Source organism: Sorangium sp. So ce117 (assembly GCF_051524395.1).
Classification (GTDB): Bacteria; Myxococcota_A; Polyangia; order Polyangiales; family Polyangiaceae; genus Sorangium; species Sorangium cellulosum_B.
Window position 1 is genome coordinate 7,590,262 of the sequence record NZ_CP150309.1, and the last position, 57,671, is coordinate 7,647,932.

44 protein-coding genes (2 of these 44 only partly in view) are annotated in these 57,671 nt (G+C 70.8%); 16 read left to right on the forward strand and 28 right to left on the reverse strand.

The annotated features are described in order from the left end of the window. On the forward strand, positions 1-362 hold the final stretch of the coding sequence (locus WMF46_RS28330; protein WP_437980051.1) for a family 1 encapsulin nanocompartment shell protein. 442 nt of this gene lie to the left of the window's left edge; the window shows 362 of its 804 coding nt (coding positions 443-804); the start codon falls outside the window, past its left edge; its stop codon occupies positions 360-362. Positions 363-377: 15 nt separating this feature from the next. Here the strand turns inward: WMF46_RS28330 and ribA are convergent, their stop codons facing one another. The 3 genes from ribA to WMF46_RS28345 all read right to left on the reverse strand — a co-directional run bounded on the left by ribA (position 378) and on the right by WMF46_RS28345 (position 3,916). Next, a complete protein-coding gene (gene ribA / locus WMF46_RS28335) occupies positions 378-1,055 on the reverse strand; it encodes a GTP cyclohydrolase II (protein ID WP_437980052.1) in 678 nt (225 codons plus the stop codon). A gap of 361 nt (positions 1,056-1,416) precedes the next feature. Then, the gene (locus tag WMF46_RS28340; protein WP_437980053.1) at positions 1,417-3,219 is read right to left on the reverse strand and encodes an acyl-CoA dehydrogenase; all 1,803 of its coding nucleotides are present in this window, start codon (positions 3,217-3,219) and stop codon (positions 1,417-1,419) included. A gap of 454 nt (positions 3,220-3,673) precedes the next feature. After that, positions 3,674-3,916 (reverse strand): addiction module protein, encoded by a 243-nt coding sequence (locus WMF46_RS28345; RefSeq protein WP_437708192.1) that lies wholly within the window; start codon positions 3,914-3,916, stop codon positions 3,674-3,676. A gap of 649 nt (positions 3,917-4,565) precedes the next feature. Between WMF46_RS28345 and WMF46_RS28350 the strand changes: the two genes are divergently transcribed. Continuing rightward, positions 4,566-5,933 (forward strand): Vgb family protein, encoded by a 1,368-nt coding sequence (locus WMF46_RS28350; protein WP_437980054.1) that lies wholly within the window; start codon positions 4,566-4,568, stop codon positions 5,931-5,933. A gap of 135 nt (positions 5,934-6,068) precedes the next feature. Here WMF46_RS28350 and WMF46_RS28355 read toward each other — a convergent pair whose 3' ends face one another. From WMF46_RS28355 to WMF46_RS28365, 3 genes are all read right to left on the reverse strand, one after another. Further along, on the reverse strand, positions 6,069-8,912 hold the full coding sequence (locus WMF46_RS28355; RefSeq protein ID WP_437980055.1) for a DUF4215 domain-containing protein: 2,844 nt from the start codon (positions 8,910-8,912) through the stop codon (positions 6,069-6,071). Between the two features lie 113 nt (positions 8,913-9,025). Then, the gene (locus tag WMF46_RS28360; protein ID WP_437980056.1) at positions 9,026-12,208 is read right to left on the reverse strand and encodes an efflux RND transporter permease subunit; all 3,183 of its coding nucleotides are present in this window, start codon (positions 12,206-12,208) and stop codon (positions 9,026-9,028) included. Next, entirely contained in the window at positions 12,205-13,494 is a 1,290-nt protein-coding gene (locus WMF46_RS28365; RefSeq protein ID WP_437980057.1) for an efflux RND transporter periplasmic adaptor subunit, read from the reverse strand. Before WMF46_RS28365 ends, WMF46_RS28360 begins: the two co-directional genes overlap by 4 nt. 231 nt (positions 13,495-13,725) lie before the next feature. On the opposite strand from WMF46_RS28365, the gene WMF46_RS28370 reads away from it, so the two are divergent. Further along, complete coding sequence (locus WMF46_RS28370; protein WP_437987947.1) at positions 13,726-14,466, forward strand: methyltransferase domain-containing protein; 741 nt, start codon at positions 13,726-13,728, stop codon at positions 14,464-14,466. On the opposite strand, the gene WMF46_RS28375 is transcribed toward WMF46_RS28370, so the two are convergent. The 6 genes from WMF46_RS28375 to WMF46_RS28400 form a co-directional block, all read right to left on the reverse strand. Further along, on the reverse strand, positions 14,432-15,217 hold the full coding sequence (locus tag WMF46_RS28375; RefSeq protein ID WP_437980058.1) for an AraC family transcriptional regulator: 786 nt from the start codon (positions 15,215-15,217) through the stop codon (positions 14,432-14,434). The genes WMF46_RS28370 and WMF46_RS28375 overlap by 35 nt on opposite strands. Before the next feature lie 262 nt (positions 15,218-15,479). Continuing rightward, a complete protein-coding gene (locus tag WMF46_RS28380) occupies positions 15,480-16,274 on the reverse strand; it encodes a hypothetical protein (RefSeq protein WP_437980059.1) in 795 nt (264 codons plus the stop codon). An 83-nt stretch (positions 16,275-16,357) separates the two neighbouring features. Further along, positions 16,358-17,245 (reverse strand): hypothetical protein, encoded by an 888-nt coding sequence (locus WMF46_RS28385; protein ID WP_437980060.1) that lies wholly within the window; start codon positions 17,243-17,245, stop codon positions 16,358-16,360. Beyond that, positions 17,208-18,089 (reverse strand): hypothetical protein, encoded by an 882-nt coding sequence (locus WMF46_RS28390; protein ID WP_437980061.1) that lies wholly within the window; start codon positions 18,087-18,089, stop codon positions 17,208-17,210. The genes WMF46_RS28385 and WMF46_RS28390 overlap by 38 nt, the downstream gene beginning before the upstream one ends. After that, a complete protein-coding gene (locus tag WMF46_RS28395) occupies positions 18,086-18,742 on the reverse strand; it encodes a hypothetical protein (protein WP_437980062.1) in 657 nt (218 codons plus the stop codon). The genes WMF46_RS28390 and WMF46_RS28395 overlap by 4 nt, the downstream gene beginning before the upstream one ends. Positions 18,743-19,325: 583 nt before the next feature. Continuing rightward, positions 19,326-20,366, reverse strand: coding sequence for a hypothetical protein (locus tag WMF46_RS28400; protein WP_437980063.1), 1,041 nt, complete (start codon positions 20,364-20,366; stop codon positions 19,326-19,328). 983 nt (positions 20,367-21,349) lie between these two features. On the opposite strand from WMF46_RS28400, the gene WMF46_RS28405 reads away from it, so the two are divergent. Then, on the forward strand, positions 21,350-22,033 hold the full coding sequence (locus tag WMF46_RS28405) for an HAD family hydrolase (protein WP_437980064.1): 684 nt from the start codon (positions 21,350-21,352) through the stop codon (positions 22,031-22,033). A gap of 289 nt (positions 22,034-22,322) precedes the next feature. On the opposite strand, the gene WMF46_RS28410 is transcribed toward WMF46_RS28405, so the two are convergent. The 3 genes from WMF46_RS28410 to WMF46_RS28420 all read right to left on the reverse strand — a co-directional run bounded on the left by WMF46_RS28410 (position 22,323) and on the right by WMF46_RS28420 (position 26,068). Continuing rightward, positions 22,323-23,936: a GMC family oxidoreductase gene (locus tag WMF46_RS28410; RefSeq protein ID WP_437980065.1), complete on the reverse strand. Its 1,614-nt coding sequence runs from the start codon at positions 23,934-23,936 to the stop codon at positions 22,323-22,325. A gap of 41 nt (positions 23,937-23,977) precedes the next feature. Next, positions 23,978-24,463: a sugar dehydrogenase complex small subunit gene (locus tag WMF46_RS28415; protein ID WP_437980066.1), complete on the reverse strand. Its 486-nt coding sequence runs from the start codon at positions 24,461-24,463 to the stop codon at positions 23,978-23,980. A gap of 213 nt (positions 24,464-24,676) precedes the next feature. Then, on the reverse strand, positions 24,677-26,068 hold the full coding sequence (locus WMF46_RS28420) for a cytochrome P450 (protein WP_437980067.1): 1,392 nt from the start codon (positions 26,066-26,068) through the stop codon (positions 24,677-24,679). Positions 26,069-26,189: 121 nt separating this feature from the next. Here WMF46_RS28420 and WMF46_RS28425 point away from each other — a divergent pair, with 121 nt between their 5' ends. From WMF46_RS28425 to WMF46_RS28445, 5 genes are all read left to right on the forward strand, one after another. Continuing rightward, the gene (locus WMF46_RS28425; protein WP_437980068.1) at positions 26,190-27,959 is read left to right on the forward strand and encodes a MutS-related protein; all 1,770 of its coding nucleotides are present in this window, start codon (positions 26,190-26,192) and stop codon (positions 27,957-27,959) included. Between the two features lies 1 nt (position 27,960). Beyond that, positions 27,961-28,944: a hypothetical protein gene (locus WMF46_RS28430; protein ID WP_437980069.1), complete on the forward strand. Its 984-nt coding sequence runs from the start codon at positions 27,961-27,963 to the stop codon at positions 28,942-28,944. 789 nt (positions 28,945-29,733) lie between these two features. Further along, on the forward strand, positions 29,734-30,213 hold the full coding sequence (locus WMF46_RS28435) for a hypothetical protein (protein WP_437980070.1): 480 nt from the start codon (positions 29,734-29,736) through the stop codon (positions 30,211-30,213). Further along, positions 30,210-32,360 carry an ATPase domain-containing protein gene (locus tag WMF46_RS28440; protein WP_437980071.1) on the forward strand — a complete coding sequence of 717 codons (2,151 nt, stop codon included), beginning with the start codon at positions 30,210-30,212 and terminating at the stop codon, positions 32,358-32,360. Before WMF46_RS28435 ends, WMF46_RS28440 begins: the two co-directional genes overlap by 4 nt. A gap of 11 nt (positions 32,361-32,371) precedes the next feature. Continuing rightward, positions 32,372-35,194: an ATP-binding protein gene (locus WMF46_RS28445; RefSeq protein ID WP_437980072.1), complete on the forward strand. Its 2,823-nt coding sequence runs from the start codon at positions 32,372-32,374 to the stop codon at positions 35,192-35,194. A gap of 200 nt (positions 35,195-35,394) precedes the next feature. Here the strand turns inward: WMF46_RS28445 and holA are convergent, their stop codons facing one another. After that, a complete protein-coding gene (gene holA, locus WMF46_RS28450) occupies positions 35,395-36,453 on the reverse strand; it encodes a DNA polymerase III subunit delta (RefSeq protein WP_437980073.1) in 1,059 nt (352 codons plus the stop codon). 109 nt (positions 36,454-36,562) lie between these two features. Next, positions 36,563-37,087, reverse strand: a complete 525-nt coding sequence (locus WMF46_RS28455; protein ID WP_437980074.1) for a hypothetical protein — start codon at positions 37,085-37,087, stop codon at positions 36,563-36,565. A gap of 54 nt (positions 37,088-37,141) precedes the next feature. Here WMF46_RS28455 and WMF46_RS28460 point away from each other — a divergent pair, with 54 nt between their 5' ends. Next, positions 37,142-38,398, forward strand: a complete 1,257-nt coding sequence (locus tag WMF46_RS28460) for an SLC13 family permease (RefSeq protein WP_437980075.1) — start codon at positions 37,142-37,144, stop codon at positions 38,396-38,398. Positions 38,399-38,456: 58 nt separating this feature from the next. Here the strand turns inward: WMF46_RS28460 and WMF46_RS28465 are convergent, their stop codons facing one another. Beyond that, on the reverse strand, positions 38,457-38,654 hold the full coding sequence (locus WMF46_RS28465) for a hypothetical protein (RefSeq protein WP_437542073.1): 198 nt from the start codon (positions 38,652-38,654) through the stop codon (positions 38,457-38,459). A gap of 291 nt (positions 38,655-38,945) precedes the next feature. Between WMF46_RS28465 and WMF46_RS28470 the strand changes: the two genes are divergently transcribed. Next, positions 38,946-39,707: an SDR family oxidoreductase gene (locus WMF46_RS28470; protein WP_437980076.1), complete on the forward strand. Its 762-nt coding sequence runs from the start codon at positions 38,946-38,948 to the stop codon at positions 39,705-39,707. A gap of 54 nt (positions 39,708-39,761) precedes the next feature. Here the strand turns inward: WMF46_RS28470 and WMF46_RS28475 are convergent, their stop codons facing one another. From WMF46_RS28475 to WMF46_RS28510, 8 genes are all read right to left on the reverse strand, one after another. Beyond that, a complete protein-coding gene (locus WMF46_RS28475) occupies positions 39,762-40,484 on the reverse strand; it encodes a hypothetical protein (RefSeq protein ID WP_437980077.1) in 723 nt (240 codons plus the stop codon). After that, positions 40,471-41,805 (reverse strand): B12-binding domain-containing radical SAM protein, encoded by a 1,335-nt coding sequence (locus tag WMF46_RS28480; protein WP_437980078.1) that lies wholly within the window; start codon positions 41,803-41,805, stop codon positions 40,471-40,473. The genes WMF46_RS28475 and WMF46_RS28480 overlap by 14 nt, the downstream gene beginning before the upstream one ends. A 157-nt stretch (positions 41,806-41,962) precedes the next feature. After that, the gene (locus WMF46_RS28485; protein WP_437980079.1) at positions 41,963-42,805 is read right to left on the reverse strand and encodes a CPBP family glutamic-type intramembrane protease; all 843 of its coding nucleotides are present in this window, start codon (positions 42,803-42,805) and stop codon (positions 41,963-41,965) included. A gap of 52 nt (positions 42,806-42,857) precedes the next feature. Then, a complete protein-coding gene (locus WMF46_RS28490) occupies positions 42,858-43,829 on the reverse strand; it encodes an OmpA family protein (RefSeq protein WP_437980080.1) in 972 nt (323 codons plus the stop codon). Positions 43,830-43,846: 17 nt separating this feature from the next. Then, positions 43,847-44,248, reverse strand: a complete 402-nt coding sequence (locus tag WMF46_RS28495; protein WP_437739762.1) for a DUF4398 domain-containing protein — start codon at positions 44,246-44,248, stop codon at positions 43,847-43,849. A 102-nt stretch (positions 44,249-44,350) separates the two neighbouring features. Further along, on the reverse strand, positions 44,351-46,273 hold the full coding sequence (locus WMF46_RS28500) for a DEAD/DEAH box helicase (protein ID WP_437980081.1): 1,923 nt from the start codon (positions 46,271-46,273) through the stop codon (positions 44,351-44,353). Between the two features lie 250 nt (positions 46,274-46,523). Beyond that, positions 46,524-48,401 carry a glycoside hydrolase family 9 protein gene (locus WMF46_RS28505; protein ID WP_437980082.1) on the reverse strand — a complete coding sequence of 626 codons (1,878 nt, stop codon included), beginning with the start codon at positions 48,399-48,401 and terminating at the stop codon, positions 46,524-46,526. 265 nt (positions 48,402-48,666) lie between these two features. Next, on the reverse strand, positions 48,667-49,566 hold the full coding sequence (locus WMF46_RS28510; protein WP_012237941.1) for a 1,4-dihydroxy-2-naphthoyl-CoA synthase: 900 nt from the start codon (positions 49,564-49,566) through the stop codon (positions 48,667-48,669). Between the two features lie 303 nt (positions 49,567-49,869). On the opposite strand from WMF46_RS28510, the gene WMF46_RS28515 reads away from it, so the two are divergent. The 5 genes from WMF46_RS28515 (at position 49,870) to WMF46_RS28535 (ending at position 55,812) form a co-directional block, all read left to right on the forward strand. Then, on the forward strand, positions 49,870-51,102 hold the full coding sequence (locus tag WMF46_RS28515) for a PAS domain-containing protein (RefSeq protein ID WP_437980083.1): 1,233 nt from the start codon (positions 49,870-49,872) through the stop codon (positions 51,100-51,102). 120 nt (positions 51,103-51,222) lie between these two features. Beyond that, positions 51,223-52,320 carry a fibrinogen-like YCDxxxxGGGW domain-containing protein gene (locus WMF46_RS28520; protein WP_437980084.1) on the forward strand — a complete coding sequence of 366 codons (1,098 nt, stop codon included), beginning with the start codon at positions 51,223-51,225 and terminating at the stop codon, positions 52,318-52,320. A 106-nt stretch (positions 52,321-52,426) separates the two neighbouring features. Continuing rightward, entirely contained in the window at positions 52,427-52,948 is a 522-nt protein-coding gene (locus tag WMF46_RS28525) for a hypothetical protein (protein WP_437980085.1), read from the forward strand. A gap of 26 nt (positions 52,949-52,974) precedes the next feature. Next, entirely contained in the window at positions 52,975-53,613 is a 639-nt protein-coding gene (locus WMF46_RS28530) for a hypothetical protein (protein ID WP_437980086.1), read from the forward strand. A 111-nt stretch (positions 53,614-53,724) separates the two neighbouring features. Next, a complete protein-coding gene (locus tag WMF46_RS28535; RefSeq protein ID WP_437980087.1) occupies positions 53,725-55,812 on the forward strand; it encodes a protein kinase domain-containing protein in 2,088 nt (695 codons plus the stop codon). Between the two features lie 53 nt (positions 55,813-55,865). Here the strand turns inward: WMF46_RS28535 and WMF46_RS28540 are convergent, their stop codons facing one another. Together WMF46_RS28540 and WMF46_RS28545 are read right to left on the reverse strand one after the other, a co-directional pair. Beyond that, a complete protein-coding gene (locus WMF46_RS28540; RefSeq protein ID WP_437980088.1) occupies positions 55,866-56,780 on the reverse strand; it encodes a hypothetical protein in 915 nt (304 codons plus the stop codon). A gap of 202 nt (positions 56,781-56,982) precedes the next feature. Beyond that, on the reverse strand, positions 56,983-57,671 hold the final stretch of the coding sequence (locus WMF46_RS28545) for a serine/threonine-protein kinase (RefSeq protein WP_437980089.1). 3,181 nt of this gene lie beyond the right edge of the window; 689 of the gene's 3,870 nt are visible here — the last part of the coding sequence; its start codon lies off the right edge, out of view; the stop codon is at positions 56,983-56,985.

The following is a 57,671-nucleotide window of genomic DNA, read 5'->3' on the forward strand; positions in this document are numbered from 1 at the left end:
CGTGGCCGCGCGCCGTCGTGGAGGCGAGAGAGGTGCTCCGCGCCGCGGGCGTCGACGGTCCTTATGCGCTCGCGCTGGGCCCGAAGGCGTACGACGAGCTGGCCGCGGCCGCGGAGGACGGCTACCCGCTCCTCAAGCACATCGAGCGCCAGCTCATCGACGGGCCGATCGTGTGGGCGCCCGCGGTCGAAGGCGGCGTGCTCCTGAGCACGCGAGGCGGCGACTTCGAGCTGACCGTGGGGGAAGACCTGTCCATCGGCTACGACGGGCACGACAGACAGGTCGTCGAGCTCTTCCTCACCGAGAGCTTCACGTTCCGCGTGCTCGAGCGCGCCGCGGCCGTGGCGCTGCGGCGGGGCTGAAATCAGGCCCCGCGGCTACTCGGCGTCGCCGACCGCGGCGCCCTCGCCGTCCCGCAGCGACGGGATGGTGTGGCCCATCCGGAGGCGCTTCGCCTCGAGGTAGGGCGCGGAGAACGGGTTGGCCGGGACGATGGCCGCCGAGCGCGAGGCGATCCGGACGCCGAGCGCGCGGAGCGCGTCGACCTTGTCGGGGTTGTTCGTGAGGAGCCGGATCGACTCGATGCCGAGGTGCTCGATCATCGCGGCAGCGGGCTCGTAGCCGCGGGCGTCGTCGGGCAGGCCGAGGATGCGGTTCGCGTCGACCGTGTCGTGGCCGAACGCCTGGAGCTGGTACGCCCGGATCTTGTTGGCGAGCCCGATGCCGCGCCCCTCCTGCCGGAGGTAGAGCACCACGCCGAGCCCGCGGCGCCCGATCTCGGCCTGGGCCGCCTCGAGCTGCTCGCGGCAGTCGCACTTGAGGGAGCCGAACACCTCGCTCGTCAGGCACTCGGAGTGGACGCGGAGGGTCACGTCCGACCGGCCGCGCACGTCGCCCATGACGAGCGCGACGTGATCGGGAGAGAGCCCCTGCTCGGGGCTCGTCGTCCCACCGAAGTGGAACACCAACATCTGAAAGACACCGTGCTTCGTGGGCACGGGCGCCTGGGCGCGAATATCGAGCTGAGGCCGGATCGCCGTCGTCGGGACGTGCATCTCGCTCTCCTGGTGGAGGAATCCTGTGTCGCCTGTCAAGCAAGGAGCGCGCCTGGGTAGCCCGCTGCCCTGCCCTTGTCCGGCCACCCCTGAAGGTGGCGTCAATCAGGTAGCGTAAGCACCCGGCAGGAACAAGGTAAGCTCTCCAAGATGTTGCTCCAAGGACATACCTGGAGCAGCCGATCAGCTACGAGAAGCAGCAGATCTGCTTCGTCCCCGCACGATCCGCCGGGACTTCCGTCCGTGAGCTAACTCACCAACGAGACGCCGTCGGACCGGCGGAGCGGCGAGGGAGCCGGGGGACCGCTGCCGCTTCGGAACCACCCTGGGGACCGAGGAGGCCGGGGGCCGCGCGCCCGCTTCAGAACCACCCGGGTTGCATCCTGGCGTACGAGTCCTCGCCGGAGCGGCAGAGCGCGGCGAGCGCCTCGACCCGGGGCAGCTCCGTCGAGAGCCAGTACTGCGCCGCGCAGAGCTTGCCCTCGTAGAAGTCGGCCGGAGAGGCGCCCCTGGCGAGCCCTTCGCGGGCGGCCGCGGCCATCGCGAGCCATTGCCAGGCCACCACGACCACGGAGACGAGCTCCATGTAATCGGCGCTGTGCCGCAGCATCCGCTCGGTGTCGCCGCGTATCCCCACCTCGGCGAGCTGCACCGTCACCTCGCCGAGCAGCGCGAGCGCCGCGCCGAAGCGCTCGCCCCATGCGGGCTCGACGCCGGCCCGCTGCGCCCGGACGATCGTCTGCTGGATCTCGCCGCCGAGCGCGATGAGCGCGGCGCCGTTCCCGGCCACGACCTTGCGGCCGAGGAGGTCCAGGCCCTGGATCCCCGTCGTGCCCTCGTGGATCGAGTTGAGCTTCTGATCCCGGAGCCAGGCCTCCGGGAGGTACTCGCTCGAGTAGCCGTAGCCGCCGTGGACCTGGAGCGCGAGGGCGTTCGACTCGAAGCCCTTCTCGGCGGGGAAGGTCTTGGCGATGGGGGTGAGCAGGTCGAGGAGCCGCTGGGCGCGCTCCCGCTCCGCCGGGTCCGCGGCGTGCGCCGCGAGATCGGCGTACAGCGCGGTCGTGGAGACGAGCGCGAGGCCGCCCTCGACGATGGCCTTCTGCCGGAGCAGCATCCGGCGCACGTCGGCGTGCTCGACGATCGGCACCTGCGGCGCCCCCGCGTCCCTCGCGCCGAGCGGCCGGCCCTGCGGCCGGACGAGCGCGTAGCCGAGCGCCTCGTGGTAGGCCGCGGAGGCGGTCGCCACGGCGTTGGCGCCGACCAGGATGCGGGCCTCGTTCATCATCTGGAACATGCAGGCGACGCCCTGGTGGGGGCTGCCCACGAGGTAGCCGTGGCAGTCCCCCTTCTCGCCGAAGCTGAGCGACAGGCTGGGGAGCCCGCGCCAGCCGAGCTTGTGGATCATGCCGGCGACCTCGACGTCGTTCGGGACGAGCTGCCCGCCCTCGATCCGCCGCTTGGGGACGGCGAACAGGCTCACGCCCTTGATGCCCCGAGGCGCCCCCTCGATGCGCGCGAGCGTGAGGTGGACGATGTTCTCGGTCAGGTCGTGGTCGCCGCCCGAGATGAACATCTTCGACCCGCGGACGAGGTAGTGGCCCGCGTCGGTCTTCACCGCGCTCGCCTGCACGTCGGCGAGGCTCGATCCGGCCTGGGGCTCGGTGAGCGCCATCGTCCCGGTCCACTCGCCGGCGTACATCCGGGTCATGAAGGCGGACCGCAGGGCGTCGTCGCCGAACGTCTCGATGAGGTGCGCCGCGCCGGCCGTCAGGCTGAGGTAGCCGCACGCGCTCAGGTTCGCCGCCTGCAGGTAGGCGCCCGCGAGCGTGGCGACGACGAGCGGAAGCTGCTGGCCCCCCACCGCGGCCGGCCGCGCCGCGGTGAGCACCCCGAGCTCGACCATCGGCCGGAAGACCCGCTGGATGGCGGGGTGCACCGTGATGGCGCCCCCCTCGAAGCGCGGCGGCGCCTCGTCGACCGGCCTGTAGGTCGGGAACAGGACCTCCCGCGCGAAGCGCCGGCAGCTCTGGAGGTAGAGATCGAACGTGTCGCGCGCGTGATCGGCGAAATAGGGGAGCTCGCAGAGGCGCGGCGCGTCGAGCACCTCGTAGAGGAGGAACTCGACGTCGCGGTCGTTGATGAGGGGGTTCTGGGGAGGGGTCATGGTGTCGTTCGCCGGGCCTGGCGCACGCTAGGCGCCGATGAAGCGGGATGTCGAGGGCTTGTCTCGGCCACGGTCCGGCGAGCGTGGGCGGAAACGAACCGACAGGATCCGGCCGGATCTTGTCGGCGTCGGCGCCAGCGCCGAGTTAGCCCGCTCCGCCTTCGTCTCGAGTGCGTTTCTTCCAAACAGACGGGCGGCGCCGCTGATGGAGTACGGCAAGGATCACTGCCGCCCGCTGGTCGGCTTCACCACGAAGCAGGAAGTAGATCGCATAGGGGAATCGCTTGAGCAGTGCGCGGCGAGTCCCCCGCCCGACGTCGGGGAACTGCGACGGGAGCTCGCGGATCCGGCTGACGATGTGCCGTAGTTCATCAACGAACTGTCCGCCCAGCCCGGCCTCCTCGTCCTCGTACCATGATGTCCAGCTCGGCAGACGGACGTACGATGAGCCGGATCATCGACGCGTCGCGAGGCTCGCACGAAGGTCGGCCTCGACCTCTTCCCACGACCGGCCAGCGTCTGGCGCTGCTTCGTACTCGGCGAGCCGGCGATCGAGCTCGGCGCTGTGCCACTCGGGTACCGGCACCTCGTCCTCCCTCGCCGCGATCCGCTCCCAGAGCGCTTGGACGTACTCGATCTGCTCGTTCACGGTGAGCTCGTCGAAGCCAGGCGGCGGGTTCTGGATGGCTCGCTCCATGATCCACAGGATACCACAAGGGGCACGCGGCGGCGCAGCGCATGGTTGACGCGGTCGAGAGCGAGCGGCGCCGACGGCGAGCCACGCACCGCGGCACTGTCACGCCGATCCGGGACCGCAGCGCCGCCGGTGAACGTACAGCTGAACCCAGCGGTGGCCCTGTCGTCGGCGCGACGCACTCCGGATTCCGACCGTGCGGCGATACGCGTCATCTCGGCGTCGAGATTGCCTTCAGCTTTCCCCCCCGGCAGCCTGCGGGGCAAATGACTATTGGGTTCTCTGCCGTGCTCTCTGGAGTTACAAAACCTCGGGAGACAGTACCGAACCGGCTCGCACGATATCGAAGCGGAGAGCGTCGAAACCTAAGGCTCTACTGAGCGACGTCGGACCATTCCGGCCCAGCGTCGGCGAGGCGATGCATCGGCGAGTGCGTGCATTTAAGAGAGGGTTGCCCTCTCCCATCGCTCCCAGAAGCCATCTCTCGACGGCCAAGGATCGTTCCGCCGCCCTCGACCGCCGTTAAGCGCGCGTCGCGGCCGACCGGCCAGCAGTTCCCGCGGCGATGGATCCACGCTTTTTTTCGAAATCGAGCGTTCGGGGGCCACACGCTCTTTGCCGTGCTTGCCCGGGGTTCCTAGACTCGTGACCCATGAAACGACTTTCGTGGGTTCTGCTCGCGGCGCTGGTTTCCGTGGGCTGTGGGGGCAACGACGACAACCCGTCGGAGGCGGGTTCGGGGGGTGATGGCGGTGGCGGCGGCGCAGGTGATGGCGCGGCCTGCGAAGCCGGAGGCGAGGGCACGCTCGACGTCGAGATCGTGAGCCCGAACGACGCCGGCGACGTCGCCGTGACCTCGCCGGGAGTGCCGGACGAGCGCGTGGTCTCGAGCGCGTCCCTCGACACGCCGGCGGGTGAGTACACGCTGCGCGCAGGCAGCGTGGCCGACTACCCGGAGGACGAACGCGTCGGCTTCGTGTATCGGCCCGAGGACCCGGAGCAGAGCGCCTGCGTCGCCGACGGCGCGACCACCGAGGTCACCTTCAACTACGAGCTCGCGCCCGGGAGCCACAAGCTCTGGTTCACCGCGCAGAACGGCGACCAGCTGGTCGGCGCGCTCGACGGCGAGGCGCTGCTCGAGTCGGGCGAGGTCACGCCGAGCGTCGCGTTCCAGGGGAGCGCGGAGATCATCAACCAGGGCGCGATCGCGTTCGACGGGGCAGGCAACCTGTGGGTCTCGGCCAACGCGGGCCAGATCACCGTGCGGCTCGTCGACACGCTGGGCGAGAGCAGCGAGGCCGCCCCTGACCGCGTGCTCGACGTGTCCGAGGCGTGCGCGGACGTCACCCCCTGCGCCGCGGGCGGCATGGCGTTCGACGCCGCCGGCAATCTCTGGGTCGGGATCCGCGATCATTTGCTGAGGATCGACGCGGCCGATCTCGAAGGCTCAGGCGTGGTGGAGCCCTCCGTGACCATCACCGGAGAGGAGATCGAGAACGTTCAAGCGCTCGCGTTCGACGAGTCGGGCAACCTGTGGGTGGCGAGCGCCGAGCAGGACGCGGTGCTGATGTACGCGGCCGGGCGGCTCGCCGCGGACGACGTGGATCCCGCCGATGTGGTGCTGACGGCGCTCACCCCTGAGCCGGTGATCGTGCCCCTGGGCCACCCGACGGGGCTCGCGTTCGACGAGCAGGGCGCGCTCTGGGTGGGTTACTGGGGCTCGAACACCATCGCAAAGTTCGAGCCCGGCGATCTCGAAGCTTCAGCAGAGCTCACCCCCGGGGTTCAACTGGAAGTGGGGGTGCTGGCGCTTCCGGAGAGCATCGCCTTCGATCAGCAGGGGAACCTGTGGATGCCCTCCAAGGTCGGTTCGGCGGCGGCGATCGCCAAGGCCGAGCTCGCCGCGGGCGGAGAGGTGGAAGCGGGAGCCTCCGTCCTGACGAGCGAGGCGTTCGGCTCACTCATCGACCTCGCCTTCAACCCGCCCCCCGACTGGTCGCCGATTTACGGCCCTCAGTGAGCCCATGGGATCCGGCCGCGGGAGCCGCGCGAGGCGCGCCTTCGCGCCGTCCGCGATCACATAGGTAGAACGCCGGCACGACGAGGAGGCCGAGCGCCGTCGAGGATCGAGCGCCTTCGTCGCATCGCCCGGCGCTCAGTCCAGCATCACCACGCGCCCAGCCTGGTCCGTCTCGGTCTCGAACAAGTAGATGACGCGCGTCGTCTTGTCGTAGGTCATCGCGAAGTCGCTCGTCGTGCCGAGGGTGCTGATCGCCCCGAGATGTGTGAAGCCGCCTGAGGCCGGGGCGACGACCGCGTGCACGTCGCCGAGCGCGTCGCGCACGTAGAGGTGGTTCGGGCTCACGAACGCGTCGATTTCGATGCTCGTCGTCAGCGTATGCACGTCGATGCTCGCGAGCTTGACCGCGGGCGACGCGATCGACGCGCGCGAGAGTCGATAGACGCCTTCCCCAGAGGCGCCGTTCGACGCGACGTAGAGGAACTGATCGTCGGCGGCGAGGCCGGTCACGTACCAGACGCCCGCGTTCGTGCCGAGCAGCACGGGCGCCCCCGGAGCGTCCACCGCGAAAGAGTAGAAGTCAGCGCTCGCGCTGGTCCGCCGCGTCGACATGAAGAGGAGCGTGCCGTCGGTCGCGATCGCGTGCGACGGCGACGACGAGGGGTAGGTGGGCCCGATGTCCCACGAGGTCGGCGCCCAGGTCGCGCCGTCGTAGATCGAGAAGAGACGAGTCGCGTTCGTCGTCGTCACGCTGTCGACGCTGAACAGCCGATTGCCCGCGTGCACGAGGTCGTAGCCGAGGTGCGTGCCCGTGATCCCGTCCGCAGCCCCGTGCTCGACGGCGAGCGCGCCAGTGGCCTTGGCGAACGAGAACACCGTCGTCGTCGTCCCGAGGAAGAGCTCGCCGTCGTTGATGGCCATGCCCTGATCACCGACCGCGCTCGTCGGGAACGTCACGGCGAGATCCGTCACGTTCCCCGCGATGCCGTCGTACACGACGTCGTTGAAGCTGAGCGCCGTGATGGCGCCGCCGACCGGGACCGCCAGGTAGAGCGTCGTGCCCGAAGGGACGACCTTACCGAACGGCGACGTGAACGCATCCGTGGAGCAGGCGAGCTCCTGCCCGCCTTCGTCGTAGACCGCAAAGGTGCCGGCGGCGTTCGCCTGGATCGATACGGCATCGTGGACGACCGTGTACGCGTACCAGTGGATGTTGCCGGCCGCCGCGAAGCAGCTCGGCGCGTCCAGGCGCTGGCCCGACGAGGGCGCGATCGCGCTCGAGCTCGCGATCGGCTCTGCCGTGGGCCAGCTCTCGCCTGGACCGGGGAAGATCTCCGTCACCTGGACCTGTGCGCCGCCGAACTCCTCGCCCGTGGCCTCCGTGCTCACCCACAACCAGACGGGACCCGCGGGCGACGGCGCGGTGAACGAGATGACGTCCTTGTTCGCGCGGCAGTTGCGCGACACCTTCGCGGCGCTCGCCGGATCGCACACGCTGAGCAGCTCCACGTCGAGGTCGGAGGCGGAGGGGCCGAGGTTCTGCACGTCGACCTTGAGCACGCTCGAGGCGGAGGCCTTCTCGTATTCGATGACCGTGTCCACGCCGTGGATGTCGCCGTACGGCGCGGTGTCGTCGCACGAGATCGAGCCCGGCTCGCCCCAGGCGGGACCCATGTCGAACGAGTTGATCTCGGCCGGCACGTTCCAGGTGTGCGGCATGCCCGGCCCGGCGGGCGGCGCGTAGATGGCGCTCGCCTCGGTGTACGGCGAGAAGCACCCTTCGCCTTCGGCGTCGTCCGCGTCGATCTCCCCGATGGTGACGGTCGTCGCCGGGAACGGGAACGGCGCGGTCGCCGGCGAGTTCTTTCCCACCCACACGTGGTAGGTGCCCGCGGGCACGTCGAGGTACACGTCCCAGTCGTGCTTGAACCAGAGGCACTTCAGCGACGTCCCCGGGTTCACCGCGCAATCTCCGCTCACCACCTCGACGTTCAGGTAGTCGGCGGTCGCCGTGCTCGCGGTGTCGGCTCTCACGTGCAGGAGCTTGCCCCCGTTCTCGACGGTGTCGCTCGACTTCACGAAGCGCAACACCACGTCGGGGCCCAGCGTGTTCACGTCGCACGCGAAGGTGCCTTCGGCCTGCGTGACGCTGCCCGCGTCGATGCTCCACACGTGGTCGGGCCCGGCCTGCGCGGCCTGCGAAATGACGAGCGGGTCGTCGCAGCTCTCGCCGGTGTTGGGCGTGCACGCGTCGCTGCACCCGTCGCCGCTCACGGCGTTGCCGTCGTCGCACGCTTCGAGCCCCGCGACGATGCCGTCGCCGCACACGGTCACGCACGCGCTCGGCTGCCCCGAGCACCTGTAGCCGAGCTCGGGCGTGCAATCGGCGCTGCACCCGTCGCCCCCGAGGGTGCCGCCGTCGTCGCAGCCCTCGGCCCCCACGGCGAGGCTGTCGCCGCAGATCGCCGTGCAGAGGCTAGGCTCGCCGGCGCACGAGAACCCGGGCTCGACGAAGCAACCATCGTCGCAACCGTCGCCTGGGGTCGTGTTGTCGTCGTCGCACGCTTCGGCGCTGTCGAGCTCGCCGTCACCACACGCAGGTCCCGCGCCGCCTTGTCCGCCTGCGCCGCCCATGCCGCCTGCGCCGGCCTCGCCGCCTGCGCCGCCTGTGCCGCCCTCGCCGCCTGCGCCGCCCTCGCCGCCTGCGCTGCCTGCGCCGCCCTCGCCGCCTGCGCCGCCTGCGCCGCCTGCGCCATCCGTGCCGCCTGCGCCGCCCGAAGAGACCGCGCTTTCTTCGCCACCAGCGCCGCCGTTCCCACCCGAGCCACCGTCGCCGCCCGAGGCGCCAACCCCTCCGCTCGCCCCCGCGCCGGAGGAAGCACCCGACGACGGGTTCGAGGAACTCTCGTCATCCCCACACGCAATGAGGATCGACGCGGCAACGATGATGGCCAACGTGGCGTGATGTTGTTTCGACATGCTCGACCAGCCTCCGGCTCAGCTGCCGATTGTCCCACAACGCAAGGCTTGACCGGTCGTGAGCCGGCGCTCTCACGCGGGTTGCGGTGCCTGCGTGGCCCGGTGAGCGACCGTCAGGGCAGGGCCGACGATCGGGTCGATGTGGGGGCCGTGGAGCCCGGCCGCCGGAGCCGGGCAAGGCGCGCCCGCAGGTCGTCCGCGACCACGTAGAACGCCGGCACGACGAGGAGGCTGAGCGCCGTCGAGACGACGAGGCCGCCGATCACCGCCGCGGCCATCGGAGCCCGGATCTCGGCGCCGGGGCCGAGCGCCAGCGCCGACGGGACAGCGGCCATCAGCGTCGCGATCGAGGTCATCAGGATGGGGCGCAGCCGCACCGGGCCGGCGCGGAGCATCGCCTCGCGGGCGCCCATCATCTCCCCTGCCCCCTCGCCGTGCCCACGCCTCACCTCGATCGCGTGATCCACGAGGATGATCGAGTTCTTCTTCACGATCCCCATGAGCAGGAGGATCCCGATCATGCTGAAGATGTTGAGCGTGTGCCCTGTCAGGAGCAGCGCGAACGCGGCGCCCGCGATCGACAGCGGCAGGATCGTCAGCACCGTGACCGGGTGCAGGAACGAGTTGAACTGGGACGCGAGCACCATGTACGCGACGAGGATCCCGAGCACCAGCGCGAAGAGGAGCCCGCCCATCGACTCGCGGAACGTCACGCTCGCGCCGCCCAGCACCAGGCGGTAGCCGGCCGGCAGATCCCGGCCGAGCTCCTCGACGCGGGCCACCGCCTCGCCCTGCGAGCGCCCCGGCGCGACGTTGCCGAAGACCGAGATCGCGCGCTCTCGGTCGCGGCGCGTGATCGCCTGGAGCGCGGGGCGCTCCTCGTAGGTGACGACCGACGTCAGCGGGACCAGCGCGCCCGACGCGCTCCTCACCTGGATGCGCGCGAGATCCTCGGGCCGGCTCCGCTGCTCCGCGAGCAGGCGCGCGCGGACGTCGATGCGGCGCCCGTTGTCGTTGTACTTGGCGACGCGCCCGCCGCCGATCAGCGTGTTCAGCGTCGTCGCGATGGCCTCGACGCTCACGCCCAGATCCGCGGCGCGCGCCCGGTCGGGCACGATGCGGAGCTCGGGCATGCCGAGCTGGTAGTCGGAGTCGAGATCCACGACGACGCCGCTCTGCGCGAGCTCGGCCCGGATGCGCTCGCTGTGCTTCGTGAGCTCGTCCCAGTCGGGGCCGCGGATCGAGAACTCGACAGGGAACCCGCGCTGGGCCGTGAAGCCCGACTGCGAGAGGTCCTGGACCACGGCGCGCAGGCCGGGGTAGCCGTTCAGCTCCTTGCGGAGCGCGCCCTGGAGATCGGCCTGCGAGAGCGCCCGCTCGTCCGCCGGCTTCATCGTGACGAACAGCACGCCCGTGTTCACGCCGCCCCCGCCGCCGAAGCCGCCGACAACGGCGAAGACCCGCTCCACCGCCGGGTTCGCGCCCACGGCCGCCTCGGCGCGGCGGAAGAGCCGGTCGGTCTCCTCGATGTCCGAGCCGACCGCCGTCTGGAGGCGGACAAGGAGCCGCCCCTGGTCCTGGGACGGGACGAACTCCGTCGGGAGGCGCTGCATGGCGACGATCGCGCCGGCGAAGAGGATCGCGCCGAGCAGGACCACCGCGACCGGGAACCGGAGCGCCCGGGCGAGCAGCCAGCCATAGCCGCGGGAGAGCGCCTCGAAGCCGCGATCGACGAGCCGCCCGAGGCGGCTCCGGCCCTCGCGGGAGACGTCGAGGATCTGCGCGCAGCGGGCGGGCGCGAGGGTGATCGCCTCGAGGTACGAGAGCAGCACGGCGATGCAGAGGGTCACGCCGAACTGGAGGAAGAACCGGCCGACCACCCCCTCCATGAAGATGATCGGGAGGAAGATCGCGACGACGGCGAGCGTCGCGGCGAGCGCCGCGAAGGTGATCTCGGCCGTGCCCTCGCGGGCGGCGCGGACGCGGTCCTTCCCCCCTTCGGCGTGCCGGTGGATGTTCTCGAGCACCATGATCGCGTCGTCGACGACGATGCCGACGGCGAGCGAGAGCCCGAGCAGCGTGAAGGTGTTCAGCGTGAAGCCGAGGAAATAGATCGCCGCGACCGTGCCGAGCAGCGACATCGGGATGGCCAGGACGACGTTGAGCGTGCTCGAGAGCGAGCCGAGGAACATCCAGCAGACGAGGGCCGTGAGCGCGATGGCCATGCCGAGCTCGAGCTCGATCTCGTGGACCGACTCCTCGATGAACTTCGTCGAGTCGAAGTTCACGCCGACCTCCATCCCCTCGGGCAGGGACTTCTGGACCTCGGCAAGCGCGGTCCGGACCCCCCGGGCGACCTCGACCGCGTTCGAGCCGCGCTGCTTCCTCACGCCGAGGCCCTGCGCCGGCTCCCCGTTCACCCGGGCGAGCCGGCGGACGTCCTCGAAGCCGTCCTCGACGAGCGCGACGTCCTCCAGGTACACCGTGGCGCGCGCCGACGACGGCGGCCCCGCCGCCTGAGCGGCAGCGCCCGGCTGGGCGGCCGAGACGGGGTTGCCCTGGCGGAGGACGATCCGCTTGAAGGTCGCGAGATCGAGCGCCTCCCCCATCACCCGCACGTTGAGCTCCCGCCCTTCTGTCTCGATGCGGCCGGCGGGGAGCTCGATGTGCTGGCGGCGCAGGGCCTCGGTGACGTCGGCGACGGTGAGCCCGTTCGCCGCGAGTCGATCGGCGTCGAGCCAGATGCGGACGTTGCGCTCGAGGTAGCCGCCGAGCGTGAGCTCTCCGACGCCGGGCACCGTCTGGAGCTTCTCCTTCAGCCGGTAACGCGCGATATCGGCGACGAGCTGGGGAGAGAAGGGGCCGGAGAGCCCGACCCACATGATCGGCTGGTCCTCCGGGTTCGTCTTGGAGACGACGGGCGGGTCGAGGTCGAGCGGCAGCCGCCGCTGCGCCTGGGAGATCTTCGTCTGAACGTCCTGGAGCGCGACGTCGACGTCGCGCGACAGGTCGAGCTCGATGGTGACCGAGGCGCTCCCCTGGCGCGACGTCGACGTGATCGATCGGATCCCCTCGACCTGGACGGCCGCCTCCTCGAGCGGCTCGACCACGTCGTGCTCCATGATCTCGGGGGCGGCGCCCTCCAGCGTGGCGGAGATGGTGATGGTGGGGAAGTCGACGTCGGGGAACTGGCTGATGCCGATGCGCGACACGGCGACGAGGCCGAAGACGATGGTCGCGGCCATCAGCATCCAGGCGAAGACCGGCTTCCTGAGGCAGGCTTCGGTGAGGCTCACGGCACGCTCCGTGACGAGCTGGCGGGAGCGGTCAGCGGCGACGCGCCGGACGAGGCGGCGGGCGGCGGCGCGCCGGACGAGGCGGCGGGCGGCGACGCGCCGGCCGCGGACGCGCCGGCGTCTGCGCCTCCCTCGGGGTGGCGCCCCGCGGCCTGGCCTCCCGGCACGCTGCCGGGCGCCGCGATGCGGACCTGCGCCCCCTCGCGCAACGCCTCCGCGCCGCGCGTCACGAGGAGCTCCCCCACGGAGAGGCCCGACTTGACCTCGACGCGCCCGTCGGGCGTGCGCAGGCCCAGCGAGAGCACACGCTCGCGCGCGGTGGTGCCGTCGACCACGTACGCGAGGAACCCCCGCTCGCTCGGTCGCACGGACGTGAGTGGGATCACGGGGGCGTCGCCGCTCGCGCCCACAGGCACGGTCACCTCGGCGAAGGTGCCGGGGCGGAGCAGCTCCTTGCCCTCGCCCTGTACCTCGCCGGTCACGGCAACCATGCGCGTCGCCGGATCTGCCGCATCGGCGACGTGCGTCAGCCTGGCGCTGTAGGTCCGGGCATCGCCCTTCACCGTGAAGCGCGCCTCCATGTCGGGCCTGACCCGCGGGGCGTCGGCGGCGGGGATCTGGAAGCGGAGCAGGAGCGGGTCGCGGCGCAGGAGCGTCGCGAGCACGGTGCCGACAGGCACGTGCTGGCCGGTCTGCACGGTGCGCGTCTGGATCTTCCCCTGGATCGGGGCGCGCACGTAGGCGTCGCGCAGGTTCAGGAGCGCCTGGTCGACGGCGACCTTCGCCTCGGCGACCTGCGCGGCGGTCGTCGCCGCCCTCGAGCGCCAGGACGCGACGTCTTCCTTGCTGAACACGCCGTCGGCGCCCTCGGCCTCGCGCCGCTCGAGCCCCGCGGCCGCCTCGGCCTGGGTGGCGGTCATCCGATCGAGCGTCGCGCGCGCCGCGCGGACGGCGAGGTTGTACCGGGCCGGGTCGATCTCGACGAGCACCTGCCCCGCCTTGACCTCGGCGCCCTCCATAAACCGCACCGCCTCGACGACGCCGGCGACGCGCGCGGTGAGCTGCACCTGCTCGAACGCCTCGACCGCCCCGACGGCCGGCACGGCGTACTCGACCCGCTCCGCCGCGACGGGCACGACCTCGACCGGGAAGCTGAGCCCCTGCTTCGCGGGCTTGCGCCCCTGCTCGGGCGAGGCCTCCCCGCCCTTCTTGCACGCCGGAGATCCGAGGAAGACAAGCCCCGCCACCAGGGCGAGCGCGGCCACGCGAATCGGTTGGAGCACCATCTAGGTGGAGGAGTAGCGCAACTTGAGCCGCTGTGCGCGGGGCCGAGCGGGGTGACCGATCGCAAACCTCGCCGATCCAGCAAAAAGACACGCACTGCCGCGCAGGACAGACACTCCGTACAGTCCCGCAGACAGCACGGATGCTGACCCACGAGCCCGGCGTGAAACCAGCAACGACGGGCGAGCTGACACGAGCTGGCGGAGACGACGATGACAGACCTGGTCAACGACATGACCGAACGATTTCTGCGCGATGCCGGCATCGCTCCCGGCATGCGCGTCCTCGACGTGGGGTGCGGCCGAGGCGACGTGAGCTTCATGGTCGCCCGCATCGTCGGCGAAGGGGGCTGTGTGCTCGGGGTAGACCGTGATCCGGCGCCCATCGCGGTCGCTCGCCGGCGCGCCGCCGAGCTGGGACTCCGCCAAGTCGCCTTCCAAGAGCGGGACCTCGGCGCGCTCTCCCCCACTGCCGAGCGCTTCGATGCCGCCGTCGGCCGGAGGGTGCTCATGTACCAGCCGGATCCTGTCGCTGCGGTCCGTGCCATGGCCGGTGCCGTGCGCGCCGGCGGCCTGATCCTGCTTCAGGAGAACGACCCGACGATGGGCCAGGGCAGCCTCGTGCCCATGGATCTGCACCGCCAGGTGCACCAGTGGATCTGGCGTACCGTCGAGCGTGAGGGCGCGAGCCTCCACATGGGATTCCAGATGCCGAGCGTCTTTGAAGAAGCGGGCCTGACCGTGCAGCTCGTGAGGGCCGAGGCCATCGTGCAGACGCCGAAGCTCCAGCATCAGCTCGCGTTGATCGTCCGCGCGATGCTCCCGCGCATCGTGCAGCAAGGCGTGGCGTCGGAGGCCGAGGTCGACGTGGACACCCTGGAAGAACGTCTCGCCGCCGAACGGACGAAGGCCAATACCACCTTCGTCGGCGACCTCGTCTTCAGCGTGTGCGGCCGGACACCGTCTCCTGGGTGAGCTTGCGGCCCTTGCTCTGCGCTTCGGCGCGCCACGCCGCCGGCGTCGCCCCGTGCTCTCTACGGAACATGCGGATGAAGTGCGTCGCGTCCGCGTAGCCGACGCGCTCGGCGACGAGTTCGACCCTCTCGTCGGAGTGGAGGAGGATGCGGCGAGCCTCCGCCATTCTCCCGGCCACGATCCACTCGACAGCGCTCCGGCCCGTCGCCCGAGAGAGCGCCGTCGTCACGTACGCCGGGCTCCGCCCGACCGATCGCGCGACGTCCTTCAGCGAGAGCGGCCGAAGGCAGTTTCGCTCGATGAAGCGAAGGGCATCGACGACGACTCCCGGCGATGGCGAGGCAGGGTGTTGCGAGCGCGCGGCCTGCTGAACCTCGTTGAGGATGAGAACAAGGAGGCTCCGCTGGACGACGTCAGGAGCGCCGCCATCCCACGATCCCGTCGCGCGCATCAGCTCGCGGAGCAGCATGTCGATGTGCGCGTGGCGATCCGCGGGCACCCGAACGACGGGGGATGCGCCGGCGCGCACGCGCTCGAACGGCTCGAGCAAGCTGCCCGCCTCCTCGGCGGCCAAGCAGGGGACACAGAAGCCAACGCCGATCCAGTCCGGGGCCGCCTTCTCGATCGAGCGGTGCGGCTGTCCGGCCGGCACGAGGAGGACGTCTCCAGCCTCGACGTTCCATCGACCGCGCTGCTCGATCCGAGAAGAGCCGCTCGTGTAGAACGCCAGCGCGGCGAAGGCGTGGGTCATCGACGCCCGCATGACCGGCTGCACCGGTGAGGGTTGCCGGCAGCAAAAGATCGCTCGGCCCCCGCCCACAAGGTCCTCTCGCTGGATCGCCGACGCGGGGGGCATGAGCGCCATGATGGCATCGGCGGCAGCAGGAGGCGAGCGCCGGCGCTCTCCGTCGAGCATGCCGCTGGATTGTAAGAAGATCTTCCCTGCGCTGCGCCAGCGAAAGCCCAGCGAAGATCCGGCGGGCCCGACCTGCGCGCGCGCCTGCCGGACAGAGCTACGGCTTCAGCGTCATCTGCATCTTGTAAGTCTGCATGCCGAACATCACGCCCGCCGGGGCGCCAGGATCGATGGTCCCGTCCCGGCCGCGGCTCAAGCGCACGAAGGCCGGACACCCCTCGGCGGGGAGCCCCGTGGGGTACGAGCCTTCGGGAACGATGAACGAGCCGGTGTCGTCCACCTCCCCCGACGAGTCGACCCAGGATACGTCGTCCAGACAGGGACCCGGCTCATCGAAGCTGACAGGTCCGATGGACCACCTCATCATGTCGTCCTTGCCGAGCGGCTCCCACGAGAGCACGAGATCCTCGCCGGAGCCGAGGCTGAACACGCTCTCCGCCTCGGGAGACGTGAGCTCCGAGAGCTCGGGCATCACGATCTCCCAGCCGTCGAGATCGTTGAACCGGGCACGGATCGCGCGGCCCGGCTCGGCCTGCTTGAGATAACCGCGGCACTTGGCGGCGATGAGGTCGTCCTCCGGATAGCTGTCATGCCACCAGTAGCAGGCGAGTTCCGCCTCCTCCGCGCCGTTGCTCACGATGAACCTGTCGGGGAGGTACTCCCCGTCGCCAGGGTCTCGGACGCCGAACGCGCTGCTGACGTCCACCTTCCGGACGAAGGCCTCCGCTTCGCCGAGGTACTCGACTCCATCGCGGACGATCGGCACGTTGTATCCGTAGACCCGGATGACGACCGCCTCGTCCTCCGCCAGGGGCCGGTACTCGTCCGGCCCACACGCTGCCCCGGAGAGACCCAAGACGGCGATCAAAGCCAGCCACGCAATGCCTCTCATGAATTCCTCCACGCTCCTATGTCTTTACAAGAGACGGCTGCGCCGCGCGGGGGCAACCTGTGCGCCTTCTCGCGGAAAAGAAGCTACGGCTTCAGCATGATCCGTACCTCATAAGACTGGCGCGCGAAGATCGAGCCCCTCTGGACGCCGGGATCGATGCTCCCGCGGCGGCCGCGGTCAAACCGCAGGAGAGCCTGACACCCGTCGGGGGGAAGGCCCGTCGGATACGAATCCCTGGGAACGACGAACGCCCCGGTGTCGTCCATGGCCCCGTCCGAACGGTACCACGCTACGTCATTCACACACGGCCCTGGGTCGTCGAAGCTGACGGGTCCGAGAGACCATCCCATCCGGTCGTCCGTACCCAGCGGCTCCCACGAAAGCGCCAGATCCTCGCCAGCGCTGAGGCTGAACTCGCTGTCCTGCTCGGGAGACGTGAGCATCGATAGCTCGGGCATCACGACCTCCCAGCCGTCGAACTCGTTGAAGGTGGCGCGGACCGCACGACCGGGCTCGGCCTGGACGAACTGACCACCACAGGAGGTCGCGATGAGGTCGTCCTCCGGATAGCTGTCCTCGTAGAGGACGCAACGGAGCGTGATCTCCTCGAGGCCGTTGTTCACGACGAACCTGTCGGGGAGATATTCCCCGTCGTCGTGCATCCGGACACCGAACGCATTGGGATTGTCCGTCTTCCAGACGTAGCCCTCCACCTCGCCCCGGTACGTGACGCCATCGCGGACGAGGGGCGTCTCGAACCCGTAGACGTCGATGCGAACGGCGTCGTTCTCCCCGAGCGGCCGGTACTCGTCCGGCGCGCAAGCCACTCCCGAAAGGCCCAGCGCCGCGATCACGGCCGGCCTCGCGATATTGCTCATGATCTCCGCCCGCTCCCGTCCTTTTTGAGAGAGACAGCGACGATGCCCCTTCCGCTCAGGGGAGCCCCTCCGGGCAAGGAGGGCAATCACCACCGCAATCTACACCTATTTCCAGGCCATTCTGGCGATCGTCATCGCACCTCGGCGGCTGGCACCTGCCCTTGAAGCACACCTTCGTCAGGCAATCCGGGCCGTCGATGCACTTGTCTCCAGCAGCGCAGGTACGGCAGTTGGACCCGCAGTCGATGTCGACCTCATGCTCGTTCTGGATGCCATCGCTGCACGTGGCAAAGCTGCACCGGTCATCGAAGCCACACACACCGGTATTGCAATCCTCCCCCGTGGCACACGGGTACGTCGGGCGACACGGATCGCAGCGGCCACCGCAGTCCACATAGGACTCGCCGGTGTCTACATCGAGCTCGCCATTGTCGCAGGCGAGCGGGATGCACTTGCTGCGCGGGGAGCAGTACATGGTCGGATCCCCGCAGTCTGCGTCCGACAGGCACTCGACCAAGTTTTGCTGGCCGTCGCACAGCCCCGAGCCGTCAGGGGCCGGACCTCGCCGGGTCCATTCGTTCAGCTGATGCGCGCCGTCGCAGAAGTCATCCGTGCAAGGGTTGCCGTCGTCCGGCACGTCGTCCGGCGTGGGCAAGACGACCTTCTGCCCGTCCCTGTCGCACGCGATCGTCATGCAGTCGCCCGGGTACTGGCCGCGGTACTCCCCCACCTCTCGCTGGCACTTGCCATCGACGCACTTCACCGTGCCACAGGCGGGGTCCGGCGGGTCGTCGCAATCGTACTCGGTCACGCACTCGGGGCGCTCCGGCGGAGGCGCTGCGGCCCCCTCCGAGCACGCGATCCACAGCGAGGCCACGGAGAGCATCGCGCCGGCGGCAAGAAGGTGCCTGCTCGTGGTCATGTTGCCTTTCTTCATGTCTCTTCGTCTGAGATGAACAGCGGGCACGCAGTGGGGCAGCTCGCGCCGCAGTCGATGCCTTGTTCGTTGCCGTTCATCAGTCCATCCTCGCACGTCGGGCGCCGGCACCTGCCGTCGGCGCACACACCGCTCTGGCAGGACTCGTGAGCGTCGCACCGCCGGCTGGCAGCGCACGCGGGACACGACGGCGCGCCGCAATCGACGTCCGTCTCGGCGCCGTTCAGGATGCCATCACGGCAGCTCGTCTCCTCGCACAGCATGTCCGAGCCGCACGCGCCCTCGATGCAGTCGCTGTCGGCCGTGCACGGCTGTCCTGCCCTGCACGGCTGGCACCGGCCGCCGCAGTCCCGCGCCGTCTCGCCCGAGGCATCATCAAAGATGCCGTTGTCGCACCACTCGAGGACGCACGTGCCCGATGTCGAGCAGGCGTACGACGGGCTCCCACAGTTCTCGTCGCGAAGGCATCCGACCAGATGCCCTTCGCCATCGCAGTACCCGGAGCCCTCTTCGGCGTTCCCCGCTGCCCTCGGACGGTGCACGCTGACCCCTTGCACGCATGCGTCGGTCGTGCACTCGTTGCCGTCGTTGAAGACGTCGCCGTCGTCGGCCACGGCGACCACCCGCCCAGCCTCGTCGCAGCGCAGGGTCATGCAATCGCCAGCCCGCTGGTTCGGGAATCGCTCTCGCAGGGCCAGCCTGCAGACCTCCGCTACGCACACGGCCTCGCCGCAGCGAGGGTCAGCAGGCTTCGGGCAATCGTCGGCTGTCTTGCACAGCATGGCGTTACACTCGCTGATGGGCCGACACTCCCGCTTGCAGGAATCGCCCTCTTCCTCCCTGGCGCCGGGCTCGCAGCAGCGCGCCTCCCCCGGATCCGGACACCGGCAGCGCCCATCGATGCACTGCGTTCCGTTCAGCTTGGGCTGGCAGTCTGCGGTTGAATCGCACAGAGGCTCCTGTTCCACATCGACATAGGGGTCACCGCTGCAGGCAGCCCAGAGCAAGCACCCCAGGAACACAGCGCCGGAAGCGCGCAGCCCGCGCTGCCACATTGGAGCCATGATATCAGGCCTCCTCATCCGGGGGATCGCGGAGATCCCCGCCACGCGTCGAACGACGCGCGTTGTTCGCATTGCGATCGACGTCCGCAAATTCTCCACCCAAAATGAACTGCCATTCAGAAAGATGAAGTGGGCTTACTGCTCGGGAGCACGTCTCTGCGGAGCTCGGGCGCTACCACGAGAACGAGAGCCCCACGCCCGGGGCGGCCCCTACGACCCCAACGCGGACCTTTGCCTCTGGCGCGAGCAGGAACCCCGCGGCCACGGCGCCGCCGGCCGAGAGACCCGCACCGACGAGGGCGCCCACGGACAGCGCCGTGAACGTCTTCGTGCGCCCATCGGCGCCGGCATACGCGTCGCAGGCAGGCAGCCCCGGCCGGCAATGGAAGACCTCCCACTGCGCTCGGCCCATGGCAGCGTCCCGCTCCTCGGCAGCGTCGTTGGCCTCCAGGACCGAGAGGGCCCCGACTGTGGCGAGGGCGGCCGACGTGGTCGCGAGGGCGCCCACGGTCCACCACCGCAGCGCGGGGCTGGGCGTGGAAGAAGGGGGCGCCGCGACGAGCGGCGAGGCTACCTTGCTCGCCGGGAAATGCGCTGGCGCTTCGGCTCGGGCGCGCGGGAACGTCAGCCAGACGGTCCTCTCACCGCCCGCGTCGACCGCGGCCACGACCTCGCGCAGCTCTCCGGCGAGCTGTCCGCTCACACGGTGCTGACCGGAATTGACGTACACGGGGCGGGGGAGCGGGGACAGGCCGACTTGCCGCCCATCCACGAGCACGGCGGCGCCGGGCTCGCTCGCGCGCACGTCGAGCGCGCCGACGTGCCGGCGCGCTTCCGCGAAGTTGGCCCGCGCCAGCTCGTAGCTCTCCTTGAAGCCCGGCGGCACCCAGATCTTCGGGGCGTCTGGGGTGCCGACCATGTCGAAGTAGATGGAGAGGAACTCTGCCGCCCTCTCGAAGTCGTGCAGCCTGAACGACAGCATCCCCACGCGGAACGCGTCGGAGGCGCTCTTCGTGAGCCCCCACAGCGTCAGGTGGATGTCGCGCGCGTCCGCGAGCCGCCCCTCATCCAAGAGCCGCTTCGCCTCGTCGAGCATCTCTCGTTCGGGCCCGGTCGGCGGCGGCCGCCGCGGGAGCGGGGCTGCCGCCGCCGGTACTGGGCAAGTGAGCAGCAGCAGGACCGCTGTGATCAGGCTGAGCGGCGGGCGTCGCATGGTGTTGTCTTCCGGGAGTCCTCCGCGCGGCGAAGGCGCGCCGCACAGCTCGCGAGGACGTCGCACGCGCGGTGCGCCTCGGGCTCAGGGTCGAGGGCCTGACACGGGAGTTCGGGCAACGTGCTCTCTCGATTTCCAGCGCCTAACCTACCAGAGATCACCACGAGGTTGCGCTCGAAACGGTCGGCACCAACAGAAGATGTGAGGACGAACGACCCTTCAAGAAGGCGCCAGGACCAACGACACGCATTGCGTTTAGATGACAAAAATTCTCACATTATGTGAACCTTCACGCCAAAATTCTCACTCTGTTTTCAACCCGGGTCAGCTTGAGGCCCGAGATGACGACGTGGCTGCGCTCGAACCACTCATTATGTAGGGTGGACATCAGAGCGAGCACGTCGCATTGGATCTATAGAAATAAATTTCTCATATCTGATGAGCCAACGCTCCAAAAATTCTCGACCTGGGTCAGCCGACGCGACGACGCTGCTCCTCGACCTGGGCCAGCGGCGCGACGCTGCTCCTCAACCTGGGTGAGCTGTCGCCAACCTGAGCTGGTGCTTCAACCTGGGTGAGCAGACGGGACGAGCGGACGGCGCCCCAACCTGGGTGAGCCGACGCTCCAGAAATTCCCAACCTGGGTGACCTGGCGCGGGGCGGGCGACTCAGCGAGCCTTCAACCAGCCGCCCGAAGCCCCGCGCCGGCACCACAGCCGCACCGCGATCGGGCGGACCGGCGCGCCGCTGGCTGGGCGCCCGGTCTCCGGCCGACGCCGCCAGGTTCCGGCCCCATGGCGCAGGACGAGCGCTGGAGCGCTGGTTCCAAGGTCGATCCGCGCCGGATCGCTGGCTTCAAGCTCGACCCACGAGGACTCCGACGACCCCCCGGCCCAGCTGCCTGGCGAGACCGCGACGGGGCCGTCGCGCCCGCCGCCCTTCCGCGCTCGCCCAGAGGCGGCGCCGATCTATACCATGGGGACATGCGCCCCACCGTGCTCCTCTGGGACATCGACGGCACCCTGCTCTCCACCGGCGGCGCAGGCCGGCGCGCCATGGAGCACGCGTTCGCCCGGTACGCCGAACGGCGCGACGCGTGCGAGGCGTTCTCGTTCGCCGGCATGACCGACCGGGCCATCATCCGGACAGGGCTCGAGACGGTCGGGCGCGAGGCCACGGAGGACGCCATCGACGCGCTCCTCGCGATCTACGTCGAGATCCTCGCGCAGGAGATGTCGCTCGCCGGCGACACCCGGGTCCACGCCGGCGTCATCGAGGCGCTCGACGCCGCCGCCCGGCGCGCGAAGTGCGCCATCGGCCTCGGCACGGGGAACGTCCGCGCCGGGGCGCAGGCGAAGCTCACCCGGGTCGGCATCTACGAGCGGTTCGCGTTCGGCGGCTTCGGCTGCGATCACGAGCGCCGCGACGAGCTCCTGCGCATCGGCGCGGAGCGCGGGGCGGCGATGCTCGAGGCGCCGCTCGAGGCGTGCCGCGTCGTCGTCATCGGCGACACCCCGAAGGACATCGCGGCGGCCCGCGCGATCGGCGCCGAGTCGATCGCCGTGGCCACCGGCACCTACGCCCTCGCAGAGCTCGCCGCATGCGCCCCGACCCACAGCTTCACCGACCTCCGGGCGAGGGGCTCGCTCGAGGCGCTGCTCGGTTGAGATCGGAGATCTCTCGTCGAGCGGCCGGCTGACCGCTCCGGCGCCGATACGACAGAGTGTCTCTGCGAGATCGCGCCAGCGGTGATCTGATCCTCCGGAAGAGGATTCCTCGGGATCTTCCGGTGCCGGTTGGCCGGTGGCTGGAGACTTACCTTCAGCGGGCGAGCTCTCGGCTCGATAGGGAACGAGCGTCAACCGCGTCGAGGGGATAGTCGAGGCAAAGGGTGGTCTCGCCGGACGAGCGCTCCAATCCCTGCGCGGGCACCGCGTACACTGGACGATGTCGGGGTCAGCGCCCGAGCGCGGTCGCGATGGAATGCGCGGCGCGCAGCGCGAGAGCGGCGATGGTGAGCGTGGGATTCACGGCGCCGCCGGTGGGGAAGACGCCGCTGCCAAGCAGGTAGAGGTTGTCGTGGTCGTGCGCGCGCAGGTTCGGGTCGACAACCGAGGTGTTCGGGTCGGCGCCCATCCGGTAGGTGCCCATGACGTGCCCGGCGCCCTCGTGCTCGAGCCGGTGCTCGCGGAACGTGGCCCCGAGCGCGTCGAAGATCCGATCGTGGATCGCGCGCGCGGCCGTCATGCCGTCGCGGGTATAGGGGTCGATCCGGTAATGAAGGCGCGGCCGCGGCAACCCGAGCGCGTCGCGCTGATCGAAGGCAGGCGTGACGCGGTTGTCGGGATCGGGGAGCTGCTCCATCAAGCTGGACACGCAGAGCTGCCGGGTGCAATGCCACGCGAGCTCGGCGGCGAGCTGCTGGCCACGTAGACCCTTGCGCACGAGATCGGCCGCGGCGACCTCCGGCCCGCCGATCGGCCACTGCCACCCGCTGTTGCCGAGCTCCACCCGGAACGCGGCGCGCACCCCCCGAGAGGCGCTGTTCCGCGTGGCGTCGATACCCCCCGTCGAGAGCGGTCCGCGGGGCTGCCCGAGCGCTTCCCCGGCGAGCGCCCAGCTCAGCTGGATGGGGTGATCCATGAGGTTGCGCCCCACCTGGCCGCTCCTGTTCGCGACCCCGTCCGGCAGCGCGTCGGTCCGGGACATCAGGAGCAGCTTGGGCGTCTCGATCCCGTGCGCCGCCAGGATATAGACCTTGCCCGAGGCCTCGTGTTCTGTGCCGTCCGGACGCTTGAACAGGACACGCGACACGCGTCCGTCAGCGCCGACGCCGACGGCCGTGGCGATGGCCTCTTCCACGATCCGCACGCCGGCCAGCTCGGCCTTCTTCACGTGCACCGAGGCGTCATAACGAGCCGCGATCGGGCAGATGGGGATGCAGGATTTGCTGCCACAGCACGCGGGCCGGCCGTCGTACGCGGCGCTATTGCGCGCCTGTGCGGTGGCGGTCACCGGATAGCCGAGGGCCGAGATCCTGTCGGCGATGCGCAGATCCGAGTAGCTGTGGGGGATGGGCGCCATGGGGTAAGGCGCGCTGCGCGGCGAGCCGAGGCTGCCATCGCCGGCCACGCCCATCTCGATCTCGCTCTCGACGTACCAGGGTTCGAGCACGTCGTACCCGATGGGCCAGTCGACGCCGACTCCATAAAGGGTCTTCATCCGGAGATCGTCGGGCAGGAAGCGGAGCGCGGTCCCGAGCCAGTGCCAGGTCGTCCCGCCGACGACGCGGAGGTACGTGCTCTTGAAGAGGTCCGGGCCCTCCTGCACGTAGTACCCGCGGGGAGCGCTCTCGCTGGGCGCAGGCGCGGCCATGGAGCGAGGAAAGGGGTCCTCCAGCGTCTTGACCACGGCGCTCCGGTGGGCGCTGGCGGCCTTGTCGCGATCGACCCGCGGCCCCGACTCCAGCACGAGCACCCTGGCGCCCGCCTTCGCGAGCCGGTAGCCGGCCAGCGTCCCCGCGATGCCCGCGCCCACGATGACCACATCCGCTTGCAGCCTGTCCCCCATAACCGAGCTCCGTCCGGGCGGCGGCAGCGCGCCCCGCCGCCTCACCCCGCGGGCGGCTCTCCCCAGGACCCCATCGCCCCGCCGCAGGTGCCCGGCGCGCTGGTGTAAGGGAGCGATCTCCACGCGAGCGAGCCCTCGTAGGTCGCCAGCGCGCGCCCGCCGGCCGCGTCGTACTGGCCCGTGTACCAGAACAGGAGGATCTCGTCCGCGAGCGCCCGCAGGCGCGCGTCGGCGAAGACGCCCCGCGCGGTCAGGTCATCGAGGGGGTACGCCGGAGCGTCACCGGCGAGCCCCGCCCTGGCATAGAGGTCCTCGAGCGCCGCGGCCTGCTCCGGACGTGCGAGCAGGCAGTCGAGGTAGATCTGCGCGTGGTCCCGGGCGAGGTCGCCAACCCCGGTGAGCACCGCGGACAAGGCGAGGAACCGGTCGAGCGGCGTGGCGGCCCGGCCGCGGACCACGTGCCTTGCAAGGCCGGCGGCGGCGGCGAGGAGCGCGCAGATGAAGAGGGCGAAACGGCGCCGGCCCATGCGGAGGAAGCTTCTCTGAGGGATCCGCCCCGGATTGAGCTGCTGGATGCTGCTGTTGCCACGAGGAGGCTCGTGGCGCAGGCCTTGGTGGCATGAGGGACGAGGTGCCCGGCGTCAATCACGATCTCCCCGGGCCCACGAGGTTCGCTCTCAGACATCCTCTGCTTGACCGTCTCTGCTCGACCGCTGCCCGTCCGTCGTGGTCGCTCGACTTCAATGCCCGCCCGCGACGCTCCGCGCCTCGAATCGCGCCGGCACCCGGCCGGACGGCCCGAGCGCGGTCGTGCCGCGCGGTCGCGCTTCCTTTGGCCGCAGCGCGACGAGCCTCCCCCGCTGCGCGAGCCGCGCCAGCACGATCGCCATCTCCGTCAGCCCGAAGTGGTTGCCAATGCATACGTGCGGCCCGCCCCCGAACGGCATGTATGCCCAGTTCTTGCCGGCCCCCGTCGTCGCCGGGTCGCCCGCGAAGCGTTCCGGATCGAAGCGGCGCGGCTCGGGCCAGAACGACGGGTGGCGGTGCATCGCGAAGGGGGAGATCAGGACCGATGTGCCGCGCGGGATGGCATAACCACGGATCTCGTCGTCCTCGACCGCCTCGCGGACGATCATCCAGGCCGGCGGGTAGAGCCGCAGCGTCTCGCGCAGGACCATGGCCGTCCGCGTCAGCCTGGGCACGTCCTCCGCCTCGGGCGCGCGACCTCCGAGCACGCTGTCCACCTCGCCTCGCACCCGCTCCCATTCGTGCGGGTGCAAGGTGAACAGGACCGTCGCCCACGTCAGCGTGTTCGCCGTGGTCTCGTGCCCGGCGAAGAAGATGTGCAGCACCTCGTCGCGCAGCTCCTTCCGCGACATCCGCTCGCCGGTCTCCTCGTCGCGCGCGTCGAGGAGCGCGTCGAGCAGGTCCCCCGGCCGCTCTCCGCCCTGCTCGCGCCGGTCGATGATGCCGTACACCACCCGGTCGAACGCCGCGGTCGCCTCCCGGATGCGCACGTTGAAGGGCAGCGGCCAGGACAGCGGCACCCTGAAGGGGAGCAGCATCCGGATCTTGATGTAGCGGTCGATCTCCGCGAGCGCGCTGTCGAGCGTGGCGATGTCCGACGGGAGCTGCTGCGAGAACATCGTCTCCACGATGACGTCGCGCGTGATGCCGAGCATGAGATCGTGGGCGTGGAGCTCCTGGCCATCGGTGAGGCGCGCGAGGTGGCGCTCGGCCACCGCGTTCATCGCCGCCGTCATCCTGGCGATCCGCGCGCGAGAGAAGCTCGGCTGCATGATGCGCCGCTGCCGTAGCCAGAACGGCGGATCGCTGATCGCCAGGCCGTTGCCGAAGACGGGCTGTACGGTCTCCCTCGACTTGTCGCCGCGCAAGTACTTCCTGGCCGCTTCGTGGAGCACGTAGCGAGCGTCGTCCGGGTGGGTGAGCATCACCATGCCCGCGGCCCCGAACGGGATCCGGGCGATCGGCCCCTTCTCGATGGCGACGCGCTCCAGGAAGCCCGCGGCGTCGATCGCCATCCACGGCAAACTGCCGAGCAGCGGGATCGAGGGAGCAACAGGGATCTCGGAAGCGGGGCGGGCGGGCGGCGAGGGGGCTGCGGTCGTCATGGGCGGCTCGTCCGAGGGTACATCAGCGCGGTCGCGAAGGCGGTCCCACGGCGGCACGGGGGGAGGCGCGGGTTTTCGCGGGAGACGGGGAACTTTTCCCGCGGGCGCGGGTCGTCTGCTCATGCACCCGATCCGCGCGCAGGTCCCCACCGAGAGCATTGCCCGCCCGCCCGAGCCCGGTAGGCCCCACGCGCCCGAGGTGCCCCACGCGCCCCACACACCCGCCCTCCCGTCCACGGACAAGATCCCCAGCCTGCTCTTCGTGGACCCGCCCGCGCGGACCGATCTCGACGAGCTGCGACAGTCCCTCTCGTTCGCGTTCACGAGCGGCGTCTCCGGTGGGCTCTTCAGCCAGGCGCTCGATCGGGCGCCCATCGCGCCCTCCACGTGGGATCCGAAGAGCTTCGCGCCGGACCTGTTCCTGGAGGAGCTCGTGGCCCGGTGCTTCCGTGTCCGCGTCGGGGGGCACGAGGCCGTCGTCAACCGAGGGTTCATCCTCCGCGTCCTCTCCCGGCCCCCGAGCGACACGCGCGTGACCGAGCTCCGGAGGGGGATCCTCCACGAGCTCTCGGGCTCACCCACGTTTCGCGCGCAGATCGAGAGGCTCTACACGGCCTCGTGCCGGATGCGGGGCGCGCTCGAGGGCGCGGTGGCAGGGAAGAAGTTCGATCCGACGCGGCGGCAGCTCGACGTGCTCGCGATCGTCAAAGAGGTCTTCGACCTGATGAGCGCGTCGTTCGAGGGCGCGCGATCGGGCCTCGCCCGGCTGCGCGACTTCGGCCAGGCGGTGCAGGCGACCGAGGGATATCGATCGATGGCCGATCTCCTCGATTACGACGAGCACCTCGCGACGCTCCGCCTGGACATCCGCGTCGGCGCCGACGGCCGCATCCGAGGCTTCGACGTCGTGACCGTCCGGGAGCGGCAGGAGAACCCGTTCGTGCTGTCGCCGGTGCGGCGCTGGCTCGCGAAGCTCGAGATGTTCTTCCGCGGGTACAGCTTCGGCGACGGAGAGGTCATGGCGAGGCTCGTCGACGCGGTGTTCGAGGGCGTCGAGGATCAGGTCGTCAAGCTCGTCCCGCTCGTCGGAGAGATGGAGGTCTACCTGGGAGCGCTCGGCTTCCGGGATCTCGCCGAAGCGGCGGGGCTCGAGGTCTGCCTGCCGGAGCTCCGGTCCGCCGCGGAGGGCGAGCGCGTGCTCCTCGGCCTCTTCAATCCGCTCCTCGTCGCCGGCGGAGGGAAGGCGGTGCCGTGCGACGTCGTGACCGATCGGGCCGACACGACGCTCCTGGTCACGGGGCCGAACTCGGGCGGAAAGACGCGCCTGCTCCAGTCGGTGGCGCTGACGCAGCTCCTCGCGCAGGCGGGCATGTTCGTGCCGGCGCGCAGGGCGAGCGTCGCCCGCGTCCCGGGGCTCGTGGTGTCGCTCATCCAGGAGACGAAGTTCGATCAGAGCGAGGGGCGGCTCGGCATGGAGCTCCTCCGGATCCGGGCGCTCTTCGAGGAGCTCGGCCCGGGAGCGATGGTGATCCTCGACGAGCTCTGCTCGGGCACGAACCCGTCCGAGGGGGAGGAGATCTTCGAGCTCGTCGTCACGCTGCTCGAGAAGCTCCGCCCGCAGGCGTTCATCACAACGCATTTCCTGACCTTCGCGGCGCGGCTCGATCGGGAGAAGGCGATAAGGAACCTCCGGTTCGTCCAGGTCGAGCTCGACGCGGCGCAGAAGCCCACGTACCAGTTCGTCGACGGCGTGGCCGCGACCTCGCTCGCCGCCCAGGCCGCGGCTCGGCTCGGCGTGACCCGCGGCGAGCTCGAGGGCCTCATCGATCGCAACATCGATCGCAACCAGCTCGCGTCCCGAGGGCTGTCCGGCGTGGGTCGGGAGAGCTGACATGGCGACGTTCCTCACGACGGAGCGGATGAACCCCGCCCTCCGCGCGCGCGTGGAGCGGGCCGCCAGCCACCGGACGCGGGCGCGCCATCATGCGGCTCGAGCCGGGATCAAGGGGACGTTCGCGAGCGACAAGCGGCTCGGGCGCGCGCGGCTGTTCACGCTGCTGACGGCGGCGGCCGTCGTGCTCCTCGCGATCGCGATGTACGTCCAGGATCGCCGCGCCATCGAGGCCGAACGGCGCGCCCTTCTGGCCGTGCTCGACGAGCGCCGCGCGGAGTTCCCGGCGGGCCACGAGGGCTTCGTCGAGGCGACGGATCGCTGGATCGGCGAGGCCGCGAGCGACGGGGACCCCGCCGATGTCGTCGACCCTTCGCTCCGCGCTCCAGGGGCCCTCGACGCCCTGCTCCGCCGGCCCGCGGTGTACGTGCGCGCTCCTCGCGCCGAGCTGCGCGACGCTCGCAAGATCGACGACGCCGCGCGCGGATCCGACAAGGATGCGTTCCTCCTGTGCCTCCTGAAGCCCCCGCCCACGTCCGAGGAGCGCGATCTGCTCGCGAAGGTGCGAGGCGTGTATTTCGGCGGGACCAAGGTCGACGAGGAGACAGCGAACGTCCGCCGGCTCGCCGAGGCGCGGCTCGGCCTCGCGGTGCTCGGCCCCGTGTTCGAGGGCTCGGTGCGCGCGGCCCGCGACGTCGCGTCGGTGAAGAGGCACCGCAAGGAGCTGGATCGCTCCCCGATCGAGCTGGCGAAGAAGGCGGCCGGCGCGGAGGTGCTGATCATCGTGGCCGAAAGCCCGGTCGAGAACACGACGTCCGCGAGCTCGGCGCGCGTCTCGCTCGTGGATCTCGCGGCGAAGAAGGTTCTTTTGCGCGTGGGCCGGCGGGTCGACGAGCAAGGGCTCTCGCCGACGGGCGTGCTCCATCGCGAGCAGATCGAGGGCTGCGGCCTCGCCTTCGCGGTGCGGCGCAGCGTCGAGGAGTGAAGGCTTCGATCCCCGGATTGCGAGGCGGTCACCGAGCTCCGGCCCGCTCAGCGCCTGCGCCGGGTTGCTCGAGGTCGCCCGAGAGCCCGCTTGCCCGAAGCGAGAGTACGTCCTCGGGCTCGTCCGTTGCTGGGCGCGCAACACCGCCGCCACAGCCGCAGGTCGCGACGCTTTTCAGGAGGTGGTCACGCGGCTTGCCGGGTACGAATCGCTTGCACGACAAGCCAACGATCCCGAACTGGCAGACTACCTTCAGAGGTTTGGCTCTTATGGAGTCCCGACTTGGCTTCGCGCCCGGCGGACTCATCGTTGCTATGCCCCTGTCTGAACCATGCATCCACGGATCCCACGGAGGACCGATGCTCGTTCTATCGTCGCTTTTCCAGCAGGGTGGGTGGATCGCATGAGGATCCTCGGTTACCTGAGGCGGGCATGGTGATTTGCCGTTGACGGCCTCGAATCATTTCTTTCCCGTTTCATGGGACGATTTCAGGGCGGGAGCCGCGAGGAATCCAGGAAACCCGCGGCGCGCTCCAGCACGGTGAGGCGCGGCGGGGACGCGTGGCGGACACGCGGCGGACACGCGGCGGACAGCGCACCGAGGCCTCGCGACCCCGCCGCTGCGGACGGACGCTGAGCGCCCGCGCGGAGCCGGGCGATCATCAAGCAGACGAAGCACCGAATGAACGGCCGCATGCGACGGCGACCTTGACGCGCGTCGCGCGGCACGCTCCTATGCCGCTGTGCTCCGCCCAAGCGCTCAGCGATCCCCAGACGCGATGTAGCGCCATGCGTGATGCGAACGGGCACAGCGGCTGCGTCGATGCGTGGATGGAGCGGGCTGCCGAGGGCTTGCCAGCCGAGCGTCTCATCCAGGTTTTCGAACGCGCCTTCGCCGCCCTGTGGCGGCGCGCTCTGGTCACCCTCGGAGAGGTCACGCTCGGCGCTATCGTGGATCGCGTGCTCTACAACGCCTCCGAGCGATACACGATGCTCTCGTCCCTCCGTGTGGAGTCGACCGGGCTCTGTTGCGAGACGCTCCACGAACGCGCCGGCGGCCTGCGCCGCGACCAGCTCGCGGAGGGGATCCGGTTCATCATGATCGAGTTCCTCGTCGTCCTCGGCAACCTGACGGCGGAGATCCTCACGCCGGCGCTCCACGCGGAGCTCTCGAATATCGCGCGGGAGGATTTGGGCGGGACCGAGGGAGGGCCGGAGAGCGCGCCCGGGCACCACGAGGGCGAGGACGGCGAGGGAGCTGAGTCATGACGAAGAAGACGGCCATCGCGCGTATCGAGACGGGGGTGCAAAATCTGGATGCGCTGATCGGCGGTGGACTGCCGAAGGGCTCGGTCGTCGTGATCGCCGGCCCGCCGGGCGCGGGCAAGACGATCCTCACCCAGCAGATCTGCTTTCACAACGCCTCGGCCAAGGCACGGGTCCTCTATTTCAACACGCTCTCGGAGCCCACCGCGAAGACGCTGCGCTACCTGAGGCAGTTCGACTTCTTCGACGCCAAGCAGATCGACGAGGGAATCCAGTTCGTGGACCTCGGCGTCATCTTTCGGACGAAGGGCCTCGACGGGACCTCGGCGCTCGTCATGGAGCACGTCAAGAAGGTCAAGCCGGCCATCGTCGTCATCGACAGCTTCAAGGTCTTCGACGACCTCGCGAAGTCGAAGGAAGAGCTCCGGAAGTTCGGCTACGAGATCGCGATCAGCCTCATGGCGTGGGAGACCACCACGTTCCTCCTCGGAGAGTTCGGGCAGAGCGAGATCGAGACGAACCCCCTGTTCTCGATCGTCGACGGGCTGTTCATGGTCAGCCAGCGCCAGGAGTCCGGCGAGCAGCGGCGGGTCATCCAGGTCCTCAAGATGCGCGGCACCGACCACAGCCGTGACGAGCACTCGTTCGTCATCACGCAGGCCGGCATCGACGTGTTCGCGCCCCGCCTCACCATCGACCGGGCGGACGTCGGGGGCAAGGAGCCGCGCCTCAAGACCGGCATCTCGCGGCTCGACGACCTCCTCGGAGACGGGATCCCACGCGGCTCCAGCCTCCTCATCGCCGGCGTGGCGGGGACCGGCAAGACGGTGCTCTCGCTCGAGTTCATCTACCGGGGCGCGAAGGCCGGCGAGAGGGGGATCTTCTTCTCCTTCGAGGAGACCGTGCCGCGGCTGCTCGCGACCGCCCGCGGTCTCGGCTGGGACCTCGACGCCGAGATCGAGCGCGGGATGGTCGAGATCGTGTTCATCCCGCAGCCCAACATCATGGTGGAGGGGCACCTGCTCATGATGAACAAGCGGATCCTCGCCATGAAGGCGAGGCGCGTGGTGGTCGATTCGGTCTCGGTCTTCCTGCACAAGGTCAAGGACCCGCAGGTCGACCGGGAGAAGATCTTCCAGCTCGCGAGCATCGTCCACAACGCGCAGGCGGTCGGCTTCTTCGCCACCGACATCCCCTACGGCGCCAACCAGATCAGCCGCTTCGGCGTCGAGGAGACCGTGGTCGACGGGGTCGTCCTCCTCTCCTCGACGGAGGAAGGGCTCGAGCGCCAGCGCTACATCGAGATTTACAAGCTGAGGAACACCGCCCACCTCAAGGGTCGACACAGCATCATGATCGGCCCGGGCGGGATCATGATTTATCCCCGATACAGCGCGGAGGCGGCGTTCGCCGAGCCGCCGCTGCCCCTGGAGACGGAGCGGCGCCTGCCCTCCGGGGTACCCGGGTTCGACGAGCTGCTCGGCGGAGGGCTGCTCCAGCGCAGCGTCACCCTCCTCTCCGGGAGCGCGGGGATCGGGAAGAGCACCCTGTCGCTGCAGTTCATCCTCGAGGGCTGCAAGCGCGGAGAGCCGGGGCTCTACGTGGCGCTCGAGGAGGGGCCCGCACAGATCCTCCGTGCCGCGGGCGCCCTGGGGCTGCCCCTCCAGGAGGCGACCGAGCAGGGGCTCGCCGAGGTCATCTATCTCTCGCGGGATCGCGTCCGCCCCAGTCAGCTCCTCTCGCTCCTGAGCGACAAGATCCGCGCGCAGAAGACGCGTCGGTTCGTCCTCGACAGCGTGAGCCAGCTCGAGACCGAGGGCATCGCGGAGGATGAGCTGCGGCAGCTCCTCTACGCCTTGGTCACGCGGTTCAAGGCGCTCGACGTGACCAGCCTGCTCACGCTCGAGTCGAACGCGATGTACTCCAGCGAGACCGTCACTGACCGCCAGTTCTCTCCGGTGGCCGACAATCTCGTCGTGCTCCGGTATACGCGCTTGCCAGGAGAGATCCGGCCGACCCTGGTGGTCGTGAAGACGCGCGGCAGCGCGCACGACTTCGGCGCCTACTACTTCACCATCGGGGAGGGAGGCGCCCGGATCGGGGAGCGCGCCGGCGAGCCGTCCCTCTTGCCCGCGAAGAGCAAGGCATAGCGGGGGCGGGGATGAGCGCCGGTCGTCGGACGAAGGAGCCGCCGAGACCTCCCCAGGAGGAACGGCGGCGCGGCGACCAGCACACGGAGGAGCAGCCGGCGCGGCGCGGGGGCGACAGCTCGGCCTCCGAAGGTATCGAGCGCGCGTCTCCTCGCGTCCAGTATCTCTACGAGATCAGCAAGCAGCTCACCCACTTCGAAGGCGCCGAGCGGACCGTCCCGGCGATCCTCGCGATCCTCGGGCGGGCGCTTCCCCTCCGCACCGCGCTCCTCATCGTGGAGCTCTCAGGCCGCCCTGAGCTGGAGACCATCGTCTGGCGTGCCGAAGAGGTCAGCGCCAGTCGACTCCAGGCCGCGAGGTCCCATGCCAGGGCCTCGTACGCCTATCTCGCCGGATCGGATGCTGCGCGGTCGGTCGACCTGGAGGGCGAGCCGACCACGACGAGCGTGCCTTCCGGACAGCCAGCCAGGGGCCATCGGGCGGAGGCCGAAGAGCGCGGGGACTTCGTCCTCCTCCCTCTCGTCGTCGGCCGGCGGCCGATCTTCGGCGCTCTCCAGGTCGAGGGTGCCGCCCGTCTGGAGGAGCCGGACCTCGCGTTCGTGAGCGCGGTGGTGAACCAGCTCGCGATCGCGCTCGATCGCCAGGCGGCCATCGACGCCAGGCAGGCGGTCGCGGAGGCAGGGCGTGAGCTCGCCCAGCGGAGACAGGCCGAGTCCGACAAGCACCGGGCCGCCGCCGAGGCGCTGCGGCAGCGCTACGAAGCGCTGGTGGACAACCTCGATCGATCGTTCGTGTGGGAGGCCGACGCGCGCATGTTCCAGGTCTCCTACGTGAGCGCGCGGGCCGAGGAGCTCCTCGGCCATCCGCGCGAGCGGTGGCTCGCGGAGCCCGACTTCTGGAGCCGCTGCGTCCACCCGGACGATCGCGGCGCGCTCGAGCAGACGTTTCGAAGGACGCTGGCCTCCGAGCGGGATCAGCGCTGCGACCATCGCTGTCGGACGGCGGACGGTGGCGTGCTCTGGCTCCACACCCGCGTGCACCTGGAGAAGGACGGCGCCGGCGGGCCTCGGCTTCAAGGCGTCTCGATGGATGTCACCCCCGCGAGGGTGGCGGAGGAGAGGGTCCGTGACCAGCTCGAGTTCACGCGCGCGGTGACCGGCAGCATCGGCGAGGGCGTGCTCGCGATCGATCTCGAGGGGCGGATCACCTTCTTCAACCCCGCCGCCGAGCGCCTGCTCGGCTGGACAACGGAGGAGGTCCTGGGGCGAGGCGTTCAGGAGGTCATCCAGATTCAACACTCGACCGGGACGTCCATACCCGACGAAGAGCACCCCGCGCTGCGAGCGATCCGCACGGGCGAGCCGGCCCGGGACGACGATGACCTGTTCTTACGCCGGAATCGAGCGGCCTTCCACGTCAGCTGCACGTTCGCCCCTCTGAAGCGAGCAGGGCAGGTGTCGGGGGCGGTGCTCGTCTTCCAGGACATCATGGAGGTGAAGCGCGCCGAGAAGGCGCAGCGATTGTTCGCGGAGGTCAGCGCGGTCCTCGGCGCGTCGCTCGACTACGCAGAGACGGTCGCTGCGATATCGCGTCTGTTCGTGCCCGCCCTCGCCGATCTCTACTTCGTCGATCTGGTCGAGGAGGACGGCCGCGTCGAGCGCCTCCCGCCGAGCTCCGCCGACCCCGCGAAGCAGGGGCCGGCCGAGCGGATGGAGCAGATCACCGAACCGCCGGGCCGGGAGACGCCGCAGGCGAGGGTGCTGCGGACGGGCGAGCCGCTCCTCATCTCCGCGATCACCGAGCCCGCCCTGAAGGCCATCGCCCAAGACCTGGGCGACCCAGAGGCCCTGCACGCAGGAAGCTCGGGATCGGTCATGGTGGTGCCGCTCCTGACCCGCGGGCGGACCACGGGCGCGCTCACGTTCGTGGGGGGGGAGTCGGGCCGCCGCTACTCCATCGCCGATCTGGCGGTGGCCGAAGAGGTGGCGCGCCGGACCGCCATGGCCCTGGAGAACGCGCGCCTGTACCAGCAGGCGCGGCGGGCCATTCGCACGCGGAACGATCTCCTCGCCGTCGTCTCTCACGACCTCAGAAACCCGTTGAGCACCATCCTGGTGGCCTCGGCTCTCCTCATGCAGACGTTGCCAGCCGGCGAGTCGGGAGCGCAGGACAGGAACAAGGCCGAGATCATTCGCGCCGCTGCGCAGCGGATGCTCCGGCTGATCGGCGACCTGCTCGACGTCGCCGCCATCGAGGCGGGTCGGCTGTCGATGGTGATACAGAGGCAGGCGGCGGTCGCCCTCGTCCACGACGGTGTCGCGATGGAGCAGATGCTGGCGACGCAGAAGCACGTGGTGCTCGAGGGCGAGCTCCCCGGCGGGGGCAGCTTCGAGGTGCTCTGCGATCGCGAGAGGGTCCTCCAGGTCCTGGCGAACCTGATCGGCAATGCCATCAAGTTCACGAGGGCGGGAGGGACCATCACCGTTCGAGCGGAGCCACGCGGTCAACAGGCGCTCTTCGCCGTGGTGGACACAGGGCCGGGGATCCCTCCGGAGCAGCTCCCTCACGTCTTCGACCAGTTCTGGCAGGCGGAGGAGACGGCGCGTCTGGGGACCGGGCTGGGGCTCACGATCGCGAAGGGCTTCGTGGAGGCCCACGGCGGGAAGATCTGGGTGGAGAGTCGGCCTGGAGTTGGCACCACGTTCTTCTTCACGCTCCCGCTGGCCCCGCCGGAGGGAGCGCAGGGTGCACCGCCCCATGAGTTCGAGGCTGACCAGCGCGAAGGACGATCCTCCCGCTCAGGTCATCCAGCTGGCCAAGCTCGGGCGCGGTGATGCACAAGATGAACGGCATCGAATTGCTTCAGCAAATGCGCGCCGATCCCGCGCTCAAGGCCACGCCGGTAGCGCCTCGATGCGCGCGTCGAGGCCGTTCTTGTTGGCGGCGCGAAGGACATCGGCGGCGCGCACGGAGCCACCCACGGTGACGCTCTCGATGAGCGCGCGGCGCCCCCCCCCCCCGCACGCTCTCCCGCTCAGCGCGCGCACATCTCCATCAGCATCGCCTCCAGCACCGCCTGCGCGGGGCGGCGGCTGCTCTTCAGCGCGAGATCCGTCTCCGCGAGCACGCGCATCCAGCCGGCGAGCGCGCCCTTCGGGAGCTGGCGGACCGACTGCGCCACGTCGTTCGCCTTGAAGGGGGCCACCCCCGCGCGCTGGGCGGCCTCGGACTGGCTCGCGCCCCCGGCGAGCGCCGACTCGAACTTCACCATCTGCCGCACCGACCAGGAGACCGCCCCGAGCAGCCGCAGCCCGCCGTCGCGCGGATCGTAGGCGTCGGCGAGCGCCGCGAGCGCGCGGTCGAGGCGCCGCTTCCCGAGCGCGTCGATCAGCTCCCAGACGGTGCTCTGCCGGATGCGGATGACGATCTGGGCGATCGCGTCCTCGGTGATCGGCTGCTTCGGCCCGACGTACAGCGAGAGCCGCTCGAGCGCGTCGACCACGTAGCCGAGCTCGGGCCCGGCGAGCTCGGCGAGCTGATCGGCCACGTCGGGCGCGATCGGGTTGCCCTTCTCGCGGGCGACGGTCGCGATGAAGCCGGGCAAGGCGCGGCGGTTCAGGGGCTCGCACGCGACAAGGAAATCGCCCTTCTTGGCGGCGGTGACGAGGCGGCGCTGGCCGTGGAGCTTCGTCGCGACGAGCACGAGGACCGCGCTCGGCGACGGCGCCTTGGCGTACTCCGCGAGCGCGTCGAGCGGGCTGAGCTGCTTCGACACGCCCCGTTTGCCGCTCGCGCCGCTCGCGCCGCGGTCGTCGTCCCCCTCGCCGTCGTCGCCCTCGTCCTTCTTCTCCCAGCGATCGACGCCGCGGACGAGCACGAAGCGGCGCGGGCCCATCATCGGCAGCATGCGGGCGGCGCCGAGGATCGACTCGACAGGCGCGTCGCCCGCGGTGAACTTGTCCTCGTTGAAGCCGGCGACGCCCCCCTTGGCCGCCGCTTCCCGGATCGCGCTCACCACGCGATCGACCAGCCAGCGCTCCTCCCCGAGCACCAGGTAGACCGGGCGGAGGGCGCCGGTTGTCGCTTCCTTCAAGGCTTGGTCGGGCGTCACCGCTCCGGCATCGGGCGTTCAGGCAGGTGCGTCAAGGGCGCCGCGCTCGCCCCCGGCGCCGGCGGGCCCGCGCCCTCGGACCTCCCCTCGATCACGGCAGCGAGAACGGGACATCGACCCGCACGTTCGCCCCTGGCGGCGCGACCGCGACCGACGGCAGCGCGGCGACCAGGCAGGCGGTGACCTCGGGGCGCGACGCCTCGCGATCCTCGATGATGCCGCGCGCGAGCTGCCGGCCCTGCGCGTCGAACGTGAGGTTGAAGACGTACTTCACCTCGCGCGGCGCCGGCTGCGCCGCGATCGCCGGCTTGTAGCAGCGCTCGATCAGGGCGGGCCGGTGCGCCTCGAGCGCCCGCGCGGCCTGCGTCGCGACCTCGTCGCGCGCCACGCTCGGCGCGGGCGCCTGGACCGGGCGCGCCGGTGCGCCCGCTCCAGGCACCCGAGCCGCCGCCCCCGCGGCGGACGCCGCATCGGCTGGCGGCTCGGGCGCTCCCCCGGCGGGGCGCCGGTCCGCGGGGACGCCGGCCGGGCCGTGGCGAAGGCCGAGGTAGACCGCGGCGGCGATCATGGCGCTGCCGAGGAGGATCGCGGTGGGGGTCGAGAGCTGCCTTCCCATGCCTTGGCATTCCCAGTTTGACAGGATCCCCCCCGACCACTCTAGATCCGCGCCGTGTGGTCCGTCCTGCTCGTATTCGCCTTCACGTACATGCTCATCGCGGCGCGGCGCCTGTCGATCCTGCCCATCGGACGCCCGGCCGGCGCGCTCGCGGGCGCGTGCGCCATGGTCTTCCTGAGCGCGATCCAGCCGGGCGCCGGCCTGGATCCGCACGAGGCGTTCGCGGCGATCGAGCCGAACACCATCGGCCTCCTGCTCGGCATGATGCTGCTCTCGGCGTCGCTCGACGCCGCGGGGGTGTTCGAGCGCGCCGCCGCGTGGGTCGCGCAGCGGGACCTGTCGCCGGTCCGCCTGCTCTACCTCGTCACGGTGGGCTCCGGGCTCGCCTCCGCGGTGCTGCTGAACGACTCGGTCTGCGTGATGCTGGCGCCGCTCGTCGACCGGACCGCCCGGCGCGCGGGGCTCGAGCGGGCGCCGTACCTCCTCGCGCTCGCGATGGGCGCCAACGCCGGCAGCGCGCTCACGCTCGCCGGCAACCCGCAGAACATGCTCGTGGGCCACCTCTCCGGCATCTCGTACCGCACGTACCTGCTGGAGGCGGGCCCCGCCGCGCTGATCGGGCTCGCCGTCACGGCCGTGACGCTGCACCTGCTGCTCCGGCGCCGCATCTCGGTGCGGACGCCCGCGCCCGCGCCCGAGCCCGCGCCCGCGCCCGCGCCGACAGGAGGCGCCCGGCCGAGCGCCCTGGCGCCGCTCGCCTGCATCGCGGTCGTGTCCGTGATGTTCGTGCTCGGCGCGAACCTCGCGTGGACGGCGATCGGCGGCGCGACGGCGGTCATCCTGCTCCACCGGCGCGACGCGAACGGCCTGTTCGAGCGGGTGTCGTGGACCGTGCTCGTCTTCTTCGGGGCCCTCTTCATCGTCGTGGCGGGGCTCCAGAAGACCGGCATGCCCGAGCAGGCGCTGCGCGCGGCCAGCCCCTTCCTCCCCGCCGGGCCGACGATGGGCCTGCTCGGGCTGAGCATCGCGATGCTCGTTGGGTGCCAGATCGTCTCGAACGTCCCCTTCATCCTCCTGGCGGACTCGTACATCCGCAGCCAGCCGGATCCGCACCTCGCGTGGATCACGACGGCGCTGGTGTCCACGCTCGCGGGCAACCTCACGCTGCTGGGCTCGGTGGCCAACATCATCGTGGTGGAGACGGTGGGCGCCGAGCGCGAGATCGGCTTCCGCGCTTACGCCAGGGTGGGTGTCCCGGTGACGCTCGCCTCGACCGCCGCGGCGCTGGCCTGGCTCCTCCTCGTACGCTGAGCCGCGCCGCCACGGCGCGACCCGGCCGCGCCGCCACGCAGAGCAGGCGCCGCGCCGATCACAGCGGCGCCTGCTCGCGCAGGCGCAGGCGGCGATGCCGCACCCCGCCGCGCGCGAAAGGACGCCGCCCCGGCGGCCTGCGCCGCACGTCGAGCCACGCGTGGATCACCGTGATCCCGACGGCCGCACAGAACACAGGCCCCATGGCGAGCATCACCAGGAGCCGCAAGGCTTGCCGGATCGCGCGCTTGTTCATGTGGCCCAGCGTACCATCCTCGGTGGGCCCAGCAGCGGATTGAATTGAAAAACTTCAACTGTGCTGCTGGAAAGACCCATGCTCAAGTGCCTGCGCGGAAAAATCTTGTATTGCTGGATCCTGCTCGTTTACAGCTGGGGGTGGTCGATCTCGACCCGCTGTCGGCCCTCTGCCGCGCGGCGAGCGGTCCGCGCCCGCGCGGCAGGGAGGCCCCTGGAGGCGCGCCTGTGCGGCCGCTCTCCTTCGCGGCGGCGAGCGAACCGCGGTCACCCATCTCCTGGAGAAGCCTGAATGGCGCACCAACTATCCAAACGAGTCGCCCTGGTCACCGGCGCTTCCCGCGGCCTCGGGGCGGCCATCGCCCGCAAGCTCGCGGCCTCGGGCGCGCGGGTGGCGGTCAACTACTTCGGCAGCGGCGAGCAGGCGGCGCGCGTGGTCGAGGACATCCGCCAGGGCGGCGGCGAGGCCGAGGCGTTCCGGGCTGACGTGCGCGACGAGCAGGACGTCGCCCGCCTCGTGGGCGAGGTGCAGGCCCGCCTCGGCCCCGTCGAGGTGCTCGTGATCAACGCGACGGGCCCGCAGCCGTTCGTCAAGCTGGAGGACCTGACCTGGAAGCACTGCCTCGACCAGCTCGAGTTCTTCGTGAAGAGCCCGCTCCTCCTCGCGAAGGCGGTGGTCCCGGGGATGAAGGAGCGCCGGTCAGGGCGGATCATCAACATCGGGTCCGAGGTCTTCGAGCAGGGCGTCCCCGAGTTCTCCAGCTACGTCTCGGCGAAGGGCGCGCAGCTCGGCCTCACGCGCTCCTGGGCGATGGAGCTCGGCCCGCACGGGATCACCGTCAACCAGGTGTCCCCCGGCTGGGTCGTCGTCGAGCGCCACATCCAGGAGGGCGCGAGCGCCGAGGCCATCGAGGCCTACCGGGCGAGCAACCCACTCCGGCGCATGGGCACGCCGGACGACATCGCCGAGGCCGTCGCCTTCCTCGCGTCCGACGCCGCCGAGTTCATCACGGGCCAGAAGCTGTCCGTGAACGGCGGCAGGACCCTGGCCTGACCGCCCCCAGGGAGGGAGAGCAGGACCCGCGCGTCCCCTGTCTCGTGGATCGGGTCAGCGATTCCGGCGGCCCGCTCCGCCGCGCCACCACCGCGCCTTCACGACGAGCACCCCGTAGACGACAAGGAGCGGACCCACCGCGAGGTGCGAGAGCAGCGCGAGCGCCAGGAGCACGCCGTTGACGCCGTCGTCCGGGCTCTTGGCGCGATCGCGCAGCCCTCCCATGATCTCGATCACGCCGGTGGCCAGGTTGAAATACGTGAGTCCTGTCACGATCAGCGCGAGGGGCAGGAGCGTCGCGGTGATCACCGCGGGCCAGCGCAACCCCACGCCGCGCCGGAGATAGTGAACGAGCAGCGCGACGCGCCAGCCAGCGACGACCGAAAGAAACCCGAGGTTGATCTGGATGGCCACGGGCATGGAGGTGAAGCGCTCGACCGGGATCGCATAGAGCGCCGCCGGGGGCGCCGTCATCGTGATGACGGTCAGGAGCTTCGCGTACGAGAGCCGCAGCTCACCCGGGCGCCGGAGCGGCGCCACGACGATCCAGAGAAACGCGCTCAGGACGATGGCATAGACGACCGAGCCAAGGCCCGTCTTGCGCCAGGCGCCGGCGACCGGATCGTCCCAGAACCGCCCGACGCCGACGAGCCAGGTGCAGGCCAGGCCGAGCGCGAGGTGCCGCCCGTCGAGGCGCGCGAGGTCGTCGGGCGAGAGCCGGAAGGTGAGCAGCCGCCCCGCGGCGCAGGCGAACGACGGTCGATCAGGATCGCGCATGCCGTCCCCTGCGGGCGCGTGTGGCGCGGCGAAACCGGCTGCGCCGGCGCGCGGTCTCCCCCGGACTGTAAAGCTCGCTCATCAGCCAGCGGAACCCTCGCTCTAGCGCCTCCACGCTCATGCGCGCTGGCCTGAAGGTCACGTCGAACAGCGTGCACGCGTCCCAGAACACGGGGCGGAGCAGCCGCCCCTGCACCTCGAGCGCGCGGTGGAGCGCGGTCCCCGGGAACGGCGTGAGCACCGTGATCTGCACCTCGGCGAGATCGCACTCCCGGGCGAACGCGAGCGTGCGCTCGAAGACGCCTTCATCGTCCTCGTCGAACCCGAGCACGAAGCAGCCGTTCACCGGGATCCCACGCTCCTGGATGCGGCCGACCGACTCGACGTAGCGGGCCCGCTCCGCGGCCTTGAACCCCCGCGGCTCCGCGGCCCGGAGCGCGCTCGGATTGACCGACTCGAGGCCGATGAGCAGCTCGGCGCAGTTGGACTCGGCGAGCAGATCGAGGAGCTCCGGATCGTCGGCGACCGAGATGTCCGTCTCGGTGAACCACGCGATCGGGCGCGCTCGCCCCGCGTTGAACTCGACGAAGAGCCGCGCGAGCTCCCGCGCCCAGGGCTTCTGCACGAACGTGTTGTCGTCGGCGAGCTCGAGGAACGGCTGCGGCCACGCCTCGATGATGGCGTCGAGCTCACGGCGGATGAGCGGGATGGGCTTGCGCTTGTAGGGGCTGATGAGCCGCGAGGCGGCGCAGAAAGTGCAGGCGAGCGGGCAGCCGCGCGTGGTCTGGAGCGTGAACCGATTGTACCGGGCGACGTCGAGCAAGTCATAACGCGGCACCCGGGCGCCCTCGATCGGAAACGCGGGCCACGCGCCGCTCCGGGCGCTGTACAGCGGCCGCAGCCGGCCCTCGTCGAGCTCGTGGAGCAGCGCCGGCCAGAGCAGCTCCCCCTCGCCCTGGATGACCGAATCGGCGTGCTGCGCCGCCTCGTCGGGGAGCGCGGAGGCGTGCAGGCCGCCGAGGACCACGGTGACGCCCTCGGCGCGCAGCCGGTCGGCGAGCGCGTAGGCGTCGAGCGCGCGCGCCGCGAGCGACGAGATGGCGACGACATCGTACCGGCCGTCCACGATGCGCGCGACGTCCGCGTCGGCGATGGCGTCGAGCTCGCGGTATTCCACCTCCCAGCCCTCGGGCGTGTGCGCGGCGATCGTGAGCAGCCCCAGGCTCGGCAGCGACGCGATGACCTCGCTGCGCTCGACGAAGCCGGGCAGCGTCAGCCCCAGGCGCGCGAGCTCCTCGTCCTTGACCCGGACGCCGCTCATCGCGAGAAGAAGCGCGCGTCGCGACCTTCGCCCCATCGTCGTCGCAGGAGGCATATCGCGGTCCTTCCCGGCGGGAAATGAAGTTCGTGCGAGGAGCACGCAGCGCAGCCGGCCGCGAGACGCCTGCTCTACGCGGCGAGGCGGCGGCCGCGCGTCGTCATAGGCGCCCTTGATGCCACAAGGAGAGCAGGTCCATCGACGTCGCGACGACGATGTGGATGGCGCAGCCGCCCCAGATGGAGTCGCTCTTCAGGCTCACCGTGCCGAGGATGAACCCGGCGAGCACCGAGCCGAGCGCCTCGGGCAGCGGCTTGCCGAAATGGATCATCGCGTAAGGCACCATCATGGCGAAGATCGACGAGTAGCCGAGCGCGCGGCGGATCCCGTGGAGGAAGAAGCCGCGGTAGAAGAACTCGAGCGCAACGAACTGCGCGGCATAGAGCGCCTCCCACGCCCAGAGCCAGGGCCACGGGCCCTCGCCCGGCGCGAGCTTGTAATAGGGATACTTCGCCTGGAAGGCCGGCGAGAGCGACGCGGCGAAGAGGAACGGCGCCATGACGACGAAGAGGAAGCCATAGACGGGCAGGTGCCGCGCCGTCCCGCGGACGCGCAGGCCGAAGCTCCGGATCGGCGCCCGCAGCACGAGCTTCGCGACGACGAGGGTCGGTATCAGATAACCGACGAGGCGGCCGAGCGCCCAGACGATCCGCTGGTGAAAGCGGCGATCCGGCGACGTGTTCAGCGCGTCGTGGAGCCTCGCCGCGGCGCCGTCGAGGCCCACGGCGCGCAGGCCATCGACCATCCAGCGCGTGTCGTTCTCGTTGCCCGCGAACCGGACGAAGATGAGCACCCCGATGACGGTGAGGAACACGCACACCATCCGGCGGGTGACCTCCCCCGCGGGCGTGGTGGCCCGGTGCTGCGCCGCCTCGGCGTCGAGCCGATCGCGCAGGTCGATGACGTACTCCTGCCAGATCCGGCGGAAAAAGCGTCCGATCACGCGCCGTGCTTATCACCGCCGGCGCCCCCGACACAACGTGGGGCAGGCGCTTCTACTGCTGGGTGGTGGGATTGACGATGATCTCGACGCGCCGGTTGTTGGCCCGGCCCTCGGTGCTCGTGTTCTCCGCCACGGGGCGGTCCGGCCCGTGGCCGACGGTCGCGATCTTGTCCCCGGGCAGCCCCGCCGTGATGAGGTGGGCCTTCACGGAGTCGGCGCGCTCCAGCGAGAGCTTGCGGTTCGCCTGGGCGGAGCCGGTCGAGTCGGTGTGCCCCTCGATCCTGATGGGCGGCGACCCCTGGTCCTTCAGCGTGGCCGCGACCTGGCTGAGCTTCTCCTTGGCGATCGGCAGGAGCTCGGACTTGCCCGAGGCGAAGAGCACCGCGCCGGAGAGCGTGATGACCACGCCGCGCTTCTCCTCCTTCACCGCGGCGATCTCCTTGAGGCTCGCGAGCGCCGCGTTCGCGACGCGCTCGGCCTCCCGCCGCGCCGCCTCGGCCTCCTGGCGGCCCTTCTCGGCCGCGGTGCGCGCGCTCTCGGCCTGCAGCCGCGCGCTCTCGGCCTGCTGCTGCGCGGTCTCGGCCTGGGCGCGCGCGTGCCGCTCCCGCTCGATCTGCTGCTGGCCGCTGTGCAGCGCCTCCCTCGCGCTGGCGAGCTGCTGCTGCGAGAGGTCCTTGAAGGCGTCCTCGGCCGCGGCCTTGTCGCGCTGCGCCTGCAGCATTGCCGCCGCCGCCTCGGCCTCCTGGGCCTTGCGGTCGGCGATGTACGCGAGATCGCGCGTCTGCGGGGCCTCGGGCTCCTCGCCGAACGCCCCCTCGGCGCGGGAGAGCGCCTGCTTCGCCGTGTCGAGCTGGGCGGGCGCGAGGCGCGAGGCGGCGCCTTCCGCCGCGCGCCTGTAGCTCGCGCGGGCGTCGACGAGCTCCTTCGGCGGGACCGCCGCGCCGCACCCCGACGCCGCGTAGAGCGCGGCGCACAGGGCGAGAGACCGGGCAGGCCAGGACGGGTTCTTCACCAGAGATGCCATCACCATCACCTCTCGCTTCACTTGACCCCCGCCTGCTTCATTTTCTCGACCTGCTTCAGCGCCTCCTGCGCCTCGGCCTGCGTGGAGCGCGCCTTCGCGAGCGCCAGCGCGAGCTCGGCGTCGGCCTCGGCGCGCTGGAGGAGGCGCGTGGCGGACTCGTTGTCCTCGGCCTGCATCTGCTGCTTGGCCTTCTCGAGCTGCTCGCGCGCGAGCTTCAGGTGGAGGGTGGCCTGCGGGTCGGACCCGGCGCCCATCTCGTCGGCCGCGCGGATGGCGGCCTGGGACGAGGCGAGCTGGTCGTTCGGCGGAGGCACGGTGCCGCCGCACGCGGCGAGCGCAAGACCGAGCACTGCAGCGAGCACCGCGGCCGGGCTCGCGAGGCGGCGTAGGGGTGGCTTGTTGTTCGGGCTTCGGTTCACCCGGCCGTTGTACAACACCCGAGGTCTCCGAGAAATCAGGAAACCCCTGCCGTTGCGAGCGATCTCAGCCGTCTGCCTCGGTCCGCCGCGCCAGGACAGGCGCTACTCGACGCGCATCGAGCTCGCGCGGACGATGCGGATCCGCGCGTCACGCGCGTCGGGCTGGTTGACCGCGCGCGCGAACTCGGGCGCGGCCGGGGAGGCCACCTCGACGACGGACGCGGTGGAGCCGATGCGGATCGCGCCGATCTGCTGGCTCGACACGCCGCCGCGGCGGCACACGAGCGCGAGCAGGCGCCGGGGGTCGGCGCCGTGGCGCTCCCCCCAGTTGACCTGGAAGGGCACGAAGGGGAGGCGCGGGGCCTGCTCCCCGTTGCCTTGACGAGCGGCGGGGCGAGCGCGCGGCGGCGCCTCGGACCAGGGCGGCGCAGCGGACCGGGCGCGCGAGGGCGCCCCGGACCAGGGCGGCGCCGACGGCCGGCCGCGCGACGGCGCCCCGGACCAGGGCGGCGCAGCGGACCGGGCGCGCGACGGATGCGGCTCGGAGCGGGGCGGCGCGACGGCGGTGACGGGCTGCGGAGCGCAGGGGCCGGTGTGCTTCGCCCGCGCGAGGAGGGCCGCGACGAGCTCGGTCGCGTCCATGTCCGCGAGCAGGCGGGCGGCGAGCTCCCTGTGCCGCGCCTCGGGCGCTGAGCCGGACGCCTCGCGCGGGGCGCGCACGTTCGCGTCGACCGCGGCCGCATCGACCGCGTCGACCGCGACGGCATCGCCCGCGACCACGTCGCCCGCAGCCGCGCCCTCCCGGCGCGCCGGGGCGAGCTCGGCGGCGAGCCGCTCGTCGGCGGCGCGGAGCACGTCGTCCGGCGACGGCGCCGGCCGGAACGTGGCCTCGACGCGCGCGCGCCGGAGCAACCTCAGCGCGTGCTCTCGCGCGAACGGCGCGACGAGCAGCACGCTCGTCCCCTTGCGGCCCGCCCGGCCGGTGCGGCCGCTCCGGTGCGTGAAGATCTCGGGATCGCCCGGGGGATCGGCGTGGATGACGCGCCCGACCTCGGGGACGTCGATGCCGCGCGCGGCCACGTCGGTCGCGACGAGGGTCGTGACGGCGCCCGAGCGAAACGCGTCGAGCGTGCGGGTCCGCTCGCGCTGCTCGAGGTCGCCGCTCAGGGCGCGCGCGGGCAGGCCGAGCGCGGTGAGCTTGTCGGCGAGCTCGGCGGCGCCCTCGCGGGTGCGCACGAAGACGAGCGTGCGCTCGCCGGGCGCGAGGAGCAGCAGGTTCACGACCGCCGCGTCGCGCTCGGCCGGCAGCACGAGGTGGGCGACGTGGGCGATGTCGCCGTTCGCGGCGCCGGGGCGCGTGCCCTCGACGCTCACCGCGTCGCGCTGGAAGCGATCGGCGAGCGCGCGGACCTCGCGGGAGAAGGTGGCCGACACGAGGTGGGTCTGGCGCTCCTGGGGCATCTTGCCGACGATCGCCTCGAGGTCGTCGCGGAAGCCGAGGTCGAGCATCTGGTCCGCCTCGTCGAGCACGAGGGAGAGGACGCCGCGGGGGTCGAGGGTCCCGCGCTCCAGATGATCGAGCAGGCGGCCGGGCGTCCCGGCGATGACAAGGGGGTCGCGCCGCAGCGAGCGCGCCTCGGCGCCGAAGCTGGTGCCGCCGGTGACGCACGCGACGCGCGCGCCGAGGGGCGCGAGCAGCCAGCTGAGCTCGCCGGCGATCTGCGCGGCGAGCTCGCGCGTCGGCGCGATGATCACCGCGGCCGGAGCCGCCACGGTGCGCGGCGCGCCGTCGGCCGCGGCCGCGGCGGCGCGGTCGGCGAGCGCGCGCTCGAGGCGGGGGGCGAGCGCGAGGCCGATGGCCACGGTCTTTCCGGAGCCGGTCTGCGACGAGACACGAAGGTCCCGCCCGGCGAGCTCAGGGGCGAGGACAGCCTGTTGGACGGAGGTGAGGGAGGTGAAACCGCGGCGGGCGAGGGCGCCCGCGAGCGGCGCGGGCAAGGCGTCGAGCGATGAGTCTGGATTCATGAAAGCCGCGCAACCTAGCAGAACCTGGACGGTTGTCGCGGCCAATCGCGTACCGAGCGTGGCGCGGCGTAGCGCAGCGCAGCGCTCCGGGCGGCGGGGAACTCCCCCGCCCTGCCGGGATGAAGGAACCGCCAAGGCGCCATAAGACGCCACAAGACGCCAATATTATTGGTTTTCTTGGCGTCCTTGGCGCCGTGGCGGCTCAAAAGCCCCCACCTTCAGTCAGCGTGCCTCACCGCCGCGCTCCGGGTCACTGGGCGCTCGCCTTGGCCTTCTCGTCCAGCCAGGCCACCGTCCACGCGAACGGGCTGTTCCAGTTGATCGTGATCTCGTTCGCCGACCACGCCTCGATGTGGTCGATGTAGCACTTCTGCGGGACGCACTTCGCGCGGTCCTCCGTCGCGTCGAGCGCCTCTTTCGCCACCGGATCCTCCAGCCCGGAGTTCGGCCCACCGGAGACCGCGCCGGGAGGAGCGGACGGGAACGACGCGTCCAGCTGGTGCGCCCAGAAGCGATGATGCGGGTTCTCGAGCGGCTTCTCGCCGTAGCCGGAGACATAGGACTTGTCCATCGGGTTGCGCCCGAGGAGGTAATCCGCGCCCGACGCGACGCCGTCGAAGTACTTTTGCTCGCCGGTGAAGTCGTGGGCGAGCGCCAGGACAAGCATGTTGTTGAGCACGAACGAGTTGGAGCCCCAGGGATACCCTCTCTCGTTCGCCTTGAAGGGCACCCGGTACCCCTCCGCCCCGATGACCTCGAGGTACTTGTCGGCGATGGCGACGAGCTTCGTCCGGGCCGCCTCACGCTCCGCCGCGGCGTGCTGGGCCTCGACAACGGCGAGCGAGATGGCGCCCAGCCCGTCGACCTGCCCCCACGTCATGGCGCTGAACGTGCCGTCCACGCCGCCGAGCTCCTCGTTGTAGGGCGACGCAGCGAGCTCGGCCTGATACGTGGCGTTCTCGGTGGTGAGGAAGAGCTCGGCGGCCGCCCAGTAGAACTCGTCGCTCAGCTCGGCGTCCCCGTAGCCACCGCCGCCCACGACGCCGCTCTCGTCCGGCACGACCTTCGGGTTCGCCTTCGCCGCGGTCCACGCCCGCGTCGCGGCCTCGAGGCACTGGGCCGAGAACGTGGGATCGAGCTCGCGCCAGATGCGCGCGGCCTGGGCCGCGGTGGCGGCCAGGTTGAGCGTCGCCGCCGTGCTGACCGGGCGCAGGAAGCGCGGCTGCGGATCCTCGTGCGGCGGCAGCGGCAGGCCGGTCCACTCCAGGTCGTGGATCTTGTGGTGCACCATGCCCGCGGTCGCCTGGCCTTCCGGCACCTGCATCGCGAGCATGAACTCGATCTCCCACCGGGCCTCGTCGAGGAGGTCGGGGATCTGGTTCGCGTTCTCGGGGATCTTCAGCTTGCCGTCGCCGAAGTCGTCCGCCGTGGACCCGAGCGCGACGAAGCGCTCGTACTGGTTCAGCAACGTCCAGGCGGAGATACCGCCGTTGACCACGTACTTGCCGTGATCGCCGGCGTCGTACCACCCGCCGGTGACGTCGAGCGTGTACGTGCAGCCGATATCCGCGCCGCAAGGGGCCTCGTCCGGCAGGTGCCCCGCCGGGCGCGCGTGGTCCGGGCCGACATACTGCTCCAGGATCTCGATGCCGGAGCGGTTGTGATAGAAGTACGCGAGCGCGTCGTACTTCATCTGAGAGTAGATGGTCGCGCCCACGTCGAACGGGTGGCTCGACACCTCCCCGACACGGAGGGTGTACCCCTCGCCGGGGGTGGTGAAGCCGCTGAAGTCGATGGTGTGCACGTGCTCGCCGGAGCTCGCGTCATCGCCCACGACGCGGGTCGCCCCGCTGGCGACCACCGTGCCGCCGGCATCGACGAGCTCCCACGCATGCGGCTTGTCGGCCTCGGCGACGACCGTGGCGACCTTGGCGGCGGCCGGCAGGTACCCGACCTGGTTGACGCGGATCAGCTCGGTGCCCGACGGCGGCACCGTCTCGATCGGCGCCTCGCCCCCCGTGCCGCCCGTGCCGCCCGCGCCGCCAGAAGCCCCCGCGCCGCCAGCGCCGCCATCGCCGCCCCCGCCACCCGCGCCGCCGGAAGCCCCCGCGCCGCCCGCGCCGTCCAAGGGGCTATCGTCGCCGCAGCCAACAGCGGTGAGGCCGCCCGCGAGCGCCAGAAGAAGAGACCCACCCAAACACAGCCAAGAACGCTCTCGACGAGCCGACTTTGCAGCCAAAAGACAAAGCATGATGCGTATCTCCAGGTAAAGTTGAAGCCGCGTGGCCAGCCGGCACACACGGAATCTTACAGCGCCGTCACCATCGATGAAGTCGATGTCGGTGTCAAGCGCGATTGTGCGCTCTGGGCGTGGCGCGGGCGACGCGTGGTCGTCAATAGTGCCAGGGATAACGCGTGAAGTCCGGGCGGCGCTTCTCCAGGAAGGCGTCTCGGCCCTCCTTCGCCTCCTCCGTGCCGTAGGCGAGCCGCGTCGCCTCGCCGGCGAAGAGCTGCTGTCCGACGAGCCCCTCGTCAGGCAGGTTGAAGCCGTACTTGAGCATCCGCATCGCGGTCGGGCTCTTCGAGTTGATGATCGCGCCCCACCGCAGCGCCTCCTCCTCGAGCTCCGCGTGAGGGACGACGGCGTTGACCATCCCCATCGCCGCCGCCTGCTCCGCCGTGTAATCGAGCCCGAGGAAGAAGATCTCCCGCGCCTTCTTCTGCCCCACCTGCCGCGCGAGCAGCGCCGAGCCATACCCGCTGTCGAAGCTCGCGACGTCCGGGTCCGTCTGCTTGAACATCGCGTGCTCGCGGCTCGCCAGCGTCATGTCGCAGACCACGTGGAGGCTGTGGCCGCCGCCCGCCGCCCAGCCGGGCACCACCGCGATGACGACCTTGGGCATGAACCGGATGAGCCGCTGCACCTCCAGGATGTGGAGCCGGCCGAGCCGCGCCGGGTCGGCCTGCCCCGCGCTCTCCCCCTCGTATTTGTACCCGTCCTTCCCGCGGATGCGCTGATCGCCGCCGGAGCAGAACGCCCAGCCGCCGTCCTTCGGAGAAGGCCCGTTGCCGGTGATCAGCACACAGCCCACGTCCGAGGTCGTGCGCGCGTGCTCGAGCGCGGTGTACAGCTCATCGACGGTGCGGGGACGAAACGCGTTGCGGACCTCGGGGCGGTTGAACGCGATGCGGACGGTGCCCTGGTCCACGGCGCGGTGATAGGTGAGATCCTCGAACGAGAACCCATCGACCTCGCGCCAGCGCGCCGGGTTGAAAATCGCAGAGACGGTCATGGTCCACTCCTTTTGGGCGCGGACCGTACTCGCCTCATCGTGGGCTGGCAACCTCGGCGACATGACAGTGGCGACCTCCGAACGCGCGCGTGTTCGCCCGACCCGGGCGTCCCTTCTGGCGCAGCCGGCCCAGCACGCCCGCTAACGAGGCTCCCGATACCCTTGACACATAAGCCGTTCTCGTGGACAAGCAGGCTTCGACGCGCGGTGAGGTCGACGTCGCGCCGCCTGGGGATTGCGCGTGCGCGCTCTGGCCAGGCGGCGCGCGAGGCGCTCGCCGGCGTTCGGACAGGAGAATCGCTGATGGCGGGCGGCCTCGACGGCGGGCGCGCTCTGCCTGCCCGCGAGGGGGACGACATGGGCTTGAGCTATGAACGACTTTTCCAGGTCTCGTCAGGACTCCTCGCCACCGCGGACGCGCGTGGCTACTTCCGTGATCTGAGCTCTTCCTGGGAGCATGCCCTCGGCTGGTCCCTCGACGAGCTCAGGGGAAGGCCCTACATCGAGCTCGTCCACCCCGACGACCGCGAGGCCACGCTCGCCGAGGCCGCCGCGCTCTTCCAGGGTCGCGCGAACGGCCGGTTCGACAACCGTTATGTGTGCAAGGACGGCTCGTACCGCTGGCTCGGCTGGACCGCCCGGGTGGACATGGACGAAGCGCCCTCCGAGCGCCTCATGGTCGCCACGGCGCTCGACCTGACGAGCGACCGGGAGCGGGTGGCGCAGCTCACGCAGGCGACGGAGCTGACCACGGTCTACGAGAAGCTGTTCCGGGTGTCCGTGGGCCTGCTCGTGACCCTGGACGCAGAGGGGTACTTCCGCCACGCCAACCCGGCCTGGGAGCGCACCCTCGGCTGGGCCCCCTCGGAGATGATCTCGAAGCCGTTCATCGAGTTCGTCCACCCCGACGACCGCGAGGCCACGCTCGCCGAGGCCGCCGCGCTCTTCCAGGGCCACACGACCATCAAGTTCGACAACCGGTACGCGTGCAAGGACGGCTCGTACAAGTGGCTCGCGTGGACCGCTCACCTGGACGCGGCGGAGGAGCCGTCGCGCCGCCTCGTCTATGGCACCGCCCACGACGTCACGCCGTACAGGGAGCTGCTCGACAAGCTCGAGCGGACGCTCGCGCGGCTCCGCGACACGATGCAGGCGATGTCGACGCCGCTCATCCCGATCACCGATCGCATCATGGTCATGCCCCTCGTGGGCCAGATGGACTCGGAGCGGATCGATCAGGTGATGTCGGCCGCGCTCGCTGGAGTCCAGTCCACCCAGGCTCAGGCGGTCATCCTCGACGTGACAGGGCTCAGGGAAATCGACACGCGGGTCGCCGCCGGGCTCGTCGACACCGCGAGGGCGCTGCAGCTGCTCGGCGCAAGGACGATCCTGACCGGCATCCGGCCAGCGGTGGCGCAGACGCTCGTCGGGCTCTCGCTCGACCTGGCGGGCCTCCTGACCAAGAGCACGCTCCAGAGCGCCATCGCCTTTGCGCTGCAAAGCGACCAGGGCGCGCCACGGGCCTTCGCCCAATAAAAGCGTCGGAAACGTGCCGGCGCGCAGCGGCGAAGCGGCCGAGCGCGCGGGGCGGATGCGCGCGCCGGGGGGCCTGGTGTATAAGGCCGCGTGGTGTGTGTTCGTGTCCCCGGAGGTCGCATGTCGCTCGGCCAAGGTTCGGTCGCAGGAGCCTGCTGCGCGGCCATCGCGCTGCTCACCGCCGTGTCGGCCTGCTCGACGAGGGTGCGGAGGTTCGGAGACGACGACGCCGGAGGCGGCGGGAGCGCCTCGGCGTCGAGCGCCGGCGGCGGCTCGGCCGGGAGCGCCGGCGAGGGCGGCTCGGCCTCGAGCGCCGGCGGCGGCTCTGCGTCGAGCGGCGGGAGCGGGTGCGAGCCCGGTCGCCAGGAGGCCTGTTACGGTGGCCTGCCCGCCACGTTGAACCGCGGAGCCTGCCGCGCCGGCGTGAAGATCTGCGACGAGGAAGGGAACGGGTTCGGCCCGTGCGCCGGAGAGGTGCTGCCCGCCGCCGAGCGCTGCGACACCGCCGAGGACGAGGACTGCGACGGCGCGAGCAACAAGGGGTGCGCCTACCGCCGGTGCGCCGACGTCCCCCGCGGCCTGCCGAGCGGCGTGTACACCCTCGATCTGGACGGAGCCGGCGGAGATCCCGAGTTCCCCGTGGTGTGCGATCTGGAGACGGACGGAGGAGGGTGGGCGCTCGTCTACAACAGCGTCGGTTCGGCGGAGGGAACGACGCTGTCGTTCTGGGACATCCCGTACGCCGAGCGGCTCGGGACCAAGGGCGAGCCGGCGCTCGAGCGGAACTTCTACAGGGGCTCCCTCTACCTCGTCGGCCGGGAGTACCGCGACGAGATCGCGGATATCAAGGGCACCGTCGCGGAGGTCATGCGGGCGACCGCCGAAGGCATCGACACGACGACCATGAAGCTCCTCCGCCCCCTGCACGTCTCCGGGGACGCCGACGTCTTCTTCTCCCATTTCCTCTCGGGGTGGTCGTCGGGCGATCACGACGGCGACACTGCCCCCGATAATAACTGCGCCATCGCAGCCCTGAACGTCACGCAGCACTACGCGCAGTGCTGGGAATACAACCTCGGCGCGGACGGGGACGCGCCGCTCGACGACGGCGGCTGGGGTCCCCACCTCGGCACGCACATCGCGGATCAGGCCCGGCTCGCGAACGACAATACGCGGTATACCCGGGTGCGGAGAATCTCTCGCTGGACACGGTGGTGAGCCGGGCATCAGGCGTACCTCCGCGCGTACCTCCGCGCGTACCCTCGCGCGTACCTTCCCGGATTTCGTGACAATTTCCGGGAGGCTCGGGTATGCTGCCCCGGCCATGCGCTTCTATGCACTGACTTTTTTGACGCTCTTCGCGAGCCTCTGCCTGGCGAGCTGCTGGAACAACGGCGGCTGCGTGGAGGGCGAGGCGTGCGAGTGCTCCCAGGGTGACGAGTGTTACCTCGGCTGCGACGGTGACGATTGCGACCAGCGCTGCTTCCAGATGAATCGCTGCGGCGCCGTCTGCGAGCACGGGTGCTCGTTCGAGTGCTTCGACGTCGACGAGTGCTCGGCTTCCTGCGGAGACGACTGCGATCTGCGGTGCCATAACACCACGGCGTGCGGGGCCATCTGCGATCGCGACTGCCGGTACGAGTGCCACGACACGAGCCGGTGCGGCGTCAGCGTCGGCTCGGGCAGCGTCGTGACCTGCCGGAACGTGGCGACCTGCGAGGTCGAGTGCCGGGGCTCATGCGAGGTGTTCTGCGACAACGTGGGCGGCGAGTGCCGCGTCACCTGCCCCGGCGGCGAGGCTGCGGTCATGTGCCCGAACGGCTCGCGCTCGTGCGGCGGATGCTGAGGAGACCGAGACCGATGCAGAGAGCGATGACATCGCAGCTTCGCGCGCCGCGCCTCATGGCCGCCGCGCTCTCGTTCGCGGCGCTGACGATCGGGTGGACCGAGGTCGGCGAGGCGCAGATGACGATCAAGCGCCCAGGCGATCGCCCCGACTACAAGGTCGAGCTGGAGCCGCACCTCCTCCTCACGCCGTTCGAGCCGCTCGGCGGCCCCGGCGCCGGGAACGGCCTCGGCGCCGGGATGCGCGTCACCATCGACATCGCGCCCGACGGCTTCATCAAGCGGATCAACGACTCGGTCGGGATCGGCTTTGGCCTTGACGGCATCCACTACGGAGGGGACGGGGACTACCGCGGCGAGTGCACCCGCTTCGAGAACGGGCCCGCGGGCACGCGTGTCTGCACCGAGGTCGACCGGTACGGGGGGCCCTCGGACTACGTGTTCGGCTCGGTCGTGATGCAGTGGAACTTCTGGCTTCACCGGAAGTGGTCGGTCTTCGGCGAGCCGGGGCTGTCGCTGTATCTCGGCGACGTGGGCCGCAACGGGGTCTTCGGGGTCTCACCGGCCCTGTTCGTCGGCGGGCGCTTCCACTTCACGGAGAATGTGACGCTCACGATGCGGCTCGGATACCCCGCGTTCTCGCTGGGAGTCTCGTTCCTCCTGTGAATTTCGCGCGCTCGCGGACGCCCGCGTCGCGCGCCCCCGCGCCCCTCCCGCCCGTAGAGCGCCTCCTCACCGCTTCCCCGCGACGCCGGCCGACCTGATATCCTGCGCCGCATGCCGGAGACGCCGCGATCCGAAGAGACGCTCGGCTCGGCCTTGGTCGAGGACCTCACGGTCCCGAGGCTCGGCGCGCCGGCCGCGCAGCCCATGGAGGAGCTCTCGAGCTCGGCGCTCACCGAGGACATCGAGGCGATCGAGGCGGCGGCGGCCGGGAGCGCGGGCGGCGACCCGCTGATCGGGAGCCTGATCTCGGGGCGCTACCGCGTCCACGAGCTCATCGGGGAGGGCGGGATGGGCGCCGTCTACCGCGGCGAGCAGGTGCACCTCCGCAAGCAGGTCGCGATCAAGCTGCTCCGGCCCCTCGCCCGGCGGATGCCGGAGCTCGTGGTGCGGTTCGAGCGCGAGGCCGTCGCGGGAGCGCACATCCGGCACCCGAACGTCGTCGCCGCCATCGATTTCGGTCAGCTGGACGACGCGTCGTTCTTCCTGATCCTCGAGTACGTCGAGGGCACGCCGCTCAAGGAGGCGATCTCGGGGGGACGGCTCCCGCCGGCGCGGGCGCTCCGCATCGCGCGTCAGATCGCGTCGGCGCTCGCGGCGGCGCACGAGAAGGGCATCGTCCACCGCGACGTGAAGCCCCAGAACGTCCTGCTCGACGCGCACGATCAGGTCAGGCTCATCGATTTCGGGCTCGCGAAGGTGAACGTCGATCTCCTGTCCAGCCAGAGCCGCAAGACGTCGACGCCGAGCCCCGCCCTGACCAGCGCCGGCGAGGTCTTCGGCACGCTCGCGTACCTCGCGCCGGAGGCGCTGCGCGGGATGGACGCGGTGGACGCGCGCGCGGATCTGTACGCGCTCGGGCTCGTGCTCTACGAGATGCTCACCGGACAGCACCCCTTCGACACGAAGAACGTTGTGGAGCGGCTCAAGCAGCAGGGGCCGGGAGGGCCGCCGGCCCTCCGCGCGCGCGCTCCGGATCTCGAGGTGCCGTACGAAGTCCAGCAGGCCGTGATGCGGCTCATGGAGCACGATCCGTCGTTCCGCTTCCAGACGGCGGCCGACGCCATCGCGGCGCTCGATGAGGGGCTCGCGGCGCTCGCTCGTTCTGCGGCGCCGCCGGCGCCGGCAGGGGGCGGGCTCGCCGCGGCTGGGCAGGCCCCGTCGGGCGGGACCATCGCGGCGAGCGGGGGCGCCGTGGCGGGAGCAGGCGCGAGCACCGCGGCGGGTGCGAGCACTGCGCCTGGCGCGAGCACCGCGGCGGGTCAGGCCATGGCGGGGGGCGCCAACGCGGCGGGCGGGGCCGCCGAGCAGGCTGCGAAGGGGGCGCCCAGGGAGCAGGCGCCGTCTGCCTGGCCGGGGCCCCGGGCGACCTTGCTCGCGCGCGCGCACCGCCGGCCCACGGCCTCGGCGCGCTGGGTGCCCCTCGCGGCGGCGCTCTCGGCCCTGGTGGCGCTCGCGATCGGCGTCGCGCTCTGGCTCGTCGTCCGGCGGCCCGCGGCGACCACGGAGGCGCCCGCCATCGCCTCCGTCGAGCCGGCGCCGGCAGCGCCGCCCCCTCCCGCGTCGGCGAGCGCGGCGCCCGAGGACGAGGCCCGCGGCGCCCCGAGCCCGCGCGCGCAGCTCAGCCGGGCGGTGGCGACAAGGAACTGGGTGCTCGGGGCGCGGTCGCTGCTGACCCTCGCCGAAGCCGATCCGGAGCTCGCCCTGAGCCGGGGCCTGCGCGAAGAGGTGCTCTCCACCGTGGCGGGCATCGGGTTCGAGGAGGACAACCCGGCGGCGGACGAGGTCTTCGACCTGCTCACGAACCGGCTCGGCAGCGGCGGGCTGGACGTGCTGCTCGACCTCGTGCGCGCGCGCGGAGGCACCAAGGCGGCCCGGCGCGCCAGCGAGATCCTGGCCCGGCCCGACGTGATGGCGCGCGCGACCCCCGCGCTCCGCGTCCTCTTCGCGTTCCGCAGGGCCAGCTGCGGCGGCAAGCGGGCGCTCTTCGGCCGCGCCGCGGCCGAGGGGGACGAGCGCATGCTCTTCGAGCTCCAGGTGCTGCACGGAGCGCGGTGCAGGCGGACCGATCCGTGCTGCTTCCGCGACGACAAGGCGATCGCCGACGCGATTCAGCAGCTGAAGACGCGCCTCGGGACGTGACCGGCGCGCGCGGCGCGCCTCCTTTCAGCCGGGCGCCGCCGCGGAGGCGCCGCTCAGAGCAGGCCGCAGCCGTTGTAGAGCGGCAGGAGATCGCTGTCGCGCACCTCGCTCCGGATCGTCTCCGAGTAGCTCGGCCCGAGCAGCGGCCCCAGGAGCGGCCCGAGCAGCGGCAGCGTGTGGCACGTCTGGTTGCCGGAGGAGTCCTCCAGGCAGGTCAGGTCGCAGAGCCCCAGGAAGGCGATACCGCACGTCGGCACGTGGCCACAGAGCCGCTCCAGCGAGAGGAGGCTGAGATCGAGCGGGCAGCTCAGCGAGAGCGCCGAGAGCTGCCCGGTGAGATCGGGATCGATGCAGGCATACCCTGCGATGGTCCCGGAGAGGAACGCGTTCCCGTACATCGTGGCGTCGTTGACGACGAACTCCGTGTAGGGCTCCTCGTTCAAGGGGCCATCGAGGGCCGGGTGGTTGCCCTGCAGCAAGATATCGACATGCTCGCCGGTGCCGTTCAGGTGCTGGAAGATGCAGGCCGAGACCCAGCGCTGCTCCGAGGGGGTGAGCGCACGCTCGGTCCATTCCGGCGCGAACCCGAAGGAGCCGTGGAACTCGCGGCCGTCTGGACCGTAGACGACCTGGTCAGAGGACAGCGCGCAGCGCACCGTGTAGTCGAGCACGCTCTTTCCGCCGGAGGTGCCGAGCAGCGCCGTCGGGGCGACGACGTCGTTGGCGCCGGCGAGCGCCCGCTGGCCGAGCGCGCGGAACGCCGTGCGGTTCGCCGGCGCCCAGAAGTCGCTGGGGAGCAGGCCGTTGCATCCGATGGGCACCGCAGTGCGCCGTATTGGCAGCTCCGCCGTCTCGACGGGGTCGGTGTCGGACGGGGCGTCGAGGCCGGTGTCCGACGAGGCGGCGCATCCCGCCGTGAACACACAGGCGCCAAGGAGACCAATGGCGATGAAACGGGTCGATGGCATTCAGCTCTCCTCCGAGGTGGTCGCGCAGCCAGGCACAGGGCCAGGTTCAGACATCGACCAGCAATATCGATCTTTCTTAAATTGGCAGTCTCCCATCTTCGAGGAAGACGCGCAATGCTGAAAATCGGTATACGGTGGTTGTGTGAAAGTACGGACTCGCCCGAGCACGACGCGGAATAAACCCTATCGCGACAGGCTGCCATCAGTCCGGCACGGGTGGATGAGCGTCCGGAGCCCGCGACCGCTCGGCCAACCCGCGCTCCAGCTCGACGAAGCGGGACAGCCACAGGGGGCTCTCGCCGCGGTGCTCCCGCGCGCTCGCGAGCGCCTCCTCCGCCTCACGCACGTGTCCGCGACGGAGCGCCATGCGAGCACGCCAGTAAAGGAACATCAGCGTCTGCTCGGCGATCGACTGGCCTTTCACCAGCCGGATCGCTTCGCCCCACGCGAGAGACGACGAAGGCGCCGGCCGGAGCCCGATCTCCGAGAGCACGAGCTCGAGCAAGCCGTACTCCGTGAGGTCGCCCGGCTCGAGGGCGCAGGATCGCTGGATCCACTCGACGAGCTGGCTGGCCTGCTCGTACTCGTCGAGCGCGAGGTGGATCTGCGCGAGCAGCATCGCCGTCTGGGGCATCGGACGCTCGGAGGCCTGCTCTTCCAGCCACCGGGCGCGCCGCAGGAGCGCGAGCGCCTCGCGCTGCCTGTCGCTCCAGTGGAGCAGCACGGCGACGTTGTACGACGCCATCTTCTCCAGCCACGGATTGCCGATCTCGCGCGCGAGATCGACGGCGCGGCGCAGGTCGCCGACCGCGCCCGGCAGCGACCACCGCCAGGCCCACAGCGCGATGCGGTTGATGTACGCCCCGCAGAGGTGAAACCGATCGCCGGCCG

Coding starts and splice junctions, on each gene's coding strand:
- WMF46_RS28350 (WP_437980054.1), top strand. CDS start 4,566: ATGAAACGACTTTCGTGGGTTCTGCTCGCGGCGCTGGTTTCCGTGGGC.
- WMF46_RS28455 (WP_437980074.1), bottom strand. CDS start 37,087: ATGGGAAGGCAGCTCTCGACCCCCACCGCGATCCTCCTCGGCAGCGCC.
- WMF46_RS28525 (WP_437980085.1), top strand. CDS start 52,427: ATGCGCTTCTATGCACTGACTTTTTTGACGCTCTTCGCGAGCCTCTGC.
- WMF46_RS28425 (WP_437980068.1), top strand. CDS start 26,190: ATGCACCCGATCCGCGCGCAGGTCCCCACCGAGAGCATTGCCCGCCCG.
- WMF46_RS28475 (WP_437980077.1), bottom strand. CDS start 40,484: ATGCGCGATCCTGATCGACCGTCGTTCGCCTGCGCCGCGGGGCGGCTG.
- WMF46_RS28400 (WP_437980063.1), bottom strand. CDS start 20,366: ATGCGACGCCCGCCGCTCAGCCTGATCACAGCGGTCCTGCTGCTGCTC.
- WMF46_RS28345 (WP_437708192.1), bottom strand. CDS start 3,916: ATGGAGCGAGCCATCCAGAACCCGCCGCCTGGCTTCGACGAGCTCACC.
- WMF46_RS28390 (WP_437980061.1), bottom strand. CDS start 18,089: ATGAAGAAAGGCAACATGACCACGAGCAGGCACCTTCTTGCCGCCGGC.
- WMF46_RS28440 (WP_437980071.1), top strand. CDS start 30,210: ATGACGAAGAAGACGGCCATCGCGCGTATCGAGACGGGGGTGCAAAAT.
- WMF46_RS28365 (WP_437980057.1), bottom strand. CDS start 13,494: ATGGTGCTCCAACCGATTCGCGTGGCCGCGCTCGCCCTGGTGGCGGGG.
- WMF46_RS28395 (WP_437980062.1), bottom strand. CDS start 18,742: ATGACCCTGCGCTGCGACGAGGCTGGGCGGGTGGTCGCCGTGGCCGAC.
- WMF46_RS28535 (WP_437980087.1), top strand. CDS start 53,725: ATGCCGGAGACGCCGCGATCCGAAGAGACGCTCGGCTCGGCCTTGGTC.
- WMF46_RS28410 (WP_437980065.1), bottom strand. CDS start 23,936: ATGGGGGACAGGCTGCAAGCGGATGTGGTCATCGTGGGCGCGGGCATC.
- WMF46_RS28510 (WP_012237941.1), bottom strand. CDS start 49,566: ATGACCGTCTCTGCGATTTTCAACCCGGCGCGCTGGCGCGAGGTCGAT.
- WMF46_RS28445 (WP_437980072.1), top strand. CDS start 32,372: ATGAGCGCCGGTCGTCGGACGAAGGAGCCGCCGAGACCTCCCCAGGAG.
- WMF46_RS28375 (WP_437980058.1), bottom strand. CDS start 15,217: ATGACCCACGCCTTCGCCGCGCTGGCGTTCTACACGAGCGGCTCTTCT.
- WMF46_RS28520 (WP_437980084.1), top strand. CDS start 51,223: ATGTCGCTCGGCCAAGGTTCGGTCGCAGGAGCCTGCTGCGCGGCCATC.
- WMF46_RS28515 (WP_437980083.1), top strand. CDS start 49,870: ATGGCGGGCGGCCTCGACGGCGGGCGCGCTCTGCCTGCCCGCGAGGGG.
- WMF46_RS28465 (WP_437542073.1), bottom strand. CDS start 38,654: ATGAACAAGCGCGCGATCCGGCAAGCCTTGCGGCTCCTGGTGATGCTC.
- WMF46_RS28415 (WP_437980066.1), bottom strand. CDS start 24,463: ATGGGCCGGCGCCGTTTCGCCCTCTTCATCTGCGCGCTCCTCGCCGCC.
- WMF46_RS28370 (WP_437987947.1), top strand. CDS start 13,726: ATGACCGAACGATTTCTGCGCGATGCCGGCATCGCTCCCGGCATGCGC.
- WMF46_RS28480 (WP_437980078.1), bottom strand. CDS start 41,805: ATGAGCGGCGTCCGGGTCAAGGACGAGGAGCTCGCGCGCCTGGGGCTG.
- WMF46_RS28540 (WP_437980088.1), bottom strand. CDS start 56,780: ATGCCATCGACCCGTTTCATCGCCATTGGTCTCCTTGGCGCCTGTGTG.
- WMF46_RS28500 (WP_437980081.1), bottom strand. CDS start 46,273: ATGAATCCAGACTCATCGCTCGACGCCTTGCCCGCGCCGCTCGCGGGC.
- WMF46_RS28470 (WP_437980076.1), top strand. CDS start 38,946: ATGGCGCACCAACTATCCAAACGAGTCGCCCTGGTCACCGGCGCTTCC.
- WMF46_RS28340 (WP_437980053.1), bottom strand. CDS start 3,219: ATGACCCCTCCCCAGAACCCCCTCATCAACGACCGCGACGTCGAGTTC.
- WMF46_RS28530 (WP_437980086.1), top strand. CDS start 52,975: ATGACATCGCAGCTTCGCGCGCCGCGCCTCATGGCCGCCGCGCTCTCG.
- WMF46_RS28420 (WP_437980067.1), bottom strand. CDS start 26,068: ATGACGACCGCAGCCCCCTCGCCGCCCGCCCGCCCCGCTTCCGAGATC.
- WMF46_RS28405 (WP_437980064.1), top strand. CDS start 21,350: ATGCGCCCCACCGTGCTCCTCTGGGACATCGACGGCACCCTGCTCTCC.
- ribA (WP_437980052.1), bottom strand. CDS start 1,055: ATGCACGTCCCGACGACGGCGATCCGGCCTCAGCTCGATATTCGCGCC.
- WMF46_RS28355 (WP_437980055.1), bottom strand. CDS start 8,912: ATGTCGAAACAACATCACGCCACGTTGGCCATCATCGTTGCCGCGTCG.
- WMF46_RS28435 (WP_437980070.1), top strand. CDS start 29,734: ATGCGTGATGCGAACGGGCACAGCGGCTGCGTCGATGCGTGGATGGAG.
- WMF46_RS28490 (WP_437980080.1), bottom strand. CDS start 43,829: ATGGCATCTCTGGTGAAGAACCCGTCCTGGCCTGCCCGGTCTCTCGCC.
- WMF46_RS28380 (WP_437980059.1), bottom strand. CDS start 16,274: ATGAGAGGCATTGCGTGGCTGGCTTTGATCGCCGTCTTGGGTCTCTCC.
- WMF46_RS28430 (WP_437980069.1), top strand. CDS start 27,961: ATGGCGACGTTCCTCACGACGGAGCGGATGAACCCCGCCCTCCGCGCG.